Annotated in this window: 51 protein-coding genes, 1 pseudogene and 1 riboswitch (2 of these 53 only partly in view); of the genes and pseudogenes, 17 read left to right on the top strand and 35 right to left on the bottom strand. The window is 44.9% G+C overall.

Features of this window, described 5'->3' with window-relative positions; genetic code table 11:
• The 3 genes in view from paaH to paaF are tightly spaced (at most 43 nt apart) and all read right to left on the bottom strand, a layout consistent with a single transcriptional unit that may run on beyond the window.
• Positions 1-490, bottom strand: partial view of a 3-hydroxyacyl-CoA dehydrogenase PaaH gene (gene paaH / locus M3I01_RS04710; RefSeq protein ID WP_255894431.1) — the 5' portion only. Its footprint begins 1052 nt before the window's first position; the window shows 490 of its 1542 coding nt (coding positions 1-490); its start codon is at positions 488-490; the stop codon falls past the left edge of the window.
• Between the two features lie 2 nt (positions 491-492).
• Entirely contained in the window at positions 493-1284 is a 792-nt protein-coding gene (paaG, locus tag M3I01_RS04705) for a 2-(1,2-epoxy-1,2-dihydrophenyl)acetyl-CoA isomerase PaaG (RefSeq protein WP_255894430.1), read from the bottom strand.
• A 43-nt stretch (positions 1285-1327) separates the two neighbouring features.
• Positions 1328-2113 carry a 2,3-dehydroadipyl-CoA hydratase PaaF gene (gene paaF / locus M3I01_RS04700; protein ID WP_255894805.1) on the bottom strand — a complete coding sequence of 262 codons (786 nt, stop codon included), beginning with the start codon at positions 2111-2113 and terminating at the stop codon, positions 1328-1330.
• Positions 2114-2470: 357 nt separating this feature from the next.
• Here paaF and M3I01_RS04695 point away from each other — a divergent pair, with 357 nt between their 5' ends.
• Both M3I01_RS04695 and paaX read left to right on the top strand, forming a co-directional pair.
• Entirely contained in the window at positions 2471-3058 is a 588-nt protein-coding gene (locus M3I01_RS04695; RefSeq protein ID WP_275564941.1) for a phenylacetic acid degradation protein PaaY, read from the top strand.
• A gap of 119 nt (positions 3059-3177) precedes the next feature.
• Positions 3178-4101, top strand: a complete 924-nt coding sequence (gene paaX, locus M3I01_RS04690; RefSeq protein WP_255894429.1) for a phenylacetic acid degradation operon negative regulatory protein PaaX — start codon at positions 3178-3180, stop codon at positions 4099-4101.
• 9 nt (positions 4102-4110) lie between these two features.
• On the opposite strand, the gene M3I01_RS04685 is transcribed toward paaX, so the two are convergent.
• The 8 genes from M3I01_RS04685 to M3I01_RS04650 all read right to left on the bottom strand — a co-directional run bounded on the left by M3I01_RS04685 (position 4111) and on the right by M3I01_RS04650 (position 12731).
• Complete coding sequence (locus tag M3I01_RS04685; protein ID WP_255894428.1) at positions 4111-4956, bottom strand: inositol monophosphatase family protein; 846 nt, start codon at positions 4954-4956, stop codon at positions 4111-4113.
• A 32-nt stretch (positions 4957-4988) separates the two neighbouring features.
• On the bottom strand, positions 4989-5450 hold the full coding sequence (gene derI / locus M3I01_RS04680; RefSeq protein WP_176334796.1) for a D-erythrulose-4-phosphate isomerase: 462 nt from the start codon (positions 5448-5450) through the stop codon (positions 4989-4991).
• Positions 5451-5469: 19 nt separating this feature from the next.
• Positions 5470-6249: a triose-phosphate isomerase gene (locus M3I01_RS04675; protein ID WP_255894427.1), complete on the bottom strand. Its 780-nt coding sequence runs from the start codon at positions 6247-6249 to the stop codon at positions 5470-5472.
• On the bottom strand, positions 6246-7022 hold the full coding sequence (locus tag M3I01_RS04670) for a DeoR/GlpR family DNA-binding transcription regulator (protein ID WP_176334794.1): 777 nt from the start codon (positions 7020-7022) through the stop codon (positions 6246-6248). The genes M3I01_RS04675 and M3I01_RS04670 overlap by 4 nt, the downstream gene beginning before the upstream one ends.
• 474 nt (positions 7023-7496) lie before the next feature.
• On the bottom strand, positions 7497-8453 hold the full coding sequence (locus M3I01_RS04665) for a sugar-binding transcriptional regulator (RefSeq protein ID WP_275564940.1): 957 nt from the start codon (positions 8451-8453) through the stop codon (positions 7497-7499).
• A gap of 177 nt (positions 8454-8630) precedes the next feature.
• Complete coding sequence (locus M3I01_RS04660; RefSeq protein ID WP_255894426.1) at positions 8631-9563, bottom strand: sugar phosphate isomerase/epimerase family protein; 933 nt, start codon at positions 9561-9563, stop codon at positions 8631-8633.
• Positions 9564-9575: 12 nt separating this feature from the next.
• Positions 9576-11105, bottom strand: a complete 1530-nt coding sequence (locus tag M3I01_RS04655) for a glycerol-3-phosphate dehydrogenase (RefSeq protein ID WP_255894425.1) — start codon at positions 11103-11105, stop codon at positions 9576-9578.
• Positions 11106-11138: 33 nt separating this feature from the next.
• Entirely contained in the window at positions 11139-12731 is a 1593-nt protein-coding gene (locus M3I01_RS04650) for an FGGY-family carbohydrate kinase (RefSeq protein WP_275564939.1), read from the bottom strand.
• Between the two features lie 579 nt (positions 12732-13310).
• On the opposite strand from M3I01_RS04650, the gene M3I01_RS04645 reads away from it, so the two are divergent.
• From M3I01_RS04645 to M3I01_RS04630, 4 genes are all read left to right on the top strand, one after another.
• On the top strand, positions 13311-13961 hold the full coding sequence (locus M3I01_RS04645; protein ID WP_275564938.1) for a DUF2291 domain-containing protein: 651 nt from the start codon (positions 13311-13313) through the stop codon (positions 13959-13961).
• The gene (locus M3I01_RS04640; RefSeq protein ID WP_255894420.1) at positions 13958-15505 is read left to right on the top strand and encodes a sugar ABC transporter ATP-binding protein; all 1548 of its coding nucleotides are present in this window, start codon (positions 13958-13960) and stop codon (positions 15503-15505) included. The genes M3I01_RS04645 and M3I01_RS04640 overlap by 4 nt, the downstream gene beginning before the upstream one ends.
• Before the next feature lie 30 nt (positions 15506-15535).
• Positions 15536-16588 carry an ABC transporter permease gene (locus M3I01_RS04635; protein WP_255894419.1) on the top strand — a complete coding sequence of 351 codons (1053 nt, stop codon included), beginning with the start codon at positions 15536-15538 and terminating at the stop codon, positions 16586-16588.
• Between the two features lie 100 nt (positions 16589-16688).
• On the top strand, positions 16689-17639 hold the full coding sequence (locus tag M3I01_RS04630; protein WP_255894418.1) for a D-ribose ABC transporter substrate-binding protein: 951 nt from the start codon (positions 16689-16691) through the stop codon (positions 17637-17639).
• Positions 17640-17759: 120 nt separating this feature from the next.
• Here M3I01_RS04630 and M3I01_RS04625 read toward each other — a convergent pair whose 3' ends face one another.
• Both M3I01_RS04625 and M3I01_RS04620 read right to left on the bottom strand, forming a co-directional pair.
• Complete coding sequence (locus M3I01_RS04625) at positions 17760-18998, bottom strand: dihydrolipoamide acetyltransferase family protein (RefSeq protein ID WP_255894417.1); 1239 nt, start codon at positions 18996-18998, stop codon at positions 17760-17762.
• An 11-nt stretch (positions 18999-19009) separates the two neighbouring features.
• Positions 19010-21115 carry an alpha-ketoacid dehydrogenase subunit alpha/beta gene (locus M3I01_RS04620; protein WP_255894416.1) on the bottom strand — a complete coding sequence of 702 codons (2106 nt, stop codon included), beginning with the start codon at positions 21113-21115 and terminating at the stop codon, positions 19010-19012.
• Positions 21116-21275: 160 nt separating this feature from the next.
• On the opposite strand from M3I01_RS04620, the gene M3I01_RS04615 reads away from it, so the two are divergent.
• Positions 21276-21758 carry an Lrp/AsnC family transcriptional regulator gene (locus tag M3I01_RS04615; RefSeq protein ID WP_255894415.1) on the top strand — a complete coding sequence of 161 codons (483 nt, stop codon included), beginning with the start codon at positions 21276-21278 and terminating at the stop codon, positions 21756-21758.
• A 55-nt stretch (positions 21759-21813) separates the two neighbouring features.
• Here the strand turns inward: M3I01_RS04615 and mdoH are convergent, their stop codons facing one another.
• Positions 21814-23967 (bottom strand): glucans biosynthesis glucosyltransferase MdoH, encoded by a 2154-nt coding sequence (mdoH, locus tag M3I01_RS04610; protein WP_255894414.1) that lies wholly within the window; start codon positions 23965-23967, stop codon positions 21814-21816.
• 2 nt (positions 23968-23969) lie between these two features.
• Complete coding sequence (locus M3I01_RS04605; RefSeq protein WP_255894804.1) at positions 23970-25532, bottom strand: glucan biosynthesis protein G; 1563 nt, start codon at positions 25530-25532, stop codon at positions 23970-23972.
• Positions 25533-25880: 348 nt separating this feature from the next.
• Here M3I01_RS04605 and M3I01_RS04600 point away from each other — a divergent pair, with 348 nt between their 5' ends.
• Positions 25881-26648 (top strand): M90 family metallopeptidase, encoded by a 768-nt coding sequence (locus M3I01_RS04600; protein ID WP_255894413.1) that lies wholly within the window; start codon positions 25881-25883, stop codon positions 26646-26648.
• A 222-nt stretch (positions 26649-26870) separates the two neighbouring features.
• Entirely contained in the window at positions 26871-29057 is a 2187-nt protein-coding gene (locus M3I01_RS04595) for an OsmC domain/YcaO domain-containing protein (RefSeq protein WP_255894412.1), read from the top strand.
• A gap of 75 nt (positions 29058-29132) precedes the next feature.
• On the opposite strand, the gene M3I01_RS04590 is transcribed toward M3I01_RS04595, so the two are convergent.
• The 3 genes and pseudogenes from M3I01_RS04590 to M3I01_RS04580 all read right to left on the bottom strand — a co-directional run bounded on the left by M3I01_RS04590 (position 29133) and on the right by M3I01_RS04580 (position 31819).
• A complete protein-coding gene (locus M3I01_RS04590) occupies positions 29133-29483 on the bottom strand; it encodes a VOC family protein (RefSeq protein ID WP_255894411.1) in 351 nt (116 codons plus the stop codon).
• Positions 29484-29551: 68 nt separating this feature from the next.
• Complete coding sequence (locus M3I01_RS04585) at positions 29552-30559, bottom strand: alpha/beta hydrolase family protein (protein WP_255894410.1); 1008 nt, start codon at positions 30557-30559, stop codon at positions 29552-29554.
• 109 nt (positions 30560-30668) lie between these two features.
• Positions 30669-31819: pseudogene (locus M3I01_RS04580) on the bottom strand (IS3 family transposase).
• 859 nt (positions 31820-32678) lie between these two features.
• Here M3I01_RS04580 and M3I01_RS04575 point away from each other — a divergent pair.
• Entirely contained in the window at positions 32679-33866 is a 1188-nt protein-coding gene (locus tag M3I01_RS04575; RefSeq protein WP_255894409.1) for an IS4 family transposase, read from the top strand.
• A 399-nt stretch (positions 33867-34265) separates the two neighbouring features.
• On the opposite strand, the gene yqfB is transcribed toward M3I01_RS04575, so the two are convergent.
• Together yqfB and M3I01_RS04565 are read right to left on the bottom strand one after the other, a co-directional pair.
• Entirely contained in the window at positions 34266-34580 is a 315-nt protein-coding gene (gene yqfB, locus M3I01_RS04570) for a N(4)-acetylcytidine aminohydrolase (RefSeq protein WP_255894408.1), read from the bottom strand.
• A complete protein-coding gene (locus tag M3I01_RS04565) occupies positions 34577-35179 on the bottom strand; it encodes a 3'-5' exonuclease (RefSeq protein ID WP_255894407.1) in 603 nt (200 codons plus the stop codon). Before M3I01_RS04565 ends, yqfB begins: the two co-directional genes overlap by 4 nt.
• 154 nt (positions 35180-35333) lie before the next feature.
• Here M3I01_RS04565 and M3I01_RS04560 point away from each other — a divergent pair, with 154 nt between their 5' ends.
• Positions 35334-36233 (top strand): pseudouridine synthase, encoded by a 900-nt coding sequence (locus tag M3I01_RS04560; protein ID WP_255894406.1) that lies wholly within the window; start codon positions 35334-35336, stop codon positions 36231-36233.
• Positions 36234-36294: 61 nt separating this feature from the next.
• On the opposite strand, the gene M3I01_RS04555 is transcribed toward M3I01_RS04560, so the two are convergent.
• Together M3I01_RS04555 and thiE are read right to left on the bottom strand one after the other, a co-directional pair.
• Positions 36295-36714, bottom strand: coding sequence for a tetratricopeptide repeat protein (locus M3I01_RS04555; protein ID WP_176335872.1), 420 nt, complete (start codon positions 36712-36714; stop codon positions 36295-36297).
• A gap of 228 nt (positions 36715-36942) precedes the next feature.
• Positions 36943-37557, bottom strand: a complete 615-nt coding sequence (thiE, locus tag M3I01_RS04550) for a thiamine phosphate synthase (RefSeq protein ID WP_255894405.1) — start codon at positions 37555-37557, stop codon at positions 36943-36945.
• Between the two features lie 212 nt (positions 37558-37769).
• On the opposite strand from thiE, the gene M3I01_RS04545 reads away from it, so the two are divergent.
• Positions 37770-38315, top strand: a complete 546-nt coding sequence (locus tag M3I01_RS04545) for a GNAT family N-acetyltransferase (RefSeq protein ID WP_255894403.1) — start codon at positions 37770-37772, stop codon at positions 38313-38315.
• A gap of 78 nt (positions 38316-38393) precedes the next feature.
• Here M3I01_RS04545 and thiM read toward each other — a convergent pair whose 3' ends face one another.
• From thiM to M3I01_RS04515, 6 genes are all read right to left on the bottom strand, one after another.
• Entirely contained in the window at positions 38394-39179 is a 786-nt protein-coding gene (gene thiM / locus M3I01_RS04540) for a hydroxyethylthiazole kinase (protein ID WP_275564937.1), read from the bottom strand.
• A gap of 84 nt (positions 39180-39263) precedes the next feature.
• A complete protein-coding gene (locus tag M3I01_RS04535; protein WP_255894401.1) occupies positions 39264-40220 on the bottom strand; it encodes an ABC transporter substrate-binding protein in 957 nt (318 codons plus the stop codon).
• A gap of 86 nt (positions 40221-40306) precedes the next feature.
• The gene (locus M3I01_RS04530) at positions 40307-41113 is read right to left on the bottom strand and encodes an ABC transporter permease (RefSeq protein WP_317133899.1); all 807 of its coding nucleotides are present in this window, start codon (positions 41111-41113) and stop codon (positions 40307-40309) included.
• Positions 41100-41891 (bottom strand): ABC transporter ATP-binding protein, encoded by a 792-nt coding sequence (locus M3I01_RS04525; RefSeq protein ID WP_275564936.1) that lies wholly within the window; start codon positions 41889-41891, stop codon positions 41100-41102. The genes M3I01_RS04530 and M3I01_RS04525 overlap by 14 nt, the downstream gene beginning before the upstream one ends.
• A complete protein-coding gene (gene thiD, locus M3I01_RS04520) occupies positions 41881-42744 on the bottom strand; it encodes a bifunctional hydroxymethylpyrimidine kinase/phosphomethylpyrimidine kinase (RefSeq protein WP_255894398.1) in 864 nt (287 codons plus the stop codon). Before thiD ends, M3I01_RS04525 begins: the two co-directional genes overlap by 11 nt.
• A 74-nt stretch (positions 42745-42818) precedes the next feature.
• Positions 42819-42919, bottom strand: a riboswitch (TPP riboswitch).
• Between the two features lie 85 nt (positions 42920-43004).
• The gene (locus M3I01_RS04515; RefSeq protein ID WP_255894396.1) at positions 43005-44207 is read right to left on the bottom strand and encodes an MFS transporter; all 1203 of its coding nucleotides are present in this window, start codon (positions 44205-44207) and stop codon (positions 43005-43007) included.
• A 124-nt stretch (positions 44208-44331) separates the two neighbouring features.
• Between M3I01_RS04515 and M3I01_RS04510 the strand changes: the two genes are divergently transcribed.
• The 5 genes from M3I01_RS04510 (at position 44332) to M3I01_RS04490 (ending at position 50919) form a co-directional block, all read left to right on the top strand.
• Entirely contained in the window at positions 44332-45228 is an 897-nt protein-coding gene (locus M3I01_RS04510) for a LysR family transcriptional regulator (protein WP_255894395.1), read from the top strand.
• Positions 45229-45574: 346 nt separating this feature from the next.
• Positions 45575-46765 (top strand): thiamine pyrophosphate-dependent dehydrogenase E1 component subunit alpha, encoded by a 1191-nt coding sequence (locus M3I01_RS04505; RefSeq protein ID WP_255894394.1) that lies wholly within the window; start codon positions 45575-45577, stop codon positions 46763-46765.
• Positions 46758-47735, top strand: a complete 978-nt coding sequence (locus M3I01_RS04500) for an alpha-ketoacid dehydrogenase subunit beta (RefSeq protein ID WP_255894393.1) — start codon at positions 46758-46760, stop codon at positions 47733-47735. The genes M3I01_RS04505 and M3I01_RS04500 overlap by 8 nt, the downstream gene beginning before the upstream one ends.
• Positions 47736-47761: 26 nt before the next feature.
• On the top strand, positions 47762-49054 hold the full coding sequence (locus M3I01_RS04495) for a 2-oxo acid dehydrogenase subunit E2 (RefSeq protein WP_255894392.1): 1293 nt from the start codon (positions 47762-47764) through the stop codon (positions 49052-49054).
• Between the two features lie 32 nt (positions 49055-49086).
• Complete coding sequence (locus M3I01_RS04490) at positions 49087-50919, top strand: protein kinase domain-containing protein (RefSeq protein WP_275564935.1); 1833 nt, start codon at positions 49087-49089, stop codon at positions 50917-50919.
• A 228-nt stretch (positions 50920-51147) separates the two neighbouring features.
• Here M3I01_RS04490 and M3I01_RS04485 read toward each other — a convergent pair whose 3' ends face one another.
• The 7 genes from M3I01_RS04485 to M3I01_RS04455 all read right to left on the bottom strand — a co-directional run.
• The gene (locus M3I01_RS04485) at positions 51148-52077 is read right to left on the bottom strand and encodes an electron transfer flavoprotein subunit alpha/FixB family protein (RefSeq protein ID WP_255894390.1); all 930 of its coding nucleotides are present in this window, start codon (positions 52075-52077) and stop codon (positions 51148-51150) included.
• Positions 52074-52826: an electron transfer flavoprotein subunit beta/FixA family protein gene (locus tag M3I01_RS04480; protein ID WP_255894389.1), complete on the bottom strand. Its 753-nt coding sequence runs from the start codon at positions 52824-52826 to the stop codon at positions 52074-52076. Before M3I01_RS04480 ends, M3I01_RS04485 begins: the two co-directional genes overlap by 4 nt.
• Positions 52827-52964: 138 nt before the next feature.
• A complete protein-coding gene (locus M3I01_RS04475; RefSeq protein WP_255894387.1) occupies positions 52965-53729 on the bottom strand; it encodes an SDR family oxidoreductase in 765 nt (254 codons plus the stop codon).
• Between the two features lie 76 nt (positions 53730-53805).
• Positions 53806-54702: a 3-hydroxyisobutyrate dehydrogenase gene (gene mmsB / locus M3I01_RS04470; RefSeq protein ID WP_255894386.1), complete on the bottom strand. Its 897-nt coding sequence runs from the start codon at positions 54700-54702 to the stop codon at positions 53806-53808.
• Between the two features lie 57 nt (positions 54703-54759).
• Positions 54760-55869, bottom strand: a complete 1110-nt coding sequence (locus M3I01_RS04465; protein WP_255894385.1) for an enoyl-CoA hydratase/isomerase family protein — start codon at positions 55867-55869, stop codon at positions 54760-54762.
• Positions 55870-55919: 50 nt separating this feature from the next.
• Positions 55920-56729: an enoyl-CoA hydratase gene (locus M3I01_RS04460; protein ID WP_255894380.1), complete on the bottom strand. Its 810-nt coding sequence runs from the start codon at positions 56727-56729 to the stop codon at positions 55920-55922.
• 51 nt (positions 56730-56780) lie between these two features.
• Positions 56781-57671 carry the 3' portion of an acyl-CoA dehydrogenase family protein gene (locus M3I01_RS04455; protein WP_275564934.1) on the bottom strand. Its footprint extends 264 nt past the window's final position, so only the last 891 of its 1155 coding nucleotides appear in the window; its start codon lies off the right edge, out of view; it ends in the stop codon at positions 56781-56783.

Genomic DNA, 57671 nt, shown 5'->3' with positions numbered 1-57671 from the left:
CCGTTGCCAAACCAGACACCACTTCAACCAGTTTCATAATGGGTGCCGGATTAAAGAAATGCATGCCAACCATACGTTCTGGGTGCTTCATTCCCGCCGCTAAACGGGTAATAGAAATAGAGGAGGTATTACTGGCTAAAATACAGTCTGCAGCGCAAACCAATTCCAAGGTGTCAAAAATGCTTTTCTTGATGTCGATATTTTCGACAATAGCCTCCACTACCAATCCAGTATCCGCCAAATCGTTCAGCGAATCTGCCACATGCAATCGAGCCAATGTTTGCTGTACTTGTTCTGAAGTGAATTTTTTACGCTCTACCAACTTCGCCATCTGCTTCGTCATTAGATCGATAGCAGATTGAGCAACCCCTTCTCGATTGTCATACAGCTTAACTTGATGACCCGCCTGGGCAGCTACTTGAGCAATTCCCGCGCCCATCGCACCGGCACCAATCACCCCAACAACCGCACTTTGTTTCAAGGCAGGCATGATTATTCTCCCTTAAATTCTGGCGTACGTTTCTCCATAAAGGCTTTTACGCCTTCACGGTAATCCTGCGTCTGACCCGCCATACGCTGCAAATCACGCTCAACATCGAGTTGAGTATTAAAATCATGATCAAAACTTTGATTGAGTGCGCGCTTAACAAAAGACAAACCTTTGGTCGGCTGAGTGGCCAGACGACGCGCCAAAGACATGGCCTCTTCGCGTAAATCTTCATCGTCTACGACTTTATAAATCATTCCCCATTCCAGCGCTTTTTCCGCCATCAATGGCTCTCCCAGCAGCGCCAACTCTTTGGCTCTTGCCATACCGATCAAGCGCGGTAAAAACCAGGTTCCACCTGAATCAGGTATCAAACCAATTTTGCAAAAAGCCTGAATAAACTTGGCAGAACGCGCAGCTATAACCAGGTCGCACGCCAAAGGAATATTCGCCCCAGCACCTGCCGCCACACCATTAACTGCACATATCACTGGCATTGGAAAAGCCTGCAATTGCTTAATCAGCGGGTTATAAAAACGCTCAATTGAAATACCCAGATCAGGTGACGCAGCACTAGGATCAACATTTCGATCAGACAAGTCTTGTCCAGCACAGAAGCCTCGTCCCTCAGCCGTTAAAACCAGCACCCTAACCTGCTTGTCTTTTAGAGCGGATTTTAGTGCTTGCTGCACTTCAAGGTGCATAGCCTCATTAAAGCTATTAAGCGCTTTGGGGCGATTTAAACTCAATAATGCAACACCAGAATCAACCGTATATAGAATATGTTCGAAGCTCATTTACTATTGCCTCTCTAAGAATTGAAAAATAACACCCAAAAAATTAGCGACCAGAAAAGTTTGGTTGACGTTTTTCTTTAAACGCCAGAATTCCTTCTTTCCTATCTTCGGTACCTGCCAACACGGTAAAAGCATGGCGCTCAAAACGCAGGCCTGTTGCCAAATCAGTATCCATGCCTTTTAGAATGGATTCTTTTGCTAAGCGCACGGCAAGACTGCCTTTACTCGCAATGACTTTCGCCAAAGCCAAGGCTCTCGTAATCGTCAATTCGGGTTGGGTTATTTCACTGATGAGACCAGCATTTTTTGCCTGCTGGGCATTGATAGGTTGACCGGTGAGCACCATTTGCATGGTGAGAGATTTACCAACCGCTCGTAACAGACGTTGGGTTCCGCCTGCTCCCGGCATAATACCTAGATTGATTTCGGGTTGGCCAAATTGCGCATCGCGACCTGCTATTAAAATGTCTGCATGCATGGCCAACTCACACCCACCACCAAGACAGTAGCCATTAACGGCCGCAATCACCGGTTTAGAGAAGCGAGTGATACGCTGCCAATATTGCTGACGAGGATCATTTAGCATATCAACGAGATCACGTTCTGCCATTTCGTTGATGTCAGCTCCCGCGGCAAACGCTTTCGAGCTTCCAGTAAGAACCAAAACTCGAATATCGTCCGACGCCTCAGCCACATCCATGACATCGGATAATTCTGCCAATAGCCCTGTCGTTAGTGCATTCAATGCTTCTGGACGGTTCAACTGTACCAACTGAACCCCACTCTCCGCCTGATGCACAATCAATGATTGATAGTTTTTATTTGTCATTTGATTCAAACACTCGATCTTATTGTTATTAATTCGCTCAGCCAAACACACTCTAGTGAGCTCAATCACGTTTCACTTAATATAAAGATGAACCATAATTAGATACAAAACAATAATAAATTTAATTTTTTACGTATCCCTTTAGTTAAACAATCAAATAAAACCAACCAAGAAAAGGTAAATATATTTACAAATCAAATACTTAAATCTAAAAATAATGATTTTAAATTCATTAAATCAAAAACAAATCTTGATAATTTTCAATTTTAACGTAAAAAAACGAAATAATTTAAAACATATCGACACAAAATAATCTAAAATTAAGTAAATAAAGAACCAAATAAAAAAGGAAAAAACATGCCTTACTACAAAATAGATGGTGTTACGCCTGTCGTACACCCTAGTGCATACGTTCACCCAACCGCGACGCTGATTGGCGACGTGATCATTGGAGAAGGCTGTTATGTTGGTCCAGGAGCCTGCTTAAGAGGGGATTTTGGGCGCATTACCATGGAAGAAGAATCAAACATCCAAGACAACTGTGTGGTTCATGGCTTTTCTGATAGCCACACCATTATTCGTAAACATGGCCATATTGGTCATGGTGCTGTTTTGCATGGCTGCATCATTGGTGAAGATGCTTTAATCGGTATGAACAGTGTTATTATGGATTACGCTGAAATAGGCGCAGGTTCGATAGTCGCTGCCTCTTCCTTTGTAAAAAACCAGTTTACTTGTCCGCCTAGATCTTTGGTGATGGGTGTACCGGGAAAAATTGTTCGATCGGTAACCGATGACGAACTAAAATGGAAACAAACGGGCACACAAGAATACATAGAACTGTCAAAAAGATGCCTAACATCCATGATTGAATGCATTCCATTAAATGCCATAGAACAAAATAGACCAACCCTTCAGAGTCGGTCACATCAGCCAAAAAGCTAAATACACTCAAGTACAGAAACCCAGTTAGTCTAGCGTTTTAAGACTATTCTTCTTTACTAAGCCGAACAGGTTTAAGAGAATAACCGCTCGGCTAACTCACACTGGACCACCAGTTAATAATGAATAAACTTAATACTTTAGACACATTAATCACTCGCTTTCAAAGCCAAAAACCCATTCGAGCTTCCTCTCTGGTCATCACCTTATATGGCGATACGATTGAGCCACATGGTGGAACCGTTTGGTTAGGTAGTTTAATCAAACTGCTTGAGCCGATGGGAATTAACGAGCGGTTAATGAGAACGACCATCTTTCGTTTAACACAAGATGGCTGGCTAACCAGCGACAAAGTGGGAAGAAAAAGCTATTACAGCTTAACAGGCTCTGGTCGACGCAAGTTTGAACAAGCGTTTCGACGCGTATACAGCGCCAACCAAGCCGTATGGGATGGCTCTTGGTGCTTAATCATGACGCAACAGCTATCTACAGATGAAAGAAAGCAACTATTAGAGAACCTAAACTGGCAAGGCTTTGGCGTGTTAACAGGACAACTTATCGGCAGTCCAAGCGCCAATTTAAGTGACGTGAATACCGTTTTGGCGTCATCGAACTTACAAAGCAAAGTCATTGTATTCAAAACACATCAACAAGAAGAACTGGCAGGAAAACAAATTCGAATGCTTGTGCGAGAGTGCTGGGAACTTGATAAGCTTGGCGCTCACTACCAAGAATTCATCGATTTGTTTCGCCCCATATGGCAAGAGCTTGATGAAAAAGGCAACATCGATGCTGAATCCAGCTTTCTGACTCGCACGTTGTTAATCCATGAATACAGAAAACTACTGTTGAGAGATCCGCAGCTACCAGAAGAACTTTTACCTGGAGACTGGGAAGGCCGAGCTGCTCGACAACTGTGTCGAAACATTTACCGAAAAATCACCCCAGCCGCAGAGCAATGGCTAGGGAAAAATCTAGAATCTGCCGATGGCCCACTTCCCGAAGCATCACAATCTTTTTATCAACGATTTGGTGGGCTGAATTAATTTCAGATATTAAACAGGGATGTTTAAATCAATAAATTGAAAATCTTTAATGATGCGATCTTGAATCGCCTCTGTTCGTCCCGCAATAATCACACCTTTACGAACAGTCGGCTTATAAGGACTTCCATCCAGCATACAGACATAGCCACCCGACTCCTGATAAGCAAGAATCCCTGCGGCATGGTCCCACACCTTTGGTTTAGGGCTAATAAAGAAATCAACGCCGTTCTGCACCATTGTTCGATATTCATGACAGCAACAACGTAGACTAGAAGATCGCGCATAACTAACTTGCTGTATAGCAACGCGTTTACGTATAGCAGAATCAGCAAACAAAAAGGGCGAAAAAAAACCCACTAGATTATCATCTACAGGCTGACCACTAAGCAATAAACGTTGTGGTGGCTGGTCAGGTCTAACATACCAAGTACCTTCACCTAAACCCGTTTCAATCCAATCATCATTTAAAGGATCGTACAACAAGCCATAAACTGTTTCACCTTGGAAAATGGCCGCAATTAATACACCAAACGTGGATAATCCATGAGCAAAATTCCATGTACCATCGATAGGGTCAATAATAACCACCAACTCGTTCGTATCTATTTGATCCAGTACGGATTCATCTTCCGATACAGCCTCTTCACCAATAATAATCGCCTGAGGCAATAAGGCTTGAAAGCGCTGCGTTAATGCTTTCTCAGAGGCAACATCGGCTTCAGTGACAAGATCATCGAAGCTTGTTTTGGTTGATACATCACCGTCTGAAAGTCTTCTAAACCTAGGTAAAATCTCGGTTTTAGCAACGTTTCGAACAATGTCCACCATTTCTGACTTCTGTTTATGAGTTAACACAGCACCTCCAACTTATAATCTAAATCTATGAATTACGGACGAGCGTGGTATTTCTCATCAATAGAATTGATTGCTTTAACATTATCCGCAGAGCGACCGTTTTCATCGAACACTTGCGCCAAAAATGCATCGGCAATGGATTTCGCTAACTCTTGCCCAATCACTCGCGCTCCCATCGTAATAATTTGCGCATTGTTAGAAAGTGCAGCGCGCTCAGCCGAATAAGTGTCATGTGTGAGTGCAGCCCGAATACCTGGCACCTTACTTGCTGCGATGCAGACACCAATACCAGTGCCACAACATAAAATGGCACGATCGTATTTTCCATCTAACACAGCATTGGCAACACGATCAGATAAGTTGGCATAAAAAGGCTCAGCTTCTCCAGAATCAGTACGAGAAATTTCCTCCACATCGTAACGATCTTTTAAATGATCCGCTAAAATTTTCGCTAGACCTTCGCCAGCACTGTCTCCAGCAATTGCAATTTTCATGATGTTATCCTCGGTTCTATTATTGCGTTCGAACGACTGCAGCACATTTGTTTAAAATATCGATATATCCATCAACGTTCCAAGCGGATCGACCAATAAATAAACCATCAATGTGTTCGCAGGCTATGAGTTCTTCACAGTTATTAGGGTTCACCGAGCCGCCGTATAAACAAGGAACCTTGCGTCCCAATATCTTTTCAGCAACATCCAGAATGTCAGCTTGCCTTGCGTCGGCATACTCAGAAGAGGCCGGTACCCCTCGCTCACCTATTGCCCAAACTGGTTCATAAGCAAACAAAATAGAGGCACCTTTTTGGTCATCGCTCAAAAATTCCAGCGCACCACACACCTCTTTTGCCAAAACAGACGCCGCCTGACCACTTTCTTTATCAGCCAGTGTTTCACCAATACAGATAAGAGGAATTAAACCATGACGAATTGCAGACTCGACCTTACGACCAACAGTCTCATTCGTTTCACCAAAGTACTCACGTCGTTCAGAGTGACCCAGTTCAACGATATCGAGCTGGCAGTCATTTAGCATGAGTGGAGACACCTCTCCTGTCCAAGCCCCCTGTTCTGCCCAATGCATGTTTTGAGCCCCCACCTTCACGGACGTATCCCGAAGCATTTCTTTTACTTCACGTACACACGTAAATGCAGGAATAACAAATCGGTGAATATTAGTATTTGCGTTCGCATCGTCGACCTGTAACGCGGCCGCAAACGCTTGAGCTTCTGCCAATGTTTTATTCATTTTCCAACTTGTACCAACCCAAAACTGTTTTTTACTCGTCATGTATTTTCCAGTGGTCTCGCAATAGTTAACTGAATGCCAGCGTCCACCAACTGCTGTTGAACGTTTGGCTCTGGAACTTGGTCGGTGATGACCCAGTCAAAATCATCGAGACTTGCCAACACATGAAGTGCAACACGATCAAACCGTGTGTGATTGACTAACAAACAGCTCTTAACCGCGGTATTTAGCATGGCCTTCTTCACTCGAATCACATCGGCATCCATATGAAACACTTGGTTTCCCGATACCGCAGGGCTCGACAAGAAAGCAATATCCGCCCGCAAACTGGTTAAGTTTTGTTCCGTCAATACACCGAAGTAACCATTAAACTTAGAAGAGTACATTCCACCAAGTGCAATAAGGTCGATCCCTTTTTCGAACTTCAATACCTCTAAAATAGACGCATTATTGGTAATGACCGTCAGCGGTTTTTTACGGGAAAGCATCTTACCCAACACCGCGGCCATAGAACCATCGTTAACCATTACAGTCATCCCCGGCTCAACCAGCTCCAGCGCTTCTAACGCCATACGCTCTTTACCTTCACTACCTTGACGCTCACGTAATCTGAAATCACTTTCAAATTGCATTCCCGCTTCAATAGTGGCACCGCCTCGTACTTTTCGTAGTAAACCAGCGGCTTCAAGTTCATCAAGATCTCGGTGAATCGTCATCTTAGAAACAGCAAAACGCATTGCTAACTCTTCAAGATCAACCACACCACTCTCGACAAGGAGATCGACAATTTGCTGTCTACGTTCATCACGCTTCATAAACACTCACTTCGATAGCAAATCTCTTGAGTATGTTATAAACCCAAAAATAACATTTTAAAAGTTATATTTAACATAATTAACTTTATTTTGTTATTTTAGGTGTTATAAACACAATAATAACGAGACAAACTAAACTTAAATCACAAAAAAATGCGAAAAATAACCTTTCTCACACACATAAAGAGCAGAATAACATGTATAAAATGGATTTTTGACTGGGAAATTAAGAAAGGCATTAGAAAAAAGTGCGATTAAAGTCGACCTGAATGTTAAAAATCACAAAAAAATCACACTAGAAATATACATCATAGGCGTTTTTTATGTTTAAACACTGCATTTTGACCCTTAACCCAATACCCTTCATTAGATAAAGGGCGTTATTGAGTCATTTTTTTGGCTGGCGTTATCATTAACACGAAGCCAGATAAGGAGCTTAATTCGCCTGCTCAGCTTGAGTAAAAATAGAGACCATCAGTCGTTTGCTAAAATAGCACGAGCGGTCAATTCATCGGTAATCAATCCAGTAAGCAAGTCCCCTTTCAGCGCCGCTCGGATAGCTTCCACCTTCTCTTCTCCACCGGAAACCGCGATCACATCACCTTTATGCCCTTCCAAGGACACAGACAACATTCTAGCACTGAGAGACGTTTCTATTATGCGGCCATTTTCATCATAAAAATGCCCCATTACCTCCCCTACTGCCCCCGATCGAGCAATCTCAATAATCTCTTCAGGCTTGATCGGACCAGAGGCAACCAACTGAGCCGTTTGAGCAACGGTACCAATACCAATAAATTTAATGTCGGCATTATTAGCCATAGAAAAGACTTCTTTAACGCCTTTTTGATTAAGAAGAACAGTCCTGTCTTCAACAGAGTTTGCCAACAACGGCACCGGCATGGTGTATGCAGGTGCGCCTGTCTTCGCTGCTATCCAATGCAGAACGTCATCTCGGTTAATCGAATAATCCCGGGTTAATCCACCTAATAAAGAAACAAAACGAATATCTGAAGTCTCTAGCTTAGGCAGCTGATGAACAACCGCAGCCAAAGCACGTCCAAGTGCTAAGCCAATTGTTATATTGGATTGCGTCGCTAACACATTACGTAGATAGGAAGCACCTGCCTGACCCAACGCTCTAAGAGGTATCCCTTCTTCCCCTAAATCTGGAGCAACGGTACATTGGCTTAAACCAAATTGTGCTATGAGTTGATTTTCAAGTTTAACGCATTCAGTAACATTGCCATCTATTGTTACCTTTACAGCGCCTTCGGCAACCGCTTTTGAAATTAAACGATGAACCTTAACGGATGTTAACCCAAGCCTTTTAGCAACAGCTGCCTGAGTTAAACCGCCAACGTAATGCAGCCATGCTGCTCGAATGGCTAATGAGCCATCAGATTCGGTACTAGATTTTCTTTCATCCACACTCTATCGCTCCATTATGTTTAATTATGACGAACAGGCATAACGCAAACATTAGCGGGTTCTGCACGTTAGTCTCTAGTTTGTCTTCTTAAGTAAAAATAAACGAAACCTTACACCACAGATAATAAAATTTCGACTTGAATAATAGAGAGGTTTTACTTTCAAATTAAGAAGTTATTAAATATTTAAGTCCTGCACTCCACTATCAATATGAGGAGCCCAAAAAGCAACACTTTCAGCAATTTGTTCGACCACTTGATAATCCGTTGGATCACGCTCTTTAAAACTGAGCTCAAGGCAAATCTGGTTGTCCTTAGCACCACCTTTATATAAGACATCTAATAAAAGCGCTGGCTGAATACGACCGTTTTGATTGTATTCCGCAATGAAAGGCCGATGCCCGCCCTTATCCATAAGACTTTGTTTAATATGAATGATAGGAGAAACAGTTGGAACCGCTTCAGCCCAAGCATACGGATCATAATCTGCAGGATTACTCGATGTAACATCTCCATGATCAATGTCTGCCATCATCCACATCGGAGTGGCCATATTGGTATCAGTTAACCGTTGCTGAAGCGCCATGGCAGAAGTAATGGTGTCACCAAATTCACGCCCGACACTCATTGGCTCCCAATACACATAATCTAGACCCGCCTGCTTTGCGTGCTCAGCCACTTCTGCCCAGCAATCAATGGCTATTTTTGTCAATTCTTCACGACGTACTTCGTTATCAAAATCTTTGTGGGTCATGATGGCAAACTGTGTTCCCACTGCGTGTCCGCCTAAATCGGCGGTTATATCCGCAAAGGTCTTAAACCATTCAACATAATAACGACGAACATCAGCGTCTGGATGCCCAAAATGATTCAAGCGCCCATAAGGTCCTGTCATACCTGACGTAATACGAACACCTGTTCGATCCAACGCCATCTGCATCTCTCTTGTTAACCGACGAATAACAGAAGCAGGCCAGCTGGGGTTAATAAATTCATGCGTGAGCTGGACATCACGAATTTTAATATCGTGCGCAATGGCATCAATGAGGTCTGCTGGTTCAGCAAATCGATTCACCAAAGGGTTTGTATTAAGTCCTAATGTTAACGGCATACTCAACCTCTCTTATGCTATCTCTGTATGGGCTTGTGACGTAATGAACCGCTCTTGGAACCAGTCAGAAAAAAACACTTTTTGCTCATCATTTAGATGAAGCCCTTCTTTCGTCCGCCGAGTCAACACATCTTCCGGAGTCATCGCCCACTCGCTCACCACCAAATACCGCACTTCAGCTTCATACAAATTTGAACCAAAATAGACACCAAGATCATCAACATCTGTCGCATTACCAACAATTTTTTTAATCAAAGAGCCATAATGTCTACCATAGTGAATGAGCAATGCTCTAGGCATCCAACTGTAGACGGCTTTAGAATCTTGTATGAAACCTTGAAAGTCGGCATTACGAATATCACCACCTGGTAGAATTGCACCACGCGTCCAATCACCACCAATGTTTGGGAAAAACTGTTCAATTTTATGAATCGCATGCTCAGACAATTTTCGAAATGTTGTCAGTTTGCCGCCAAATACATTCAACAACGGCGCGCCATCGGTTTCATCCAAGTCAAACACGTAATCTCGTGTCACTGCAGAGGGGTTGCCTTTTCCATCATCAAATAAAGGACGAACACCAGAGAAGCTTGTAATGACATCACTGCGTCTTAAAGATTCTTTAAAGTAGCGATTAACAGCGGCAAGCAAATAGTCAATTTCAGACTCTTCTGGTTTCACATCTTCTACGCGGCCTTCATAAGGAATATCCGTCGTGCCGATCAATGCTTTATTGTCTTCATACGGATTAATAAAGATCACACGTTTATCGTGGTTTTGCACAAGATAAGCTTGTCGGCCTTCCCAAAACTTAGGCACGATAATATGCGACCCTTTAACCAGCTGTATATTACGAGAACTCTGCGAGTGGGCGACATCATCAACAATATTACGCACCCAAGGGCCCGCGGCATTCACCAACACCTTTGCCTTGAAACTGTGTATTTTTTTAGTCCATTTGTTCTCAGTTGTGATGAGCCAATGTCCGTCTTGGCGACTCGCTGATAAACAACGGGTTCTGGTCAGTATTTGCGCGCCTTTTTGAGCGGCATCCAAAGCATTTAAAACAACCAAACGCGAATCATCAACCCAGCAATCCGAGTATTCAAAACCTTTAGTGTACTGATCTTTTATTGGTGTTCCTTCTGGATCGCGCAATAAATCCAGAGTTCTTGTACCAGGAAGGCGTTTACGTCCCCCTAGATGATCATATAAAAACAACCCTAGACGAACCAACCATGCAGGGCGGTCTTCTTTACTGTGCGGCAATACAAATCGCATGGGCCAGATAATATGACAGGCAGAATTTAACAACACTTCTCGTTCGATCAACGCTTCACGTACTAAACGGAACTCATAATATTCAAGATAACGTAAGCCACCATGAACCAGCTTTCCTGAGCGAGAAGATGTGCCTTGCGCAAGGTCGTCTTTTTCACAAAGCGCTACGGTTAAGCCTCGACCAGCAGCGTCACGAGCAATACCCGCGCCATTGATACCGCCACCAATTACAAAAAGATCTAGTACCTGTTCGTTGTTCATAAAGAACCTCTTATTTCATCGCCAAAGATCGCGCTATGACTTATCAGAAGGATCTACCTGAAAGTGCTTTGCTGGCTGCTCCCTTAACTGCTCCATGGCAAGCCATGTATCAGGAAGCGTCAAACGCTGCTGGTAGAATGCATTAAAAAGCACGTCATAACGGTCACAGAGTGCTCTGTCTGTTTTTTCCACTTGGCCGAGCAGTGGCGTCACCCATTCGGCAATACAGTCATCCATCGTTTGGTATTGGCCAATCGCCACAGCCGCCATCATAGCCGCACCCGCCGCACCCGCTTCTTCTCGCCCTGACACACGTACATCAGCACCAATAGAAGCGGATAAAATTTTACGCAATGTGGCCGACCTGACCGCGCCACCACTTAGGCGAAGCTCTTGTGTTGTACCACCCATGACCTCATAACAATCCCGCATCGCCATACCAAGACCTTCAACAACCGCACGAACCAAATCAGGAAATCGGTGGTGATACGTTAACCCTGTAAAACCTGCTCTAGCCCGACCGTTGACAAAAGGTCCTCGCTCTCCAGCATCGGAAATATAAGGGTGATAAAGCAATTGACCTTCTTCTGCTTGTTGCAGCCAGTCTTCGACTTTATTAACCAACCTATGAGGTGAAGACTCGCAGCCAAAATCCTTTAATAAATCGGACGCGACATTTAATAGCCAATCAAGGTTTAATGCAGACGCCATATTGGTTTGCACTTGAGTCACTCGTCCGGGGATAGGTAAGGCGATCACGTAACCGGTGCACTGCTCATTGAGACACACATCATTAGATGAAACCGAGCGCATGTGCACACCCGTAGAGCCAATAACAGAGCAGGCTACATTGTCTTGTCCAGTATGAACCCCGGCCCCTAATGCGGTCATTACCATATCGACGTATGCTAGAGAAACAGGGATGCCCGCCTTTAATCCGGTAAGATCTGCGGCTTCTTTAGAAAGAGGATGAGTTGTTTCACAACCATCAATGATTTCAGGCAAGAGATCACGATAGTCACTGAGCCCCAAACTGTCGATTACTTGATCATCGTATTGTCGGGTACGAAAATTGCCAAAAGTGAAGCTGGCTTCCGATGGATCCGTCGCTCTCACTGTCGTCAAGTTGAAGTACAACCAATCCTTACAATGAAAAGCGGTCTTTGCCTTTTCGAGTAAATGCGGATAATGGGATGCCATATGAGCAAGTTGGACCCCCTGTTGACAGGTATTGAGGCCTGTACCCGTTTTTTCAAAGCGTTGACGTTCGCTGGCTTGCGCACTAAGAATGTCGACTGTGGGAGAGGAACGACCATCTAGCCATAACCACGCATCGCAAACGGGTAACCCTCCATCATCGATTAACCATGTGCCATCGCCTTGCCCCGTTACAGCCAAAGCAATCACACGCCGATGAAAGTCTTCGATTTTTTCACCTAGGTCTTTAAGCGCAGCAACACAATCCTCCCATGTCTGACTGAGAGACTGAGTAGCAGAACCGTCTAATCCAGCGCTATAAGTGTTACGAACCGAGGCAACGGCCACTTGTTTTCCATCAAGAGAAAAAGCAACCGCCTTCACGACCGATGTGCCAGCATCAATGCCTACGATGAGGTTATGAGTCACTTGTCAGACCTCCGAGCGCTTGAAGATGCACTCCAAAGGAAAATAAAGCGGGACAACTTTATTATTAGAATCATAATTGAACCCCGTTTTGCTCTAGCTAAGAAATCCAAAGCCAGAATGAAATTTATTTCTAACTGTGTAGATTATTTCCATATAATTTCATCATGTCAACCTCCAATCCGATTATTTCTTCACCCTCCTGAGTGTTGGAAGAAGTTGAAAAAAATCAACTTTATATTTGATTAAAAACCCAACATCTAAAAATAAATCTTATTTATCAAACAATTAACTGAATAAAATTCTTTAAAAAATGAAAATCTAAAATTGTCGTTCTACTTTAAAAGAATATTAAGTATGAATTAAAAAAACATCAGTGTGATTTTTTTTATCATTTGTGCAATAAATTTCATTGACAGCTATTTTTTTTTATTCCATTGTAACGATCAAAGATCACACAATCTTCTAAAAAACAACGCTGGTCTTGGCTCGATCAAGCGGCACGCAACATTATCTATTGAACTATTTGTGCGTTTTAGAAGACAAGGCAGTCGGAGTAAAATAAAAATGATAAAAGCTACTGTGCAATCACAATTATCTAATCAAATTATTGCGAAAAAACGAAAAATCGTTCTTGTAAGTGCCGTTGCGACCACTGTGCTTGTGGGCACTATGGCTCTGGACACTACAGTCATTGTTAATGGTTCTGCTGACGATCTAAGGCAGCAAGTTTTCTCTCCTGATAATTATGCAAGCGCCCACTACAGTGGCATCAGATCTTACATCTTAGAGAATGCGGTCGACGCAACTACCCTCCTAAAAGAGATCCAAGTGAATAAAAAAGCCGCAGGGGAAAAGTACGGTATAGGTGGCGGGATTGGTCCCGTTATTCCCGTTTCCTTTAAGGGAACCATTACTACTGGAAAATCTGGCATTTTTAGCATTGATATTCCGAATTTCCCAAACAAGCAAACTGTTCGAATCCAAACGGGTCCAGCCATCAACGGCACCGATCTACGCGATGCAACAGGAACCATAAGTTTTGGTGAGTTTACAAACCAAATCGAATACCAAGATGTAGGTGCTGCACTAAACCGCGCAATGAAGGCAGACATCTTAGAAGATCTTGACCGAAGCACATTAACAGGTAAAAGCGTTGAAATTTCAGGAGTATTTCGTCTAATCAATACTAAAAACTGGTTGGTAACACCAGTAAGGATGAACCTAAAATGAGCTTAGCTTCCAAACATTCAATGGGTGAAACCAAAAATAATATCGTCTTGGCGGCTCGCCATATCGCAAAAATTTTCGGTAACACTCACGCACTGAAAAGCGTAAATTTTGATGTTTACCACGGACAAGTTACAACATTATTTGGGGAGAATGGTGCAGGAAAATCAACTTTGATGAAGGTATTGTCAGGCGTTATCGCACCCACTTCCGGAGACATTCTTTTAGACGGCTCCCCTGTTCATTTTAACAACGCTAATGAAGCCAGAGCGAATGGCATCTCAATTATTCATCAAGAGTTAAGTCTTGCACCTAACATGAACGTGCGCGACAACATCTTTATGGGCCGAGAAATTATCACCAACGGCAGTGTGAACTTCGCAGAAGAAGAGCGCCAAACACGAGAGTTGATGGCCGGTCTCGAAGAAAGTATTGACCCATTAACATTGGTTGAAGAGTTACGTCTTGGACAGCAACAGATCATTGAGATTGCACGTGCTATTTCACAAAAATCCAGGATTCTGATCATGGATGAACCCACTTCCGCACTCAGCGCTGCAGAAGTGGAGGTGCTGTTTAAAGTCATTCACGACTTAACCAGCAAAGGCGTGTCCATTGTGTATATCTCACACCACTTGGAAGAAGCCTTGTTGATCACAGATCATGCCGTCGTTCTCCGCGATGGCTCAATGACGGCCTATGCTCCTCGCAAAGACATAGACCTTGAATGGATTGTACGCAATATGGTCGGTGAAAATTTCGACTTAGGTTCACCACCAGAAGGCTATCAATTTGGTGATGTGGCTTTGAAAATCGATGATTTGGTCATTGCAGATCCTAATGGGGCCGATTTCAATGTTGTTGACAAGCTGTCTCTAGAAGTGAAAGCCGGTGAAATAATCTGTGTTTATGGGTTAATGGGCGCAGGACGTTCCGAATTTATGGAATGTGTTGCTGGTCGGTTCAATGCTCAAGCTGGAACGGTTCTACTGGGCGATGAAAACATTAGCAAACTGTCCATTGCTGAACGTATTAGCATCGGCTTAGCTTTGGTACCAGAAGATCGTCAAAAGGACGGTCTAGTTCAAACCATGTCCGTCGGCCAGAATTTGTCTTTGGCCAGCATCTCTGATTTTACGAAAAAGCTGTTCACCTCGAAACGTTCCGAAAACACCCTAGTTAATCACTCTATTAAAGCCGTGACAGTAAAAGCGTCTGGTGCGGATGCCGCTATCGGATCCTTATCTGGTGGCAACCAACAAAAAGTGGTCATAGGGAAAATGCTGGCAACTAATCCGAGAGTTCTTCTACTGGACGAACCGAGTCGCGGTATTGATATTGGGGCAAAAGCAGAAGTCTTTAAATTGCTTTCAGAGCGAGCAAAAGAAGGCCTTGCCGTTATTTATTCTACGTCAGAAGTGGCGGAATGCTTAAGCATTGCTCATCGCATTATCGTCATGCACAAAGGGCAAATATCTGCTGAATTTGACTCGACAGTAAGCAAAGAACAAATCATGGCTGCATCCGGCGAGTCCGTTGCCCATTAATAAATTATAAGAATAATTTGGAGTATCACCATGTCCACTAACGTTCAAAACAAACCTGCAGCTAATGCGCTTGCTCAGCCAAAGAAATTAGACATTGGCCGCTTACTACTAGAAGGCAGAGCCTTTTTCGCATTGATTGCGATTATTATCTTTTTCTCTTTCATGTCCCCTTATTATTTTACGATCAATAACTTTCTGATCATGTCTTCTCATGTGGCTATTTTTGGTTTACTGGCTCTGGGCATGCTGCTGGTCATTTTGAATGGTGGAATCGATTTGTCGGTGGGCTCTACTCTTGGGTTATGTGGTGTCTTCGCTGGGTATTTAATGCAAGGAGTAAACATAGAACTGTTGGGCATTACATTTTATCCGTCCTTATGGGTCGTGGTAGTTTTGACCTGCGCGCTCGGAGCCGCTGTCGGCTGCGTTAATGGCGTACTAATCGCTCACTTCAAAGTCCCTGCGTTCGTTGCAACTCTTGGCACCATGTACGTGGCACGAGGTATTGCCCTCCTAATCACCAACGGTCTGACATTTAACAAACTAGACGGGAAAGAAGAGCTGGGTAATACAGGCTTTGAATGGCTAGGTTTTAACCGTTTGGCGGGCATTCCGATCAGTGTCATTGTGCTAATTATTGTGGCGTTAATATGCGGTCTCGTACTGAGCCGTACCGCCTTCGGACGCTGGCTATACGCGTCTGGTGGCAATGAAAGCGCGGCAAATTTGTCCGGGGTTCCTGTTATCCGCGTCAAAGTGATTGTGTATATGATTTCTGGTATTTGCGCAGCTCTTGCCGGTCTTGTTCTTGCGTCTCAGTTAACGTCCGCAGGCCCAACAGCCGGAACAACCTACGAGCTAACAGCAATCGCTGCGGTCGTGATTGGTGGAGCGGCGTTAACTGGTGGGCGCGGAACAGTACGGGGTACCATTCTTGGAGCATTGGTTATTGGTTATTTGTCTGACGGTCTTGTCATTATTGGCGTCTCTGCCTACTGGCAAACCGTGTTCACAGGCACTGTTATCGTCTTGGCGGTATTACTTAACAGCTTGCAATACAGCTCAAAAGGAAATGGTCGCTAAAAACGTTGTGCCTGCCCGCTTTGAAAAACAATAGTAAGCAGACACATACAACTCGCCGAGCTTCGGCAAACTCTTAAAATAATAAATTGGAGTACTTCATATGTTCAACATGACTAAGCGTTTATTAATCGCATCTACTGCTAGCTTAACCCTTATGGCTAGCAGTGCATGGGCGGATGGTTTGATGTCTATCATTGTTAATAACCCCTCAAACCCTTATTGGTTTACTGAGGGCCAAGTCGCTAAAAAAACAGCCGAAGACATGGGCTATGAAGCAAATGTTTCTGCTCATAAAGGTGACACAAATACAGAGAGCAAACTGATTGATACCGCCATTACTAATAAAGCAAAAGCCATTATATTAGACCCAGCGAACGCCGACGGTTCCATTGGTGCAGTTCGTAAAGCGGTAGCAGCGGGTATTCCAGTCATTATCATTAACGCTGAAATAAACCAAAGCGGACTTGCGAAAGCACAACTGGTATCCAATAACGCTCAAGGTGCAGCATTAGGCGCCATGCAGTGGATCGAAAGTGTTGGGGACTCAGGTAATTACGTTGAATTGTTCGGCGCACCAAGTGATAACAACGCTCAAACTCGTTCAAACGGTTTCAAAACAGTACTGTCTCAGTACCCAGATTTGATAAAAGTCGCCAGCGAAGTCGCTAACTGGGATCGTACTCAAGGCTATACAAAAATGCAGTCCATCCTACAAGCAAACCCAAATATTAAAGGTGTTATCAGCGGTAACGATGATATGGCATTGGGTGCAATCGCAGCACTGAAAGAAGCCGGTAAACTTAGCCAAGTAAAAGTGGGTGGATTTGATGGCTCCCCTGATGCAGCCAATGCAATTTTAAATGGTGAAATGGAGTACACAGTGCTTCAGCCAGTCGCTACCTTTGCTGCAGAAGCCATTCGTCAAGCGGATAACTTTATCAAAAATGGCAATACTGGTGTTGACTCAGAAAAACAACTGTTTGATTGCTACTTAATCACATCTGAAAACATCAAGTACTACACATCTGCTTTCACTTTGTCTCAGCACTAACCACAGCACCGCCTCCTCGTGGGAGTTTGGGCTACAATCGTAGCCCTTTTTTTATTTAAAAAAACGAAACGAGGTTTGACATTAATACTCATGCAACCAAAGCATGTCATTTCCTCTATACTATTTCCCCCAATTCTCTATAACATCGACAAAATGGCTCAAAAATAAGTTGGTCTGGTGCGCGTCTAACGCTCGGTGATCAATACTAAGAGACACATAACATTTTGGTCGAATGACTATTACGTCTTCACCATTCACCTCTTCCACTACAGCTCTTTTTTCAAGTTTACCTATGCCCAAAATCGCCACCTGAGGCTGATTAATGATAATTGGCGTGGCAAATAAACTACCACTCACTCCATGATTTGAGATGGTAAAAGTACCGTCTCTCATGTCGGCAGCGACCAACTTGCCCTGTCTGGCTTTGTCGGTTTGTTGCTGAAGAGCGGTGGCAATTTCAAACAAATTTTTCTCTTGAACCTGTTTAACAACAGGCACAATTAACCCATCATCACCTAAGGCTGTGCCGACACCGATGTTAATGTCCTCAAACACTTCCAAGTAATCGTCATAAAAACGAGAGTTAATGACTGGGACTTTTTGCATTGCCTTAGCACTAGCAGCCAAGAAGTAAGCGGTAAAAGTCAACTTTACCCCCGCTTCCTCAAACCCCATCTTGCACATTTTTCTGTGTTCGATGATGCGACCCATGTCCATTTCAAAGACGCTAGTAACGTGAGGAGAAGTATGAAGCAAGCTGTCCACCATGTGGTTAGCGATCTTTTTACGCATGGTGGTATGGGGAACAATATTACTTTTTAACCCTTTCGCGTTTTTAGGTGCACTAGAAACATCTGAGCCATTTTGTTCCTTATCAGCACCTGTATTAATAAAAGCAAGAATATCGTTTCTAGTGACGCGCCCACCTTTCCCCGTACCCTTGATTGAGGCTACATTTAGGTCATACTTTCTGAGCAATTTTCTAACTGCAGGTCCGATTAAATGGCATTTTGAACCATCGCTAGCAGCATCACATTTGCTAATATTTGCCACTGATTCATTGTTCGAAGCGTCGTTAGAAGCAAGTGAGGGAGATTTCTCTACGATCGATTGTATACCGCAATGTAAGTAACCAAGAACCGTCCTCTCATCGACATTGTCACCCGATGCAGCCAAGATCTTCTCAATCGAACCATCATTTTCAGCACACACTTCCATCGATACTTTGTCGGTTTCCAGCTCCAATATGGGATCGCCTTTACGAACCTTATCGCCCTCTCCTACCAGCCAAGTAGAAAGTACCGCTGCCGTTCCTTCTAATGCACCAACCGGAAGCGTAATAGTCATTGATTCGTTCATCGTTTTCCTCCTCACACTTCGATCAGTTTTTTCATGGCAAGAGCAATGCTTTGCTCATTCGGCACGGCTTTTTCTAACAACAAAAAATTGTGGGGGTTAGGAATATCGGGCATGGTCAATCGTTGGATCGGCGCATCAAGACTAAAGAACAACTCATCAGCCAAGGTCGCAGCGATTTCAGCCCCAAACCCAGCGGTTTTATTATCTTCATGAACAATCAGACAACGTCCTGTTTTCTCCACAGAGGCAAGTATCGCTTCTTTGTCCCATGGCTGAATTGTCCTGAGATCAATCACCTCGATGCTCATATCAAGCTTATTGGCGGCATTTTCACAGCGCTCTACCATGGCACCCCAACAAACTACTGTTAATGCAGTCCCTGTCAGAATCGTCTTAGCTTTGCCAAATGGAATGACGTAATCATCACCAGGGTAAGGCCTACGGGACCAACTATTATCCAATAGAAATCGATGTTCAAAGAAGATGGTAGGATTATTATCCCTAAGCGCATAACGCAGTAAGCCAACGGCATCTTCTGCATTGGAAGGCATCGCTATCTGCCAGCCAACTTTATGTGCCCACTCAACTTCATCACTCATGGAATGCCATGGATCGCCTCTGCGAGCAAACCCTCCAGGAATTCTGACTACCATAGGCGCAGCAAATTGGTTATTGGTCCGCCAGCGCATAATACCGGTATCTGAAAGCTGTTCTGCGGCAGGCTCGGCGTATTTGCGAAACTGTATTTCTGGCACTGGCATCAACCCACTCAACGCCATGCCCACAGAACGGCCGATAATGCCTTCCTCAGATAAACTGGTGTCAAATACTCTGTTGCTACCAAACTTTTCATTCAACCCAAGCGTTGCCCCATGAACTCCGCCTTTTGGCCCAACGTCTTCACCAAACACGATCACTTTAGGGTTTGTTTCTAGCTCATAATCGAGCGTCTTACGGATTGCCGTTAGCATATTGAGCCGTGATCCCTCAGGTTTAGACTGATCACTCTGAGCTGGAAATACATGGCCACTCGCCGCCAAACCTCCTCTAAGTTGAACATGATCTTTTTCAGCGTAAACAAAACGTGTCAGGTTTTCTGGATCTGGTTGGTTGCGCTTCTTTGCTTTATCGACCGCATTACGGATATTACGGCGACTCTCTTCTTCTAAAGTTTGCCATTCATCCAAGCTCATTAAGTCATTTTTTACTAGATAGTTTTTTAGCTTAGGAAGCGGGTCTCTTGATTGTTCGTCTGCAATAAAATCAGCCGCTTTATAGGTTTGAGTATCTTGAAAGGTGTGACCACATAAACGAGGGACTTTTAGGCGAAGCAGACAAGTACCCTGTCCAGATCGCACATAATCTACGGCTTCTTTAATTAGCGCTGGAGTCAATTCTGGGTCGGTACCGTCCCCATCAATAATTTTTAGATTCTTATAGGCTTGAAGATTAGCCACCTGATCACCACCAGGTGTTTGCACTTCCTGAGGAACCGAAATACCGTAACCGTTATCTTCAATGTAAAACAAATGCGGTAAATTGTTGGTCGTCGAAATGTTCAAAGCGGCCCAAAAACCATTCGTAGACATGGACGAATCGCCGCCCATAGAAACAGCAATAGCACCAGCATAACTAGCGTCTTCTAACTGATTTTTATGATAGAGAATAGACTGAGCCCAACCCGATATAGGTGAATATTGCGCCCCGACACCGCCACACATAGGGAACAGCATAGCGCCTTTTCTTTCAATATTAGGATAGTTGCATACTACGCCGATGTCTCGGCCGTCGCTGTAGCCTCCTTCCTTAGCCATTGGTGAGGCCACCACGTCATCCAAGCTAATACCAAGGCTCATGACAAAGGGTCTGGATCGATAATAGCCACTTGCTGCATCGTGAGGATGAGTCAATAAGGAGCCTAAGAGAATCTGAGCAAAATCATGCCCTCGTGCGGAAAACTGGTTGAAGACTAATTTCTCAGGCACCAGTTCTTTTTCTTCTATTTCATCCAACGCGCGAGACAGGAGCATCAATTGGCTGACGTTAAGCCAGTCAAAATCAAGCTTTGGGCTTATGAAATTCGTGACGTGATTCTTTTCTTCTAGCAATTGATTCATAGAAATACACCATTTTTTAGCTGCTTTTCAGCTTTATTTTTATAAGTATGATGTTATTAATATTATCTAGGATTCGCCGAAATTATCTTTCTTAATTGCCGACTCTTTGACAGACTAAGCAATATAGTTTCTTCAAATAACAAAAAATGGAAACACTTTCATGCTTGATAAATTTGACATCAGTATTCTTTCAGCCTTACAAAAAGACGGCCGCTTAAGTAATCGAGACTTAGCTGAAAAGATCGGTCTTTCAACCGCACCTTGTTGGCGACGCTTAAAACGTCTAGAAGACGAAGACTATATAAGAGGCTACACGGCTGAGTTGAACGCAAAAAAAGTGAACTTAAATGTCATTGCCTTTGCACAAGTGTCAATGGATAACCACCATCCGGAAACGCTGACGCCTTTCCTTTCTATTGTGCAAGGATGTCCTGAGATACAAGAATGCCATTCCGTCAGTGGGGATTGTGACTATTTACTAAAGATCATAACCAGAGACCTTGATAGCTATGATGAACTTTTGAGCAAACAACTGTTGCAGGCGAAAGGGGTTCGCTCTGTCAACACCATGTTTTCAATGAGGCAGCCTAAAATAACAAGAGAGTTCCCTTTAAATGAATTTCCTATCGGTGACTATTCTTAATATCAAAAAATAGCGCAACGAGAAGCATAAATTATCGCTCTCGTTGCGTCGCCTCCTATGCAAACACCTCTTTATTTGAATTCTCCATGACTTGTTTATTGTCAGGTAAATACTTCTGCATAGCGCGCATTAACGTTCGATGTTGCAAAATCGCGATGCATTCTTTTTCGCTCAAGTGATCCAGCAAACTATTAATATTCTCGCTGTTCATAATTTGCCATTCGGCACAAATCCAAGTACGACAAAAGGCTTTATTCGACTCATCCGCTGGCATTTGTGCCAGATGCCAATAAAACAATGAAGCATCAGACATCAAACGCGTTAACGATGGCAAAGCCGCGTCAAAACGTGGCTGAGCAAGGCCGGTGCTATAACGATGCTGCAATACCACAATAGGGTGTGGGCGTTTTTCTTCAGGCGCACGCAGCAGGCCAAAATAACGAATCACGTTGCCACGTTTTCTGCCACCACTTAACCAAGATAATGGAATGGAAAGTATCAAACCAAAACTAATCGGCAATGACCAATAAAACAACTCAGGACTTAAGAAAAGCGCGCCACCAGCCAGAACAACACCAAATACCGTATGACCAAAATGCGCACGTGCGGCCACTTTCCATGACGTGGCGCCATCGTCACGAGATTGCGGCTTCCAGCCACTGTCTTTGCCTTTAAACACACCATAAACCACTTGAAACTGAGCAAGCATCAAAATGGGCGCGTACAACGCCGACAACAGTGTTTCTACCAGAATACTCAAGGTCAATAAAATGGGGCCGCCAAATTGCAAACAACGTCGAATATTTAGCATCGCGGCTAGCCAACCATACACTTTCGGCGCTAATACCAATCCCATCGATAAAATGAACAAAGACCGCGCTTTCTCAAAATCAAACACGGGCCACGTAGGAAACAAAGATGGATTAGCAAAATACTCAGGTCGCACAAAATACGCCTGTATGGCGAGCGCAAAACCGACTACGATCAACAACAACCAAAAAACCGCACTCAGATAAGACATGATGCCGGATAAAAGATGTAAGCGCGTAGCAAAGTGAAAGCCTTTGGCAAACACAAACGCCTTATGTTGTAAGTTACCCTGACACCAACGACGATCTCGCACAATCACATCCACCAGCGACGGTGGCGCTTCTTCGTAAGACGCCGTTAAATCGGTATCAAAACGCACTCCCCAACCGGCTCGACGCAACAACGCCGCTTCCATAAAATCGTGACTCATGACATGGCCGCCAAAAGGCGCTTTACCCGCCAATACAGGCAAACCACAAGCATCCGCAAACGCTTTGGTTCGGATAATGGCGTTGTGTCCCCAAAAATTCGATGAACCACCATGCCATGCAGCCAATCCAGACGCATAAATAGGGCCAAAACAATGGTTCGCGAATTGCTGAATACGGCTGTACAAGGTATTGGCGCGAATAATCGTCGGTAAGGTTTGAATCAAACCAAGGCTAGCATCAGCACTCATGCGGCGAGTCAGTGAAATCAGACACTCTGCGCCCATTAAACTGTCGGCATCCAGTACAATCATGCACTCGTAATCATTACCGAAGTGCGTTACCCATTCGGCAATATTGCCCGCTTTGCGTTCCGCATTGTCATAACGGCGACGGTAAAAAATAGGACAGGCAGCTGAATCGTCATTTAACAGTGAATGAAAGGCTTGCTCTTCGGCAACCCAAGCATCGGCTTTGTTAGTGTCACTAAGAATAAAAAAAGCAAACTTGCCTGATGCTTGCTTCACAATGTCTTCGTGCATGGCTTGAATATTGGCTCGAATCCGTGATGGGTCTTCGTTATACACCGGCAATAAAATGGCCGTCACGCCGTCTACATCTTGCTCTTTACGACGCCTAGAAAAAGGCCAAAGCTGATAAAGTAAACCAAGCGTGGCTTGTGAAAAAGCAAAAGAAATCCATGTAAAATTGATACAAAACAGCACCAAAAACAACCACTGCAGCCCTGCAATCGCGTTCGTACTCAGCACACTGTACATTTCTACCGCGCCGTACCAAGACAAGCCAATCGTAACGATCAAGACAAATAATCGCGCTAACAAGGTGACGATATCATGGGATGAAAATTTGGCTTTTCGAGCATGAGACGCTTCATTTACCGCATGCCTAGGCATGTCCAACGGCGAAATAGCAGGTAGCGCACGCTTTGCAGTACTGTCCTTAGTTAACATAGTTATTCCTTCATCCAGCGATACAACCAAGTCGGTGCGACAGCCGCCTCGCCTTGTTTAAGCTGAACTCTGAGCTCAGCTAAATCTGCGTCTTGCGGGTCAAAAGTAACGTAAACTCGTACACCAGTGTTGTGTGGGTTTTTCACAATCAACGCTTCGAGTATTTTACCTTTACTAATACTGGCATTGACGATCAGCTCATCAACATTCACGTCTGGCATTTTATTAAAATCGATCACCACTTCAGGGCTATCGGTAAACAATTTCACCCCTTTAGCACTGCGCACAATACGTGGTAAATCCATTGAGACTGGGGTGTTATTCGACCACGTCATTAAATATTGATAAGTGTAAGACTGATCTTTTTTGAAGCCCTCTTTGGGTTGCCAGAAAGCTACGATGTTGTCGTTTGTTTCAGAATCTGAAGGAATTTCTACTAATTCAACATGGCCTTGCCCCCAATCATTCAAAGGCTTAATCCAAGCGGAAGGTCGAGTATGGTAATTGGCTTCTAAATCTTGATAGTCTTCGAAATTGCGGTGACGCTGAATCAAACCAAAGCCTTTTGGATAATTATCGCTAAACGCGCTCACCTGTAGGTTTTTTGGGTTATTCAAAGGACGCCAAATCATTTCATCTTTGCCCGTGAGAATCTGTAACCCATCTGAGTCATGCACCGCAGGACGATAATCAGGGAAATCAGATGCATCAAGCGAACTGTTGTGCATAAACATGGACGTCAATGGCGCGATACCAACGTGCTTCAAATCCACTCTTGGAAACAATGTCGCCTTAACGTCGATGCGAGTGGGCTTGCCTGGGTAAATACCAAATCGATACGCACCAGCCACACTCTTGCTGTCTAATAACGCATGAACAACAATAGCGTCTTGACTAGAAGAAGGACGTTCAATCCAGAATTGTTTGAACATTGGGAACTCTTCCCCTTTCGGCTGTGCCACATTTACCGCAAGACCGCGAGCGGACAAACCATAAGACTGGCCTTTGGACACTGCTCGAAAGTAGCTGGCGCCCTGAAAAACAACAAACTCATCATTATGGTCCACACGATTAATCGGATAATGCAGACGTAATCCAGCGTACTTGCCTACTTGAGAAATTAACTCACTGATTTCTTTACTCGGCGTGGTAAAGGAGTCAGCAGAGACATTAAGTGGAAACGCACGACCATTTTCAACCACATCAATAGTCACTAAATCTTTAAACAAAAAGCCAGGTGCAAATAATTGCACAGAGAATTTTGTCGGCGTATTGCCCCAAACCGCTTGGTTCTGCTGAAAATTGATCTTGCGATACATGGAGTAATCCATATCGATCAAGGCTTTTGGTGCTTTTTCCATTGGTTGCATTGGCGACTGCGCCAGTTTTTTTGCTAGATCAATCACCGTCTGAGAAGAAAAGTCATATCCTTTCGCCGTGAGATCTTGCTGGTCTGATTGAGTCTCTTCAGACACGACGGCCTGATTTTGCTGACGATCTCCACTAACAACCTTTTCTGACGCATGGCCATAACTTATTGTGTTAATGAATAATGATGTCAACACAGACCATTTAAACAATAAAAATGACTGTGAACGAAAATGTGATATGGAAATAAGGAATGGCTTCAAAAAAAACTCTCTCTTGGTTCGATTAGTCTTAGCTGAATTTCAACATAAGAATGACGTCATGGTTGAGCCACATATCATATAGCCAATCACAAACGAGATTAAGGCAAGAAAGTTGGAGGAATGCACAAAAATTAAGGAGAGATTGTATTGAAAGAATTCCCTCATTATTTTTCACGATTCAACCCGTTTCTCGACTTATCGTATGCCATGATGGATATTGTTACATGCTTCAAATCGCAGCGCATAATATAAGAAACCCACCCATTAAATCGAGATATAATTATGTTTAAAGCGCTTGATAACTGGTTAGAGAACCGACGAATCAAAGCCATGGGGTTCACGATAGAGCAATGGGAGTCTGCGGTTGCTGATTGGGCTGCGATGGAACGCTATAAAGGTAGTGAGCGCGACAATTTACGCGAAATGAGCTTCCGCTTTTTAGCGCGTAAAGGCATCACACCAGGCGGTAAATTTGAATTTACCGATGCAATGTGCCTTAAACTCGCCACTATGGCCTGTGTTCCTATTTTGCATCTTGGCTTGGGTTGGTATGAACATTGCCAAACCATTATTTTGTACGAAGGGGACTTTATTGCCAACCACCCTTATCAAAGTGAAGATGGCGTCGTCCATGCCGAAGGTCGTGGGTTAAGCGGCGAAGCGTGGCAACGCGGGCCTTTGATTTTATCGTGGGAAGCAATATTAGCAACAGGCGCTCACGCTCGTCATGGCAAAGCAAGCAACGTTGTCATTCACGAATTCGCCCATAAACTAGACATGCTTCGTGATGGCGCGAATGGCGCACCGCCTATGCACCCTGATATGAAACCGGGTCAGTGGCACGATATATTCACTGCAACATTCCAACGTCTTGAAAATGACTGGCAACACAACAAACACCTACCACTTGACGAATACGCGTTAACTAACCCAGCGGAATTCTTCGCGGTGTGCAGCGAAACCTTCTTTGAATCTCCAGCAATGATGAAGAAAGAAATGCCTCAAATCTACCGACTGCTCTGTCAGTTTTATCGACAAGAACCCGCTTAACTTTTCGTATCACAAATTCAAATCGAAGGCCGGCACAGAATCATCACATCAACGTACTGACGAATTGGTATAAGTCACACCACTAATACGTTTTGTTTTCTAGAAGTGCCGATTTAATTTTACTCTGCCCCCATCTATCACCGATAATTCACCACAATGGCTCAATATAACCAATGACGCATCTTGGAAGAGCACTCGCCTATTTAATGGAAACCCTATTCAATGGAAATTAAAGTTAATTTTCTCGACAATCTGAGACTTGAAGCCAAGTTTGATGATTTTACCGTTACCACCGATCAGCCTATCCGCTACAAAGGCGATGGATCAGCTCCAAGTCCGTTTGATTATTTCTTAGCGTCGTCGGCGTTGTGTGCGGCGTATTTTGTGAAGGTGTATTGCAAAGCCCGAGATATTCCAACAGATAATATTCGCCTGTCGCAGAATAATATTGTCGATCCAGAAGATCGCTACAATCAGATTTTCCAAATCCAAGTCGAACTACCAGACGATATTTCAGATAAAGATCGCCAAGGTATCTTGCGCTCTATTGACCGTTGTACTGTGAAAAAAGTGGTGCAAACTGGGCCAGAATTTAAGATTGAAACCGTTGATAATCTAGACGCAGACGCCAATGCCATGTTGATGGGCCAGTCCGATGGCACATCAAACACCTTTATTCTCGGTAAAGATCTACCAGTAGAACAGACCATTGCCAATATGACGGGTATGTTAGCCGATCTTGGCATGAAGATTGAGATCTCATCTTGGCGCAATATCGTACCCAACGTTTGGTCTCTGCACATTCGTGACGCCGCATCGCCGATGTGTTTTACCAACGGTAAAGGTGCGTCCAAAGAGAGTGCCCTGTGTTCTGCACTCGGTGAATTTATTGAACGTTTAAATAACAATTTTTTCTACAATGATCAATTTTTTGGCACGGATATCGCCAACAGCGAATTTGTGCATTACCCGAATGAGAAGTGGTTTACACTAACCAAAAACGATGCCTTACCAACAGGCATATTGGATGACTATTGCTTAGACATTTACAACCCAGACGATGAGTTATTTGGTTCGCACTTGATTGATACCAACTCCGGCAATAAAGATCGCGGCATTTGTGCGATTCCTTATACGCGAAAATCCGATGGCGAAACCGTGTACTTTCCATCAAATCTCATCGAAAACCTCTTTTTAAGTAATGGCATGAGCGCGGGGAACAACCTCCAAGAAGCGCATGTACAATGCCTGTCGGAAATTTTCGAGCGTGCTGTTAAACGCCAAATCATCGAAGATGAAATTGTATTACCCGATGTCCCCCTGCAGGTGCTTGAAAAGTACCCAAGTATTCTCGCTGGCATTAACGGTTTAGAAGAACAAGGCTTTCCAATAGTAGTAAAAGACGCGTCACTCGGCGGCCAATTCCCAGTCATGTGTGTCACCTTGATGAACCCGAAAACAGGCGGCGTATTTGCCTCTTTTGGCGCACACCCGAGCCTTGAAGTGGCACTAGAGCGCAGCTTAACCGAACTGCTGCAAGGCCGCAGCTTCGAAGGCCTAAACGACGTACCAAAACCAACTTTTAGTAGCATGGCGGTAAGCGAACCAGAAAACGCTGTTGAGCACTTTATCGATTCAACAGGGGTCATTTCATGGCGCTTCTTTAGCAGCAAGCACGACTATGATTTCTGCGAATGGGATTTTTCCGGCACCAATGAAGAAGAAGCCAGCAGTTTGTTTGGTATCTTAGAAGACTTAGGTAAAGAAGTGTACATTGCCGAATTTACCGATTTAGGCGCATCAGCCTGCCGTATACTTGTACCCGATTATTCTGAGATTTACCCCGTTGAAGACTTGGTGTGGGACAACACCAACAAAGCGTTGGATTATCGTGAAGATATTCTCAACCTACATTCTTTAAGCGCTAAGCAACTTGCCAACTTAGTGACTCGCTTAGAAGAAAGCCAACTTGATAACTACACCGATATCCCTACCTTGATCGGCATTGTATTTGATGACAATACCGTGTGGGGGCAGTTAACGATTATGGAATTGAAAATTCTGATCTATTTGGCACTCGGTGCGCACGAAGACGCCATGGAGTTAGTCGGTGAGTTTTTGCAGTTTAACGACAACACGGTAAAGCGCGGCCTCTTCTATCAAGCTATGAACGCGGTGCTAGAAGTGACCCTAGACGAAGAATTAGTGCTTGACGATTTCATCCACAACTTCAACCGTATGTTTGGTAAAGACGTGATGGAGAATGTCGTGGGGTCAATCAACGGTGATGTGCGCTTTTATGGACTAACGAAGACCAGCATGCAACTTGAAGGCATCGAACCGCATTTACGATTGATTGAAAGCTACAAAAAACTGCATCAAGCACGTAAAGCAAACGCCGCGAAATAATGTCGTAAGCTAGCGCTAGATTGTCGCAGTAAAAAGCGAACCTGAGGGTTCGCTTTTTTGTTAGTCGCAAGTCGATTACTCATGCATGAGTACATTAACAAGCTTACCAAAAGGGTCTCGTACGAAGAACCGACGAACTCCCCAAGGTTCGGAAACAGGTCCATATTCAATATTGATATTTTCGGCAACCATTCTATCCAAGACTGTATCAAGGTCATCTACTTCTATCGATAGATCAGGGACAGCGGTTCCCGAACCACCTTCAGACGCCACGCTTATTTGAACTGTCATTTCTATGTCCGAGCTGTACGTTTTTATCCAACCATGATCCATAATAAGACTGAGACCCAATATTGATTCATAAAACACTTTGGCCTCATCGGTATTGACTGCCGCCACATTCGAGACAATTCGCATTACTTTCATTATTTTACTCCTTGGCGCCAAGGCTTTAAGGTCCGTTTAAGTAACGTGCATGACTAGAGATTAAAACCTTAGATGTTTCGTTGTTCTAACCACGCCAAAACAGTAGGTAGAAAATCTGGAGAAAAAGCACCTTCCTCTAACCACATAAGCTTTATCCATTGCCAAAATCCCATATTTTGGCTGTCGAATGAATTTGAATTCAACATTCCATGGTTTGCATTCTCTATTAGTTTTGTTGTCACTAATTTATTACTCTGAGATTGCCACCATTCAAATTCTTGCTTAGCATTTACATTTAGATCTTTTTCACCCCACAAAAATAAGCTTGGTACTTTTATTTGTGAATAGTCATGGCGTGCATCAGCATTAAAGTTATTTAGGACAAAGTTATAACGATCTTTTTCCATGGCATATTCGCCAGCATAGGTTAAATATTCGCTATAAGAAGGATTTTTTTGAAAAAACGAAATGTCTTTCATGTAAGCATCTAGCGCTGAGGTGATTTCATTTTTATTGCTACCGGCTATTTGATGACGAATTTTTGTAAGATAGGAACCTTGTTCAACCCAATTAGTCGCAAACCCTATGCCTATAATAAAGCCCACTTTTGATGGCTTATTTGCCAAAGCAGGCAATATCCAACCAGCTTGGCTAAAACCAACTAAGCCTGTGTTTTTCGCTGAAAAGTGATATTCATCTTGTACTAAATCAATAGCCGCTAGAACCTCCGATTGACGTTCAGTCATACGTTGCTCAAGCCAGTTTCCGGAGGAATCACCTACACCGGGCTTGTCCCAGCTAAAAATGGCATATCCATTTTCCCTTAATCGCTCCCAGATAATGCCGTAGTACCCATCGGCATCATACGACATAGCGCCATCACCATGAACAAAGAGTAATACTGCTTTGGCTGGCTGTCCGTTAGTATTTTCTAGGTAATGGCCTGATAACCTATCCTGTCCGTTTTCAAAAAATATTTCTTCTGCGTAGCTAAATGGATTGAAAATTAATACTCCAAATATAAAAACAAAGAACCTACTCATTTTTGTACCTTTTAGGAGAATGATGGCTGACATGAAATACTTAACTCCATTATAGTTGAAAGTACTAAAACCAAGTAATTACTTTAGATCTGGGTAGGGTTTTAACATTATAATTTATATCAATTGGTATGGACCCAGTTTCCTAGACAGTTTCTAGCTCCGTAAAATATCGCTTCTCATATTGCATTGGCGATAATCCATTATTTGATCCATGGTGACGCTTTGGATTATAAAAGCATTCGATATAATCAAAAATCTCTGAGCGAGCATCGCTTCTTGTTTTGTAGGTTCGATTGCGCACTCTTTCTTTTTTTAACAATGAGAAAAAGCTTTCCGCAACGGCATTATCATGGCAGTTACCACGACGACTCATACTGGCTTCCAGATTATTATCTTTTAAGAAGGTTTGCCAATCTTTCGAGGTATATTGAACCCCTTGATCTGAGTGTACTAGTACTCTTTTTGTGGGGCGTCGTCGCCAAATAGCCATGAGTAAAGCATCAATAACCGACTCCGCTGTTGCTCTTGATCTCATTGACCACCCTACGATCAATCTAGAAAATAGATCCACAACGACGGTGACGTAAAGCCAGCCTTCTTTTGTCCGGATGTACGTAAAATCAGTTACTCAGACTTGATCTGGCTCTGGGACAATAAACTCTCTATTTAGTGTATTTGGCGCTGTGTTACGCTCAGCGCCACTATAAAAAACAGGGTGACGTTTGTAGCCTATGAGCGCTTTTAGGCCCTCACGGCGCATCACTCTTAGCACTCGATTCTTTCCACAAGACTTACCTTCTCCTTTTAGGTCTTTGGTGATGTTGCGGTAGCCGTAAACACAACCACTCTCAAGCCAATGCATTTTAATCGTAACGGCAAGTTGGTCATCTTCTTGTTCGCGTCGACTTTTTGGGCAGTCCAGCCAAGCGTAAAAACCGCTCCTATGGACTTGCAGTGTTCGACATAAGACAACAATAGAATAGTCGTTGAGCCGTGATTTTATGAACGTGTACTTTTCTTTGACTCCCCGGCAAAGTACACGGCGGCCTCCTTTAGAATGTCCCTCTCTTCGGTCACCCGCTGAAGCTCCGCTTTGAGCCGTTGGATCTCTGACTGAGCGGAATCTTCCGCTTTTCGACTTGCTTCAGGTTTGCGGTATCGAGCAATCCAATCATGCATACTTTTGTAACTAACGCCAAGTCGCTCAGCCACTTCAGCAATCTTATAACCACGCTCTGTTACTTGTTTAACGGCTTCAATTTTGAACTCTTCGGTATAACGTTTCCCACTCATAATTCACCTCATTTTTACCTATTATTATATAGCTATGAGATGTCTATTAAAGTGGGTCCATACCACTTATTTGTTGGCATTTATCTCGAAATTTTGGTCGGCATTTCATGAGAAGTGAAAAAGTTAAGCTTATTATCTACTTAACTATTTTGGCTGTAATATGCGAGTTTTTAGGTATTTGGTATAATCTGAGCCTAGAGTCAACACCAAAAATGGGAGCTTCTACTTTATCTTTGATCTTAGCTTTTACTGCTGCAACGGACGCGTTACTTATATCATTGGGCGTTCATTTTATTGGCAAACGTATGTGTAACTATTTCTTAAGCAAAGATGAGTAAACAAATACCTAACCAAGCTATCAAAAATCGTTCCCAGTCAAGGAAACGACCTTTACTGAACGCAATAAAGATCACCTTTTACATTCGACGCAATCCTGATTGTGTGCGCCCAATATTTCAAGCCGTTATTTTTAGAGCAATATTTTGATGCCGTTGAGTTAAGGTGTGCTAAAAAAGCGCAAGGTGAAATTCAAGGGCTTTACGGAGTCCATGACGGTAATATTGAGATACAGTTCATCTCACCTGATGCTCGCATATAAGGCATTGGTGCTATGTTGTCAGCCAATGCTATTCAAGAGCTGGGCACTTCAAAAAACTATGTAAATGAACAAAATGTGCAAGCGCTAGGTTTTTATCTACATATTGGCTTTAAAGTAATAGCCGGTTGGCAAATAATTGGAGTCAGATACTGAGGTATCCCCACGAATTTGATATAAATAACAATTAGTTAACATAAGAAGGGAACGTTCATGGCCCTTGGTGATCAATAATTTCGCCAAAAACAATCAAACACGAGAACCATGAACGCGACATCTATTCTGAACAAAATCCTTCCATTTGTCAGCCCAAATATGCATAAAACTCGACGCAAGGCGCTATCAGCTTGTGTACTCAGCTTAGCGCAAGGCAATCTTTGCACCGTGACTAGTATCGGTCGAGGCATCCAATCAAAAGCGTACGAAAAGCATCGCATTAAACGCTCAGACCGATTGCTCTCCAACCCGAATTTACACCGCGAAGCATTATCGGTTTACGCTTATATCTGCCGACTCTTTGTGATTCAAACGCGTCCAATCATTAGCGTGGACTCGTCTGATTTAGATGCTCGTGGACAACACTTTCTCATTCGTGCCAGTACGGCTTTTGAGGGGCGATCCATTACGCTTTATGAAGAAGTGCATGACAAGCTCACAAAAGAAAAGCCTAAAACACATCGACAATTTTTAAGTGTTTTAAAAGCACTGCTTCCAAGTAAAGCAAAGCCCATCATTGTAACGGATGCTGGATTTAAGACACCTTGGTTAGATGAAGTTGTGAAACAGGGCTGGGATTATGTCGGACGAGTTAGAAGGCCGCGTAAGTACTATGATGACTCGCTTCAAGCTTGGCGCTGCATATCCACTTTGTTCTCTAGTGCTAATCAAAAACCTAAGCATCTAGAGCTTAAACATCGTCAATCTAGTCCGATCACCAATCAGTTTGTTCTTTACAAGAGCCCACCTAAAGGGCGTCACTCCATCAATCAAAAAGGTAAAAGACGTGCTTCTTTATCTTCGCTTACCGCAGCCAGAGGGGCAAAAGAACCTTGGTTATTAGTGTCTTCTCTTCCCGTGAACCGTCTTTTTGCTAAACGTTGCGTCAAAGCATATGAAACGAGAATGCAAATTGAAGAAGGTTTTCGCGATATGAAAAGCAGCCGATTCGGCTTGGGATTTGAGTTGAGTTATACATCAAAGATAGAACGGCTGAGCAACTTAATCCTGCTTACAACTGTCACTGCGCTTCTGCTTGTTTTAGTCGGTAAAGTCATAGAGCTAGCGGGCTATGCAAAACGCTTCCAAGTGAATACTCTACGTAAGCGAAGAGTTCTGTCACACTTTTACCTTGGGAAACGAGCCATTATGACTCGTTTCCAGATATCAAAAAAGGAATGGCAGGACGGCATCAGGCAACTAGTCCAGCAGCTAAAACAAGGAGCCTATTCATGAGTAAATTTGTGGGGATACCTCAGAGTCAGATACAAATTAAACTTTATTTTATCTGACTCCAATTTTTCGCCCCTTCGTCAGGCTAAAACCGCGACCTACCCTACAACGAAAGCTTCGTTCCCAATGGCATTTTTTATTAGATAGTCGCTTCGCTCATGACGTCCTACAAAAAAACAGCATCACAGATAAAATCTGTTCGACGCGTTTTCTATTAGAGAGTCGATTACGTGATTCTATGGCGTTTCAGAGTCATTTCAAAATATCTTCTCGCAAGCCGACAAAACCAATCGACCCCATCTTCCGTCTTCTCCCTTGAAGAAAGAGAAAGAGAAAGAGAAAGGGGAAGAGACTAAGCCCCATATTCTGTAGGTCGCCTGTAATGACGCTTTAATAAAAACCCTAACCAATCAATTCATATGAAATCACATACAGGCGTTCAACATCTGGATATATTTCTTGGATGACGTTTTTCAGTTCTGGCAGTGTCATATTTTCTTGTTGGGCATGAAATTCCGACAGTTGGCTGAAGGCAATAGCGTCAACAGATTGGATTTTCAATGCGCAAAACCATCGATCATTTTCATAGGTGGACACTTGTACCACGCTGTTCGGTGCATAGTCTTTTTCTGCTTCATCACGAATGGTGATGGTTTTCTTGCCTGATAATATATCGGCTTCGAATCGTTCGAAAAACGTTATTTTAGACAGGCTCAAAGCTCTTTCCTTTTACTATTTTTTCGATTCAATGTTTGTTCAATACAGATAGCCGAATGTGCATCATTAGCAGCATACTGAATCTGGTTTTTCTTAAGTGGATACGCACCCCAGTTTGATTTTTGAGCGCCTTTTCCTAGACGTGCTTTTAGTACCATGGCAACAGCGGCTCGTGCGCCAATGCTGTTTTTTTCTCCGGCTAAATTTTTTAACGTAACCGATAAATCTTGCGTATTGACTATGTCTATATTCAATTTATTGCGCAGCTCTTTATTATCACCTTTAAGACCAAACCCGACTTTTTTGATGTTGGCATTGCTTAATATTTGCGAAACCGCAGCAACAGCGGCGGGAAATCGAGTTGGAAATAAAAATGCCTTTGATTGCGTTGCCAGTTGGATTAACGCAGGTCCAGGACTCACCTCACCTTTACGAAAAATAGGTTTGCTTTCCGTATCGAATCCCAAGCACGTTTCGTTTTCCAATTCTTTCAGTGCGTCTGTAGCATCCTGTTCATTTTCAATGATCTTGATATCTGAAAGATCAAGACCAACATACAAAGGCAACTCAAGAATCTGTTCCTTAGTAGGACGTTCCATATCATATCTCTTTAATTATTAATGCTTAGACCAAAATCCGAGGAGAGAATAAAAACCCATGCCTCTATAAAACACTAATCATAACCTAGCACGATCAACCGCATGTTATAATCGCGATCAAACATACGCTATAGCCGAAGGTTTGGGCTAAAAAATGGCTATTTCTGAACATCCCTCAAAACTGAGTTTACCGCAGACGAATCCCGGCGTCGTCACCGTATTAGAATACCTAATCATTAAGTTTCCTTATGTTGATGCGCAGATATGGCAACAGCGCATGGCCGATGGCAAAGTACATTGGCACGACGGTTCACTGATAAACGCGCAATCACGCTTTCAGCCACAGCAACGGGTTTACTATTACAGGGAAGTCGAAAACGAACCCCGCATTCCTTTTAAAGAAACGATACTCTTTCAGGATAAGCATATTTTAGTGGCTTATAAACCTCACTTTCTCGCCGTTACACCCGGTGGTATTTATGTGAATGAGTGTCTGCAAAATCGTTTACGCCGCAGCACAGGTATTGAGAGTTTACAGGCCTTACACCGTTTAGACAGAGTGACAGCCGGTTTAGTGATGTTCTCTGTTAATCCAGACACTCGCCATGATTATCATCGGTTATTTGAAACGCGACAAATACACAAAACCTATCAGGCCATAGCAAGCATCAGTAGCGATGACCATTTAATCGATAAAAAGTGGGACATTAGGAATCGTATCGTGCCGTCTGAACCACGCTTTCTCATGCAAGTGACTAAAGGCGAAGCTAACAGTCATTCGATGATTCGATGCGTGCAACAAACAACTCAGCAAGCACTGTTTGAACTGCACCCAGTGACAGGTAAAACCCATCAGTTGCGTCTACATATGCAAACACTGGGTTGGCCGATTCTGAATGATAAATATTACCCACAACTACAACCTCAATCAGCGGATAATTATTCAGCACCATTGCAGTTACTGGCCAAGGAACTTCAGTTTATTGATCCAATCACTCAGCATTCTAGACACTTTCGTTATGACGGCGATTTGCTATTAGACCAAAATAACTAGCCATTAGACCAAGATCAACGTCGTCTTAGCCGTCTTGGTCTACGATTTTGAATTTAGCCTTTTACGCTTCTTTCAGCTCTTTTAAGAGGTCATGTATTTCAGCTTTCAGTTCTTTATCGATGATTTTATTGCTGTGGATTTTGGCTTGTTCCAAATATTCAATGGCACTCGCTTTCTCACCCAATTCTATTTTCAGCAATGCGGCCGAAAAGCCAATCGATGATAGGTAGTCTTTTGAATTCATCGCGGCGGCTTTCAACAGCGCTTTATCGTAAATAGAAACCGCCAATTCTAAATCATCGGTGAAATCCCCCAGTGTTTCCCACTGTACTGGATGATCTTTGTCCGTATCGTCGTTGTCGTTACAGATTGCCTTCAATTCTTCATAATAAGTATCAAAGCCAGTTTGATCCTTTTTATGAGCGCAACTCATTAATTCTTTGGCTAGAAAAAGGACTTCTTTGTATATTTTCGTGTTCATAATTCACTCTATATTAGACATTCAGCGATGCAATGACGGGTATGTTAATTTTTATAGCGTATTTATGACAGCTTTTGTCGCGCTTCAAGCATATCGACTGGTTCTGTAAGCATTCACTTGTGCCCTTAATGCTGGCGACCCACTTACATGTGCAGCAAAGAATCTCTGTCATTTTTGGCTAATGCGATAGTAAAACCAAGCGCTGTTCTTTCTTCTGACTAAACAAGCTCAGCCCATCTGTTTCAATAAAGCCCTTGCCGCTTGTTTCGGGCTTGGCGCGTGACAAATCGCAGAAACCAGCGCAACGCCATCGACGTTAGTGCCAATAATAGCGTCTAGGTTAGACGCATTAATGCCGCCGATCGCAACGATTGGAAAAGAGCTTTGCGCCACGGCGTTGCGCAGCCCCTCTATTCCCCATTCTTTTTTGGTGTTGCTTTTTGTTGGTGTGGCAAAAATGGCGCTTAACCCTACATAGTCAATCGGCAAGGATTCAGCGTCAATAAGCTGTTGTTCGTTTTCAATAGAAAGACCAAGCAGTTTGTTTTTGCCAATCAAACGACGCGCAATGTCTGCAGGCATATCAGATTGACCAAGGTGCACGCCGTCAGCGTCCACCGCTAAAGCAACATCGACTCGGTCATTGATGATTAAAGGCACGCCTGTGCCCTGCAAAATGGCTTTGACCGCAAATGCCCTTTCAATAAAAGCGCGTACGTCACCGTGCTTTTCGCGTACTTGAACCATAGTCACGCCACCAGCAATGGCGCCTGTTACCACGGCTTTTAACGTTTCTAGATCTTGCTGATCATCGGTGACTAAATACAAACGATACGGGTTCATTTCACTCTCAACATTTGGTTATTTAATGGCATTAATAGTACGTCGAATGCGAGACATATTAACATGATGACGAATACGTTTACCCTAATCTCATACGTGTCGAATTCTTTAGGGTGGTAGGAAATAACCATTCGCTTTAGTATCCGTTAGTAAAGTGGCATTTAAAATACGCACGATAGATCGAGTAAAAATCAGCAGGGAGTACCCAATTAATGCAATACAGAATAGCGAATATGGACGATTTAGAAGGCATTGCTCAGCTGCATGCTGAAAGTTGGCGTAATTCCTATCGCGGTATTTTTCCAGATGATTTTCTTGATCATGATGTCTGGGATGAACGACATAACGCTTGGGCTAGTCGCTTGTCTTCACCTAAAAAAAATCAACACATCATCGTCGCGACAGACAATGATGAAATATACGGATTTATCTGCGCCTTTGGCCATGAAAGTACCCAGTGGGGAACCTTTATAGACAACTTGCATGTTTCAAATGCTGCTCAGGGCAAAGGTATTGGCAAGCAGTTACTCTATTTGATTGCAGAATGGGTGGATAACGCCTTCGAACACAAAGGCTTATATCTTGAAGTACTGGAAGACAATGTAGGCGCCCAACACTTTTATCATCGTCTTGGCGCAAGACATCAAGAAACTAATCTATGGCAACCGCCTGGTAATGGCAAAAAGGTAAATGACATGCTTTTTGTGTGGGAAAATGACCATCCTTTACTGCCTCACAATATTACGACGAAGGCATAATATTGGTATTGAGGGGCTAATCGATAACATTGTATTTAAAAAAACAATTTAGCGAATCGCCCCTCACTAACTTTTACCTCAGCTCATTTTAAGCCGTTGAATCAATGTTTCTTCATCCAACAAATACAAGGCGTCTAACAAATTAAGCTGTAAGCTCCCCGGGCCTTTGGATTGCTCTGCGGCGATTTCACCCGCGACACCCAAAACCGCAGCGGCCGCTAAGCCGGTTTCTTCGCCGACAGCGGCAAACGCGCCAGTTAATGCGCTCAGTGTGCAACCCATTCCAGTAACATATGGCATCATAACATGGCCGTTATTAAGCTTAATTTGGCGGTCAGCGGTAATAATAAAATCCGTTTGCCCTGAGACAACCACATTACATTGGTAGGTTTTTGCCAAGTATTGCGCGGCACCGACAGCGGCTTCACTGCTGTCCGTTGAGTCGACGCCTTTGCTTGTCCCTTGCTCTCCCGCCAAGGCGATGATTTCAGATGCATTACCACGAATAATCAACTTGTTCGCAGCGTCAGCAATCTGCCGAGATGTTTGTGTGCGCAGTTTACTCGCACCACAGCCAACCGGATCAAGTACAACGACTTTATTGTGGTTATTCGCTTGCTCTACCGCGACCATCATACGCGGTATCCAAAGGCTGTCTAAGGTTCCAATATTAACCACTAAGGCGCCGGAAAAGGACATCATCTCCGCCATTTCTTCACGGGAGTGCGCCATGATTGGGGAAGCACCAATAGCCAGCAACGCGTTGGCCGTGTTGTTCATCACCACGTAATTAGTGATATTCACCACCAGTGGTTTCTGCTCACGCACGGCATGCAGTGCGTTAATAATCATCTCGATATTCATACTGTTACCTTTTGCTTTTCACTTTTAACGTCAGCTTCTAAGTTCTGATTTCCAGTTTCTATTTCCTAAAAAGTCGCGAACGACTTATTGAAAACTCGGCACGTAGTCTTTGGCTTTTGGTAACGTGCTAATGATTTTTTGGTCATACATAAATTGGGCATAGTCGTCATAACGTTTCAAGTCTACCGCTGAAGGACGCAACGCAAAACGCGTCAACGTTGCTTTCCAAGCCAATTCATTTAGTTCGTTGTTTAAAGTGTCTGGTTTGTACGCTACAAACTCGTTCCATGACGCTTGCGGATGATTAACGATGTAGATCGTGGCTTGCTCGATCGCTTTATTGAAGCCTTGAATCGCCATTTTGTCGTAGCTGTTCGCATTGGCAACAAAGACCAGTTCATCATAAACAGGCACGCCGTGTTCTTCTGGGAAAAAGGCTTTTGCTTCTATGCCTTCTAACGCCAATTGATTGGCTTCAAAGTTACGGAAACCACCCCATGTTGCATCCACTTTTCCTGACGCAAGAGACGTCGACAGTGCCCAACCGATATTAATGATTTGTACATCTTCATATTTCACACCGTGTGTTTTCAACATGGTGCCGACAATCGCTTCTTCGTTACCGGCCACAGAGATACCGATTTTTTTACCCTTCAAGTCAGCGATGCCATCGATGGTGTTATTGTCCAGTACGGTAAGCGTGTTCAATGGTGTTGCGATCAAGGTTGCTGCACGAATCAGCGGCAAACCAGCGGCCACATCCATGGTTAAATTAGGTTGGTAAGATACGGCTAAATCGACATTACCCGCGGCCACTAGCTTCGCTGGCGTGCTTGGATCAGAGGGCTCTTGAATTTCCACCTCAAGACCTTGGTCCTTAAAATAACCTCGCTGCTTGGCAATCACGATAGGGCCATGATTTGGGTTTACAAACCAATCTAACATCAAGGTGAGTTTTTTCTCTTCTGCTTGTGCTTGTCCAGTGACAGACAACAAAGACGCAGCAAGTACGATACTGCTTAATAGCATTTTTTTATTCATTACTTTTCCTTTCCTTTTAGTAGGCATTTTTATGAGTAATCGTTTTTTGTTCATAACACGTGTCGAAATATTTGAATGCGCGGCGTTTACGAAACACCCCACGGAATGAATTTTTTTAATAACCTATCGGTGACAAAATAAAGTGAGACGGACAGTAAAGATAAAATAAGCAACGCCGCGAACATCTCGTCAATCATCATCCGCGCATTGGCTTGCAACATTAGATAACCCAAACCTTCGCTAGAACCCACCCATTCCCCTGCTACTGCGCCTATAGGCGCAATCACCACGGCGACACGAATTCCAGACGCCAGCGTGGGTAAAGACGCGGGAAATTGAATATGACGGAGTCTCTGCCATTTTGTAGCCCCCATGGTTTTGACAAGATCGAGATAACCCAACGGCGTATTACGTAAACCGTCGTAGCAACAGGTGGTGACAGGAAAAAAAATGATGATCGCGGCCATCACAATTTTGGAGGCAATCCCATAGCCCAACCAAATCATCAACAGTGGCGCAATGGCAAAAACCGGAATCGCCTGACTCGCAATTAGAATAGGCAGTAACCAGCGTTTTATCGGCTTAAACAACAACATTTGTAAGGCGAAAAACAGCCCCATAAACAGACCTAAAAATAAGCCGAGTACTATTTCTGCCCCCGTCACCAGCGTATGCTTAAAAAGAACCTCTCGCCGTTGCAGTAACTTTTCGAAGACGTCTAAAGGTGCCGGCAAAATAAACGTAGGCATAGCAAAAACAACCACGACGGCTTGCCACAATCCCAAAATAACGACAAAGCTCACCACAATACGAAGCGCAGAATGCAGACTCGCATTCCTATTTTCTTTTTGATGTGGTTTAGAAACAGTACGAATAAGATCATCCATCATCATGCTCCAAACACGCCATTATTCGCTGCTGAAGCTGAGCTCCCTCGGCATCGAATGTGCGTGGTGTAGAAGACTCAAGCGTCGTTAAGAACGCCGCCGTGCTGGGATTTCCTTGCATGATGTAGATATGGTGAGCAAGGCGAATCGCCTCTTGTGGATCGTGGGTAATTAAAACAACGGTTTTGTCTTGCAGTAGGGTGCAAGCTAGATCTTGCAATCGATAGCGTGTCACCGCATCCAATGCAGAAAATGGTTCGTCCATTAAGACAACCGGTTTGTTCTGCATCAAGGTTCTTGCCAAGGCGACACGTTGACGCATGCCACCCGATAGCTGTTGAGGTAAACGATTGGCATGATCGGCAAGCCCCACTTTTTCCAGCAACGTCAATGCTTGTACTTTTTGATCATAAGCGACGAAGTCTCCCCGAGCTCCGAATTTAGAGCTTAACAAGACGTTGTCTAATACCGACAACCACGGCATCAATAAATCTTGCTGCGCCATGTAAGCAATTTGATCTTTCAGCGCACGGTTCGCTGGTTCAATTTTTAACTCGCCAGACCACTCTATTTGTTGATCAAGCAAACCGGCAAGATAACGTAACAACGAGGTTTTTCCACAACCACTACGCCCCAAAACACACGTCCACTGCCCTGCTGGCATGGTCATATTAAGATGGTTTAACGTAGGCGTTTTACTATCGAGATACCGTAAACAACCTTGAGCAATCGTTATCTTAATCGAAGGTTGTGGGACTGGAAAAGCCGCCACATTAGCGGACATTGGCGTGGCCATTAAAAAAATGGTTTACCGGTCCGTGACCACGACCTATCTGCAATTCATCTGCGTGCTCGATTGCTTGAGTAATGTATTTTTTGCCTAACTGAACCGCTTGCAGCAAGTCATTACCTTGCGCCAAATACGAGGCAATCGCTGAAGATAATGTACAGCCTGTGCCATGCGTATTGCGAGTCTGAATACGTGGTGAGGTTAAGACCTCAAGGCGATCGTTAAAGATCAGAAAGTCAGTACTGTTTTCGTCTTCTTCCAAATGCCCACCTTTCAACAGCACGGTTTTCATTTTCAACTGACGCAGTTTGTCGACCATTAACGACATGGATGCTTCATCGGTTGGCACAAGAGAGCCCGTTAATGCAGCGGCTTCAGGAAGGTTGGGGGTAATGAGATCAGCCAAGGGAAGTAATTCGGATTTGAGCGTATTAATGGACGTCATTTTTAGCAAAAGATCCCCACTGGTCGCCACCATGACAGGATCAACCACTAGAAATTTAGGGCGATATTGCTTGAGCTTTGCCGCAACTAATTTGATTGTGTCGCAGTCTGCCAACATCCCTACTTTGACCGCGATGATATTCAGATCAGAAAATACCGCATCAAGTTGTTTTTCAATGTGCTCAAGAGGGATAGGGAAAATGGCAGAAACGCCGAGTGTATTTTGAGCGGTAATCGCGGTAATCACCGAACAGGCGTAACTTCCTGTCGCAGACATGGCTTTAATATCGGCTTGGATGCCCGCTCCGCCGCCACTGTCAGAACCGGCGATTGTTAAAACGATGGGCGTGTTAGATGTACTTTTAGACACATGAGCAGAAGGGGTTGTGATATCACTCGGCATATAAAGCTCCAAGAACGGGCGTTCTGGAACTAAATCAAGTTACATTAAGATAGGAGTAGAATCACCAATCATCAATAACAAGATGTATAGTTCCCTACGCCAGTATTAACTGAATCAGGTTCAACGGGTCTGCAAATATGCAATCTCAGCCTTAACGGCCCCCCGACTATAGGCGGCAATACTAACAAGATTCATCGAAAGCGCAACAAAGGATAATTTAAGTTAGACAAAGAACCAGACAGTAAAGCGGTATGATGACACTAACTTGTCGCCGTAATTTGCACCGTACGCTTGTTGTCTTTGATCAAGCTCACACCAGCAAGCGCCACCACACCTAGTACCAACCAAGACCCCATGATGACACCCGTCCAGCCATTGGCTTGCCAGAACGGATCGAGATAAAAACCACCCATACTGGCGCCTAAATAATAAAATACTAAATACAAAGAAGACGCACTGGCTTTGGCGTGTTTCGCGTTTCGACTCACGTAGCTACTGGCCGTCGAATGGCTTAAAAAGAAGCCAAAACTATTAATGAGTAAGCCGATAATAATGGCCATTAAAGAACCTCCCAGTGTCACTAAAGAACCAAACATAAAAATGCAGGTGCCTAATACTATAATGTTAGGTTGGCTCCAACGTTTCGCAAGCTTCCCCGATATGGCCGACCCTAAGGTGCCAGACAAATACGTTAAAAATAGCAGGCCGACGTATTTTGCCGTTAAGTTATAAGGTGCCGCTTCCAGTACGAAGGTGACATAACTGTATTGATTGATAAAAATAAAGAAGCTAAACCCACCAATTAAATAGCAGGTTAGCAAACGGCGATTCTGTAGATGATCCTTCATATTCATCAAGATATGACCGACTCGCAAAGGCTTGGGCTCAAAGTGTTGTGATTTAGGCAATAAAAAGAAAAAAGCCAACAAACAAACCAAACTAATAGCGCTCATCACCCCAAACGTTGCAGAACGCCCTAACCACTCACCGACAAAGCCACCAATAAGACGACCACCAATGCCGCCTAACGTGTTGCCACTGATGTATAAACCGACGGCGACCATCAAGGCTTCTGGCGTATATTCATCCCCCAAGTACGCCACTGCAATAGCAGGCAAACCCGCCAAGAAGAATCCCTGCAAGGCTCGCAATGCCAGTAGAGACTCATAGCTTTGCACCAAGGACAAGAAGAAGGTCGTTAACGTAATGCCCACCATGGTCATCACCATGATGCCTTTTCGGCCTAACGCGTCTGATATTGGCCCATAAAAGAGTAACGATATCCCTAAAGTCAGCGTCGTTATCGTAAAGCTGGCACTGGCCTGAAGCGGACTAATCGAAAACTCGTTCGCTATCATAGGCAACAAAGGCTGAGTGACGTACACATTGGCAAAGACCATAAAAGAGCCGATCACTAAGGCTAAGGTTCCTCGCCAAAAAACCGAGCTATTCACTTCAATCACAACAAAACTCCAGTATCAACATCGCGAAAATCGCCCCAACAAGGCAAATATTATTGGCACACTATACGCCCAGCCAATTTATCAATAAAATATATCTACCTTATCCAATTCATAAGAATTATTGATGGACATTAAGCCACTACGTTATTTCATTGCCATTGCTAAAACTCAGAGCTTTACACAAGCCGCTCAGCAGCTTGGTGTCGCTCAGCCTGCCGTCAGTATGGCAATCAAAAAGTTAGAGTTGGATTTAGGTTTAACCCTAATCCACCGAGCAGACCGAAATATCGGTCTGACGGATGAAGGCAAAAAATTGCTTTTGCACGCCGAAAAAATCATCCAAGCAACCGACGACGCATTACTCGAAATGAGCGAGCTAAAAGGCCTGAGTCAAGGTGAAGTTCGTGTGGGCATTCCCAGCATGTTGGGGTCTTACTATTTCCCACCCATTCTCATGGCATTCCGACACCGCTATCCGACAATCATGTTAAAAGTCATTGAAGGTGGAACTTGGCAGCTGCAAAAAATGCTCGAAAATGGTGAGTTAGATTTAAGCGTTATTGTCGCTGAAACCTTACCGGACAGCCTGCAAACCCAAGCATTGATTAGAGAAGAAATGTTAGTGACCGTCGCGACCGATCATCCGTTTAGTCAACTAGAGCGAGTCTCGCCTGACGCTTTTTTCGAAGAAGAATTGGTCATGTTTAAAGAAGGGTATTTTCATCGACGAATTGTCGACAAGCTAGCCAAAGCCTGTAAAAAAACGCCTAACATTGGCTTTGAAACCAACCTCATTCCGCTCATTAAATCCATCACTCAACAAGGCTTTGGCATTTCCACGCTACTCGCTATGGTAATAGAGGAAGACGACCAACTGATCACACGCTCCTTTGATCCACCCATCTGGTTAGACCTTGGAATCGCATGGCGAAAAGACAGTTACCTTTCTAAAGCTAACCGCGCTTTTCTCGACTTTGTTAGTGAACATGGATGCGAATCCGCCAATCCACAGCAAAGGTAAGCCTAGTCGAGTGACAATATCTGTCCCTCAACAGGCTTGATAACACTAAAACAGGCGTTTTATACGTTATTAATGCCAATTAAATCTCACCCCTAAAAATCCGAAAGAATACATAAACACCTGATTTAAAAGAAATTAAATAAATCCCAAAAAATCGAACCCTATTCTGCGTCTAAATCCTTGTACTGTCTGCCTTAAAAAATCACCAAAGCTTCACTAGACTAATCTTTACACAGATAGCCATTCGGTATTAAAGTCGGTAGGCATATTTTTGGTGATCCCATCTCTATGCACCATGCTACCGACACAATCGATAGACATAACAATAAAAATGAGAAGGTCAACTATGAGTGATAATCGCAAGACAGATGCGCCGATCGTGCATTGCCCTGTATTTTCTGATAGCTCATCTCTTACTATACCGACTTTGCGTATACTAAAAGACGATGGCACGCTTTACCCTGATGCCGCTATGCCAGATATTGATCAAACACTGGCACTAAAAATCTACGATACCTTTCTATTTATCCGCGCCCTTGATGAGCGCATGCTCGCCTCACAACGTCAGGGCCGCATCAGCTTTTACATGACAGAAACTGGTGAAGAAGCCGCCGATATTGGCAGCGCCGCGGCGTTGGTGGACGACGATATGATCATGGCGCAATACCGCGAACAAGGGTCACTGGCCTTTCGTGGTTTTACACCCGATCAGTTTATGAACCAGATTTTTTCCAATGAAAAGGATTTAGGCAAAGGGCGACAAATGCCGATTCATTATGGTTCTAATGCACTCCACTACATGACCATTTCCTCGCCCTTAGCCACACAATTACCTCAAGCCACTGGTTATGCCTTTGCCTTAAAAGCCCAACAAAAAAACAACTGTGTGATCTGTTATTTCGGTGAAGGCGCCGCCTCTGAAGGGGATTTCCATGCGGCGTTAAACATGGCGGGAGTTTTCAAAGTGCCGCTTATTTTCTTCTGTCGCAACAATGGTTACGCCATTTCCACACCCGCCCATGAGCAATACGCAGGCGACGGCATTGCGCCAAGAGGCGTTGCCTATGGCTTAAAAACCATTCGTGTTGATGGCAACGATGTGTTGGCCGTACTCAAAGCCACCCAAGAAGCCCGTAAGCTTGCCGTGGAACATCACCAACCGGTATTGATCGAAGCCATGACCTATCGCCTTGGGGCGCATTCCAGCTCAGACGACCCAAGCGGTTATCGTAATAAATCCGAAGAAGACACTTGGCGGGCAAAATGCCCAGTGTCCCGTATGAAGCATTGGCTGATACTGCAAGGCTGGTGGGATGAAAGCCAAGAAGAAACCCGCCAACAGCATCACCGCCAAACCGTGGTAGACGCAATGAAACGCGCCGAAAAAGTACCCGCGCCACCGTTGGAAGATTTGTTTAATGATGTCTATGAAAGCCAACCTTGGCACTTACAAGAACAACAGGCCGCCCTAGAACAACATATCCGTAAATACCCGGACGCCTACAAAAAAACAGCATGGAGGTTTGGCAATGAGTAAGATGAATCTATTACAAGCCATTAATAGCGCGTTAGACATTGCCATGACAACAGACCCAAGCGCCCTTTGTTTCGGCGAAGATGTGGGGCATTTTGGCGGCGTTTTTCGCGCCACCAGCCAACTGCAAGACAAACATGGCGTCCAACGCTGTTTTAATACCCCATTAACCGAGCAAGGCATTATTGGTTTTGCCAATGGTGTTGCCGCGCAAGGTATGACGGCCATTGCCGAAATACAATTTGCCGATTACATTTTTCCGGCCTTCGATCAAATCGTCAATGAAGCCGCCAAGTTCCGTTATCGTTCGGGCAATGAATTTAATGTGGGCCGCCTGACCATACGGACTCCTTACGGCGGCGGTATCAACGGGGCCCTCTATCATTCGCAATCGCCAGAAGCCTATTTTACCCACACCCCAGGTTTAGTGGTGGTGGTACCGCGTAATCCAGAACAAGCCAAGGGCTTATTATTGGCGGCCATTCGAGACAACAATCCCGTCATATTTTTTGAACCCAAAAAGCTCTATCGCGCTTCCATTGGCGAAGTCCCCAATGGGGATTACCAAATACCGCTGGGCAAAGGGGAAATCGTCCGCAGCGGCCGCGACATTACGCTGTTGGCATGGGGCGCTCAAATGGAGGCCATTGAAAAAGCCGCCGATATGGCGGAACAAGAAGACATCTCCTGCGAAGTCATTGATTTACGCACCCTGTTACCGTGGGACCGCGATCTAGTCGCCGAATCCGTGCGCAAAACTGGCCGCTTGATCATCAATCATGAAGCTAGCCGCACCTGTGGTTTTGGCGCCGAAATTGCCGCCGAAATTCAGCAGCAATGCTTTTTATATTTAGAGTCGCCCATCGTTAGGGTGACTGGGTTAGACACCCCTTTCCCGCTGGCGCTGGAAAAAGAATATATGCCAGACCACCTTAAAACCTATGAAGCCATCATCGCCAGCATGACGTTTTAACCATCGATACTGACAGGAGCACAGCAATGAAAATCGACTTTATTCTGCCGGATATCGGTGAAGGCATCATCGAATGCGAACTCGTAGACTGGCATATTCAAGAAGGCATGCAGATTGTGGAAGATCAATCCGTGGCCGATGTGATGACAGACAAGGCCTTAGTAGAAATCACCTCCATGTACACGGGCCGCATCAGCAAGCTGTATTACGCCAAAGGGGAAATAGCCAAAGTTCATCAACCCTTATTTGAAATAGAAGTCGCCAGCGCAACACCTTCGCAGGAGCAGGCAACAGACGAACTAGCGGCTACTGACGCTGCGTCACAGTCACAGACGCAAAACTGGGCCGGAGAACAGCAAGCTGAGAGTGTTAATCGCGCCAGCGACTCAGCACCTTGCCCTTTATTAGCCCAGAGTGGTAAAGCCATCGCCAGTCCAGCGGTGCGCCGCTTAGCCCGTGAATGCAATATCGAATTAAGCCAAGTGGCAGGGTCAGGTAAAAATGGCCGAGTAACGAAAGAAGACTTGTCCGCTGCGCCATCGCAAACGCAAACGGCCGCTTCGCATTCCTTGAACCTTGTCCCTCCTAGTGATAAAACGGCCGCCAGTATGAGCGGTGACCGCAGTGAACCCATCAAGGGCATCCGTGCGGTTATGGCCAAGCAAATGACCCAAGCGGTACAGCAGATTCCCCACTTTACCTATATGGAAGAGTTGGACGTGACCCTCTTAGACGCCTTGCGCATAGAGCTAAAAGCGGAATTTGCCGCCCACGGCGCCAAGCTCAGCATGCTGCCCTTTTTTATGAAAGCACTGGCGCTGACATTGCCGCATTTCCCCTTACTCAATAGCCGAGTCAACGAAACCTGCAGCGAGCTTACCTATCTGAGTGAGATCAATATTGGCATGGCCGCCGATACCCCATTGGGATTGTTAGTGCCTAATGTCAAAGGCGTTCAACATCTCTCGTTACTCGAACTAAGCTTGGAAATTAACCGTCTGGCAACCGCCGCCCGTGAGGGGAAATTAGCGCCCAATGAGATGAAAGGTGGCACTATTACCCTGTCAAACATTGGCGCCTTAGGAGGCACAGTGGCAACACCCATTATCAACCAACCGGAAGTGGCCATTGCGGCCTTAGGCCGTATGCAAACCTTACCGCGCTTTAACGCCGATGGTCTGGTGGAAGCACGTAAAATCATTCAAGTCAGCTGGTCTGGTGATCACAGGATAATTGATGGCGCTACCATGGCGCGTTTTTGCAACCATTGGAAAGCCTATTTGGAAAACCCACTGACCATGCTGACTCAACTAAGATGACCCAACTAAGACGACTCAACTAAGACAAGCCCATGACGCGTCCTTTACTGCAACAGTTCTATATCAACGAAGAGCAGTCGATTTATCTAATGAGCCATGAAGACGCTCAAAAGATCAAAGACTGGGTGCAACTTTGTATGGATCAGCTCGGTTTACTGGGTTTTTCCAATATTGAATTTATCGGTAAGGGCGCCTACGGGTTTGTCTTTGGGGGCCGCGCCAGTGATGGCGCGGACTATGTGTTTAAATTTTCCCGCATTAATCTGCCTCAGCACATACAAGACCGTTTGGAAGGCGAAGCTTGGATGCAGAGCCAAATCATGCATCCTCATATTCCGGCCGTCAGTGAATATACTAAAATATCGCGGCAATCCGTATTAATGATGGAACGCGCAATAGGTATGGATTTAGAAGCCTATTCGATAAAGTACGGCCGCTTATCGCCACGCTTAGTCATCAAGATAGCCGCCCAACTAGTGGCGCTGTTACACACCCTGCGCAACAGCCCAGATCAAAGCGCCATAGTGCATGGGGATATCAAACCCTCCAACATTGTCTTTGATCCACTAACGGAAACCATCAAACTCATCGACTGGGGTTCCAGCGTCTATGCCCAAATCGATGCCCAAGGGCAAGCCATAGGTCGGCAAGAATTCAGTTTTTTCAGCGAGGATTTACAACAAACCAACGCCAAGTTAGGCGATGTGTATTTTATTGGTGATGAGCAGCTTAATGGTGGCCTCAGCTCACCTCGATTCGACGAACAAGGCGCGGCGGGGACGCTATACGCCCTGGCCTCCGGCCAAAGTTGCCGTTATGGCTACGATGCCATTCCCGCTACTTCGCTGGGATTACCCAAAGAGTTCGCCATTACCTTGCAAACCTTATTGGCTGCGGACGCCCCACAACGCAGCTTGGCGGGTGATTACCTGCTAAAGCAAATGTCCAATATGCAGCGCTTGGTGATACCTGAACTACCCACTAAAGAGGAAAAATTACAGATTCCAGTTTGGAGTTTTAACGAACTCAGTGACATGGAAACCGTGGTCTACAGCTCCCGTAAAAGCTTTTTACGAGAAGGCAATATCGACCATTATTTGATGGCCGAAGTGGATGATGTGGAACTGGAAAAATATTACAAAAACTTTATGCACGGCATGGGCCATACCGAACGAGCCTTTCTCGGAGCGATCAGCCGTTTAGGCAAATACCCTGTGCTCGGTGGGTTGGCGATTCGTTGGGAAGATGAAGGTGTCTACATAGACTCTAGTTTGCACTTAAAAGACGCCTCTTTGAAAACCCCTTTTATCACAGCGGTGAACAATATTGTGACGCTAGCCCGAGCAATTCACCGTGACGGTGTCTTTAAATGTTGCATGTTTAACGCGAAAAACACCCGCCATATTAACCGCGCCAACGAGCAGCAAGCCTTTTATCCACCGACTGATATGCTAATCCCGTTTGATATGACACAAGCGCCGTTAACCGAAGACCAAAGTCGTAACCACTCTTACTTTGAAGATGGCCAAGACCCAGACGAACTACTGCACTTGCCCGCAGCTATTATGCAAGAAATCGCCCTGCTCAATGGGATTCGCCACACAGGTCTCATCATCTTTGAAGCCCTACCGACCCATTTGAAAATCCACAGCTATTACGTTTTATTAGACCCCAGCAAAGAAGACCTCTTCAGCCAATCCTTAGCCAGAATTGTCAGCGCCATTCCACTGATTAACGGCCTTGGGGTATCGGGCTTTATGAAAATGCCCTACAAAAATACCCGTCAATTCAACCGCCAAGCCAGCGCCCCAGAGCAGTTTTTTCCCAAAAACCCAAGAAGCCCAACCCCCCTCTGCAAACCATGACGTAAAATGCAGGCTGGAAAACCGCAGCACCTTCCGGCGTGGGTATAAAAGACACATTAATTCACACTGATTTTACTTGCTATTTACAATGGTCCCATGCGACTCATGTTTTTAATGACTTTAGTACCCAGCGGCTTTAGCGTCCGGTAAAGTTCACCCCAAAAGCAGGCAAAAAAAACCCGCTACTGGCACAACCAGAGCGGGTCAATAGTACAGGGGATCTACTTTTTAAAGCGTTTTCTCAAGCTCGGGAACCGCATCGAACAAGTCCGCCACCAGCCCATAGTCGGCCACTTGAAAAATAGGCGCTTCGGCGTCTTTATTAATCGCCACGATGATTTTTGAGTCCTTCATACCCGCCAGATGCTGAATAGCACCGGAAATACCGACGGCGATATACAAATCAGGCGCGACCATCTTACCTGTCTGCCCCACTTGCATATCATTTGGCACATAGCCAGCGTCTACGGCGGCACGAGAAGCGCCAACGGCGGCACCCAGTTTATCGGCCAATTTATACAAGAGTTCGAAATTCTCCCCATTAGCCAGACCTCGGCCACCCGACACCACAATGCTGGCAGACGTTAATTCAGGGCGATCCGATACGGCCAAGGTTTCATGGCTAAAGCTGATATCAGCACTGTCGTAGACAGAGCCAATGGTTTCTATATGCGCTTGACCGCCATCGGCCGCCACTGGGTCAAAGGCTGTGCCGCGTATGGTCATTACTTTCACGGCATCGCTACTTTCTACTGTGGCAATGGCATTACCCGCATAAATCGCCCGTTTAAAACGGCTAGCCGATTCAATAGCCATCACACCCGATAATTGATTAACACCCAACAGCGCCGCCACCCGTGGCAGAATGTTTTTACCGTTCGTGGTCGCGGCCGCCAATATATGGCTGTGATCCGTGGCTTGTTCAAACACTAATTTACTGACGTTTTCCGCTAACTGATGCGCGTAGGCTGGTGCATCCGCCAACAATACCGTGCTGACGCAAGCAATCTTCGCTACTTGATCGGCCACGCTAGCGCATTCATGACCCGCCACTAACACGGTAATGTCATCGTCAATCGCCTGTGCGGCCGCCAACACATTGAGTGTCACCGCTTGTAGTGACTGATTATCATGTTCGGCAAGAATTAAAATACTCATGCAATCACCTTCGCTTCATTACGTAACTTTTCCACCAACTCGGCCACAGAGGCCACCTTGATACCAGCTTGACGCTCGGCGGGAGGTTCCACACCCAGCAAGGTAATGTTGCTGGCAACCGTCACACCCAGCTCTTCGGCCGTCTTCACTTCGAGCGGTTTTCTCTTGGCTTTCATGATGTTAGGTAAAGAGGCATAACGCGGTTCATTAAGGCGTAAATCCGTGGTGACGACGGCGGGCAGCGTCACTTTTAAGGTTTGTAAACCGCCATCTATTTCACGCGTCACCAATAGTTGCTCACCTTCTACCTTAATTTCAGAGGCAAAAGTTGCCTGTGGACGATCCAATAATGCCGCCAACATTTGACCTGTTTGATTATTGTCCGAATCAATCGCTTGTTTGCCCAGTAAGATCAAACTAGGCTGCTCGATTTCGACGATTTTCGCCAATAGACGCGCCACGGATAACCCATCCGGGCCATCTGGCGCTTCAATTTGAATGGCGCGATCAGCACCTAGCGCCAACGCATTTCGCAGTTGCTCTTGGCAGGCTTTACTGCCGATGGAAACTACGACAATTTCGCTAGCGATACCTTGTTCTTTCAAGCGCACGGCTTCTTCCACGGCGATTTCGCAAAAGGGGTTCAGGGCCATTTTGACATTGGTGAGATCCACGTCTGAACGGTCTGCTTTGACCCTTACTTTGACGTTGTAATCTATGACTCGTTTTACGGCGACCAAGATTTTCATTGGTTATTTCCCTCGAAATAAAAATTCGGACTGGAGCAGGTTAAACTCAAATAAGTCTACACAATCCTCCATTATTAAAGCCCTGTGTATTGATAAAACCCTGTATTGGCAAATATCTAGCATATAGATAAGTGTCCATCAGAACCTTAATCCGCCGTCTATTTCAATCATACGGCCGGTAAAATAATCGTTTTCCACTATATATTGTAAGCTATGGGCGATTTCACCAATTTCACCTAAACGGCGTACTGGCACCGCCGCCAGCATGCGCTCAATGGCTTCTGGTTTCATTTGCGCTGTCATGTCAGTCGCCACAACACCGGGGACAATACCGCCGACACGAATCTTATAACGCGCCAATTCTTTCGCCCAAGTCACCACTAGGCTGGCCACAGCCGCCTTACTGGCCGCATAATTGGACTGACCCATATTGCCCGCTCGGGACACGGAAGACATATTCACTATCACCCCACCATCACCTTGTTCAGCCATAACAGCGGCGGCCTCACGGCCACATAAAAAACTGCCCGTTAGGTTTACGTCAATCACTGAGCGCCACTGAGACAAAGACATTTTATCGGTTAACACACCGTCTTTTACCTTGATCAACATGCCATCACGTAATAAGCCTGCGTTATTCACTAACCCATGAATACCACCAAAGTCGCCACGAATCTTGGCGAAGGTGCGCTCCACTTGACCTTCGTCACTGATATCACACACATACCCCTGCGCCTTGACGCTGTGCTGGTTCGCTATCATCGTGGCTGTCGCATCTAATACGCTGGCATCCAGATCAATCAGCGCCACATGCGCCCCCATAGACGCCAAATGCGCCGCCATACCAGCACCTAGCCCACGGGCACCACCGGTAATCACCCAGACGTTATTGTTCAGTTGCATTGCATCTTTCCTCTCTCAAATCTTATTACTATAGGGGGAGTTCATAAATTCATTCGCGTTTATCTAGCCCTATCTCTTAAGACGATTTTGGCTGATAAAGACCAATCAAGCTGGAAAAGTCTAAGTGGCCATTACCTTGCTCTTTATGCAGGTTAAATAAGCCACGTGCGGCAGATCCCATAGGGGTGGGAGACGCACTTAATTGACTTAAATTCATCGCCAACCCCAAATCTTTAAACATCAAATCCACCTGAAAGCCGCCTTGATAGCCATTGGCCGCTGGTACATTCTCCATCACCCCTGGCACTGGGTTATAGACTTGCAGGGCCCAGTTATTACCCGAACTTTGCTTCATAATGTCCGATAGCACCTTGGGGTCTAGGCCGTTTTTCATGCCCATATTGAGTGCTTCACAAGTACCCGCCATTAAGATGCCCAGCATCATATTGTTACAGGCTTTGGCTATCTGCCCAGCACCATGATCACCTGCATGGAAAGTGTTTTTGCCCATACTCTGTAATACTGGCAAGGCTCGATCAAACTGGGCCGTGGAACCACCGACGATAAAGGTCAACGTACCCGCTTGCGCCCCTCCCACACCACCCGACACTGGTGCATCGATGAAGGCAATGCCACGGGCTTCAGCCGTTGCCGCAATAGAACGAGCAATGTCCGCTTCAATGGTAGAGCAATCAATGACCAGCGCGTCCTTTGCCAAATGATCAAACAAGGGCGTTGGCCCTGTGAGCAACAAACCCTCCACATGCTTACCGGCCGGTAACATGGTGATCACAATAGAGGCATCATTAATGGCGTTCACCGCTGAGGTTGCTTCAATACAACCCGCCGCCACCGCGTGCTCCAACGCCGCCGCCGACAAATCAAACGCCTGTACTTGATGACCTGCCTTGACAAGGTTCGCCGCCATCGGCCCACCCATATTGCCTAAACCAATAAATCCTATAGTAGCCATAACCTAACCCCTTGTTATTTTTATGGTTAAGCCATCCGTGAAGAACGGCCAACTCAATTAAAGATTGACCAATGGATGCGTATCTTTTGACCATGGTGAGGTCAATAATCCATCAATATACTGTGCATCTACGTCTTTGACTGTGGCAAATGTCCATTTAGGCTGACGGTCTTTGTCTATCAATAAGGCTCGAATACCTTCTGGCAATTCCCTCTGACGACAACACTGCACTGAGACATTCAATTCCTGTTGGAAGACTTCTTTCAACGATAAATGACGGCAGCGCTCTAGTTGGCGTTTAATCAAACACACTGACACTGGGCTACCATGGGACACAGATTTTTTCGCCCGTATTAACCAAGGATCGTCTGTCTGAAAAGCGTTCAAGGCGGCTAATATACCCGCCACATCGTCTTGATCAGTCAGCTGGCGAATCACAGCTTGATGCTGCTGAATCGGCGCTGCCATTTCGCTAAAGTGCACGAACGAATCCGCCTCTAGGTCACGTAAAATGCCATCAATAATTTGGCTAGCTGAACCCACCCAGTCGGAGGCTTGTAAGCGTTGCAGCAAATGGCTACGCAATGACAGATCAATCGCCCTGTCAGCCAAACCAAGAAACACGGCATCGACCGCATTAATGGCGTTGCCTGTTAATCCTAAAAACAATCCGGTACGTCCCGGCATACGATTGAGAAACCAGCTACCACCCACATCAGGGTACAAGCCTATGCTGACTTCCGGCATCGCCAAGTGAGAGCTTTGGGTGACAATTCGATGGCTGCAACCACTGTACAAGCCCATACCGCCGCCCATCACTATGCCGCTGCCCCAACACATAATTGGCTTGCTGTAAGTATGAATTAAATAATCTAACCGATACTCTTGGGTGAAAAAGGTCTCGGCAAAACTATCCTCTGCTACACCACTGGTGATGGCGTTATGCAAGCTCACCACATCACCTCCGGCGCAAAAAGCTTTTTCTCCAACGCTGTCCAACAGCACAGCGCTGATGCGAGGATCGTCCTGCCATTGAGATAGTTTGGGCAAGATCAGCTCTATCATGTCGAGCGTTAACGCATTAAGGTTTTTCTCTGAATTCAGGCAGATTTCGCCAATAAATTGACCACTGGCCGTGACATGTTCGGTAAAAATCACACAACTCATAGCGGTTTCCCCATCCTTAACTGGTATTTGTCATTAACTAGAATTCGTCGTTAGCAATTTTTCCATTGTGGTGGACGTTTTTCTAAAAACGCCTGCACCCCTTCCGTTTGATCGGCGGTATTAAACAAATCAACAAACAACTCGCGTTCGACAATATACCCCTGCTGCAAAGGCGCGGAACGGGCATGTTGAATCAAGCGTTTACAGGCCGTGACAGAAGAGGGACTCTGTTGCGCCACTTGCTCGGCCAATGCCAACGCTTTTTCCAACACTTCGCCAGTGCCAACCACCTCTTCGACTAACCCTATGGTTAAGGCTTTGTCTGCGGTCACTTGTTCACCGCACAGTATCATGCGTTTTGCCCAGCCTTCACCGACTAACCAAGTCAGATTTTGCGTGCCACCAGCACAAGGTAACAGGCCTACTTTGGCTTCTGGCAAGGCCATTACCGCCTGTGTTTCCGCCAAACGTAAATCACAGGCCAGCGCCACTTCCAGACCGCCACCCATGCTATAGCCATTAATAGCGGCAATCGACACTCCACGAAACTGGCTTAAGGCTTCAAACGCCAAACCAAATAAGCGTGCCATCTCACGTGCTACTTGACGATCACCATCGGCGAATAACTTCAGATCTGCCCCAGCGGAAAAGAATTTCTGCCCAGCACCCGTTAACACTAAACTCCAAATCGACCGGTCTGCATTCAGCTCATTGACGATATCAATCAAGGCTTGCAGGCTGGCGGCTGTCCAAGTATTGGCAGGAGGGTTATTCATGGTTAACAAGGCCACATGGCCGCATTTTTCAACTAGGATGTTGCTGTTCGTCGTTGCCGATGTGGTGCTTGATGTTTCTGACATGCTTCTCTCCTTACTATCCGAGATCTCTATTCAAGATTTCTATTCAATATCTTAAAATTCAGTGTCTGTATCCGCCAACAAACGGCGACCGATAATCACTCGCATAATCTCATTGGTGCCTTCAAGGATTCGATGCACCCGTGTATCACGCACATAACGCTCCAGCGGGTACTCCTTAATGTAGCCGTAGCCGCCAAATATCTGCAAGGCGTCATCACACACCCGAAAGCCCACATCCGTGGCAAAGCGCTTAGCCATAGCACAATAGGTGGTGGCATCTGGGTCTTGTCGATCCAGTTTGCTGGCCGCCAAACGCACCAACTGCCGCGCCGCCAGCAGCTCAGTCGCCATATCGGCTAAACGAAACTGCAAGCCTTGAAAATCACCGATTTTCTTGCCAAATTGCTGTCTTTCTTGCATATAGTTACGCGCTTGGTTGAGCGCTTGCTGAGCCGTACCGATAGAACAAGAAGCAATATTAATGCGCCCGCCATCTAGGCCTTTCATGGCCAAAACAAACCCTTCGCCTTCCGTGCTTAATAGATTACTCAGGGGCACTTTGACATTATCAAATGACACCATGCGCGTTGGCTGACTGTTCCAGCCCATCTTGTCTTCCGCGCGACCATAAGAAATGCCCTCACTGTGGGCATCCACTACGATGGCCGAAATACCCCGCGCACCGGGGCCACCTGTGCGAGCCATCACTACTAACACATCGGTACTGCCCGCACCGGAAATAAATACCTTGCTACCGTTGAGCAGGTAATGGTCGCCATCTTGCTTGGCGGTCGTTTTCAAAGAGGCCGCATCCGAACCCGCATTGGGTTCAGTGAGGCAATAGGAACCGAGCTTTTGCGCACTCACTAACGCTTCCCCATAGGCCTGTAAGACCGAAGGTTGAGCGAAGGAAGTCACCATCCAAGTGACCATATTATGAAT

This window comes from Marinomonas maritima (assembly GCF_024435075.2).
In the GTDB taxonomy this organism is placed as follows: Bacteria; Pseudomonadota; Gammaproteobacteria; order Pseudomonadales; family Marinomonadaceae; genus Marinomonas; species Marinomonas maritima.
Note: the sequence above shows the minus strand (reverse complement) of the source record. Positions and strands in the feature narration are given on the sequence as shown.

Bases quoted from the DNA above. Each gene is read 5' to 3' on its own strand.
- paaG (WP_255894430.1), bottom strand. From the start codon at position 1,284: ATGAGCTTCGAACATATTCTATATACGGTTGATTCTGGTGTTGCATTA.
- paaF (WP_255894805.1), bottom strand. From the start codon at position 2,113: ATGACAAATAAAAACTATCAATCATTGATTGTGCATCAGGCGGAGAGT.
- M3I01_RS04695 (WP_275564941.1), top strand. From the start codon at position 2,471: ATGCCTTACTACAAAATAGATGGTGTTACGCCTGTCGTACACCCTAGT.
- paaX (WP_255894429.1), top strand. From the start codon at position 3,178: ATGAATAAACTTAATACTTTAGACACATTAATCACTCGCTTTCAAAGC.
- derI (WP_176334796.1), bottom strand. From the start codon at position 5,450: ATGAAAATTGCAATTGCTGGAGACAGTGCTGGCGAAGGTCTAGCGAAA.
- M3I01_RS04675 (WP_255894427.1), bottom strand. From the start codon at position 6,249: ATGACGAGTAAAAAACAGTTTTGGGTTGGTACAAGTTGGAAAATGAAT.
- M3I01_RS04670 (WP_176334794.1), bottom strand. From the start codon at position 7,022: ATGAAGCGTGATGAACGTAGACAGCAAATTGTCGATCTCCTTGTCGAG.
- M3I01_RS04660 (WP_255894426.1), bottom strand. From the start codon at position 9,563: ATGCCGTTAACATTAGGACTTAATACAAACCCTTTGGTGAATCGATTT.
- M3I01_RS04655 (WP_255894425.1), bottom strand. From the start codon at position 11,105: ATGAACAACGAACAGGTACTAGATCTTTTTGTAATTGGTGGCGGTATC.
- M3I01_RS04640 (WP_255894420.1), top strand. From the start codon at position 13,958: ATGAGCTTAGCTTCCAAACATTCAATGGGTGAAACCAAAAATAATATC.
- M3I01_RS04635 (WP_255894419.1), top strand. From the start codon at position 15,536: ATGTCCACTAACGTTCAAAACAAACCTGCAGCTAATGCGCTTGCTCAG.
- M3I01_RS04630 (WP_255894418.1), top strand. From the start codon at position 16,689: ATGTTCAACATGACTAAGCGTTTATTAATCGCATCTACTGCTAGCTTA.
- M3I01_RS04625 (WP_255894417.1), bottom strand. From the start codon at position 18,998: ATGAACGAATCAATGACTATTACGCTTCCGGTTGGTGCATTAGAAGGA.
- M3I01_RS04620 (WP_255894416.1), bottom strand. From the start codon at position 21,115: ATGAATCAATTGCTAGAAGAAAAGAATCACGTCACGAATTTCATAAGC.
- M3I01_RS04615 (WP_255894415.1), top strand. From the start codon at position 21,276: ATGCTTGATAAATTTGACATCAGTATTCTTTCAGCCTTACAAAAAGAC.
- mdoH (WP_255894414.1), bottom strand. From the start codon at position 23,967: ATGTTAACTAAGGACAGTACTGCAAAGCGTGCGCTACCTGCTATTTCG.
- M3I01_RS04600 (WP_255894413.1), top strand. From the start codon at position 25,881: ATGTTTAAAGCGCTTGATAACTGGTTAGAGAACCGACGAATCAAAGCC.
- M3I01_RS04595 (WP_255894412.1), top strand. From the start codon at position 26,871: ATGGAAATTAAAGTTAATTTTCTCGACAATCTGAGACTTGAAGCCAAG.
- M3I01_RS04590 (WP_255894411.1), bottom strand. From the start codon at position 29,483: ATGAAAGTAATGCGAATTGTCTCGAATGTGGCGGCAGTCAATACCGAT.
- M3I01_RS04585 (WP_255894410.1), bottom strand. From the start codon at position 30,559: ATGTCAGCCATCATTCTCCTAAAAGGTACAAAAATGAGTAGGTTCTTT.
- M3I01_RS04575 (WP_255894409.1), top strand. From the start codon at position 32,679: ATGAACGCGACATCTATTCTGAACAAAATCCTTCCATTTGTCAGCCCA.
- M3I01_RS04565 (WP_255894407.1), bottom strand. From the start codon at position 35,179: ATGGAACGTCCTACTAAGGAACAGATTCTTGAGTTGCCTTTGTATGTT.
- M3I01_RS04560 (WP_255894406.1), top strand. From the start codon at position 35,334: ATGGCTATTTCTGAACATCCCTCAAAACTGAGTTTACCGCAGACGAAT.
- M3I01_RS04555 (WP_176335872.1), bottom strand. From the start codon at position 36,714: ATGAACACGAAAATATACAAAGAAGTCCTTTTTCTAGCCAAAGAATTA.
- thiE (WP_255894405.1), bottom strand. From the start codon at position 37,557: ATGAACCCGTATCGTTTGTATTTAGTCACCGATGATCAGCAAGATCTA.
- M3I01_RS04545 (WP_255894403.1), top strand. From the start codon at position 37,770: ATGCAATACAGAATAGCGAATATGGACGATTTAGAAGGCATTGCTCAG.
- thiM (WP_275564937.1), bottom strand. From the start codon at position 39,179: ATGAATATCGAGATGATTATTAACGCACTGCATGCCGTGCGTGAGCAG.
- M3I01_RS04535 (WP_255894401.1), bottom strand. From the start codon at position 40,220: ATGAATAAAAAAATGCTATTAAGCAGTATCGTACTTGCTGCGTCTTTG.
- M3I01_RS04530 (WP_317133899.1), bottom strand. From the start codon at position 41,113: ATGATGATGGATGATCTTATTCGTACTGTTTCTAAACCACATCAAAAA.
- M3I01_RS04525 (WP_275564936.1), bottom strand. From the start codon at position 41,891: ATGTCCGCTAATGTGGCGGCTTTTCCAGTCCCACAACCTTCGATTAAG.
- thiD (WP_255894398.1), bottom strand. From the start codon at position 42,744: ATGCCGAGTGATATCACAACCCCTTCTGCTCATGTGTCTAAAAGTACA.
- M3I01_RS04510 (WP_255894395.1), top strand. From the start codon at position 44,332: ATGGACATTAAGCCACTACGTTATTTCATTGCCATTGCTAAAACTCAG.
- M3I01_RS04505 (WP_255894394.1), top strand. From the start codon at position 45,575: ATGAGTGATAATCGCAAGACAGATGCGCCGATCGTGCATTGCCCTGTA.
- M3I01_RS04500 (WP_255894393.1), top strand. From the start codon at position 46,758: ATGAGTAAGATGAATCTATTACAAGCCATTAATAGCGCGTTAGACATT.
- M3I01_RS04495 (WP_255894392.1), top strand. From the start codon at position 47,762: ATGAAAATCGACTTTATTCTGCCGGATATCGGTGAAGGCATCATCGAA.
- M3I01_RS04490 (WP_275564935.1), top strand. From the start codon at position 49,087: ATGACGCGTCCTTTACTGCAACAGTTCTATATCAACGAAGAGCAGTCG.
- M3I01_RS04485 (WP_255894390.1), bottom strand. From the start codon at position 52,077: ATGAGTATTTTAATTCTTGCCGAACATGATAATCAGTCACTACAAGCG.
- M3I01_RS04480 (WP_255894389.1), bottom strand. From the start codon at position 52,826: ATGAAAATCTTGGTCGCCGTAAAACGAGTCATAGATTACAACGTCAAA.
- M3I01_RS04475 (WP_255894387.1), bottom strand. From the start codon at position 53,729: ATGCAACTGAACAATAACGTCTGGGTGATTACCGGTGGTGCCCGTGGG.
- mmsB (WP_255894386.1), bottom strand. From the start codon at position 54,702: ATGGCTACTATAGGATTTATTGGTTTAGGCAATATGGGTGGGCCGATG.
- M3I01_RS04465 (WP_255894385.1), bottom strand. From the start codon at position 55,869: ATGAGTTGTGTGATTTTTACCGAACATGTCACGGCCAGTGGTCAATTT.
- M3I01_RS04460 (WP_255894380.1), bottom strand. From the start codon at position 56,729: ATGTCAGAAACATCAAGCACCACATCGGCAACGACGAACAGCAACATC.